The sequence below is a fragment of the Micromonospora sp. NPDC048842 genome, from assembly GCF_040649935.1.
GTDB lineage: Bacteria > Actinomycetota > Actinomycetes > Mycobacteriales > Micromonosporaceae > Micromonospora > Micromonospora hortensis.
The window spans coordinates 167,479-219,000 of the sequence record NZ_JBEZGK010000012.1 but is presented as its reverse complement, the minus strand read 5'-3'; the positions used below and the strand labels follow the sequence as shown (position 1 = coordinate 219,000).

Here is a 51,522-nt window from a genome sequence, read left to right as displayed (position 1 = left end):
CGAGCCCGGCCTGAGTCCGAGCCCGGCCTGAGTCCGAGCCCGGCCTGAGTCCGAGCCCGGCCTGAGTCCGAGCCCGGCCTGAGTCCGAGCCCGGCCTGAGTCCGAGCCCGGCCCGAGTCCGAGCCCGGCCCGGAATCGGGCCTGGAGGACGAAGGTCAGCGCAGGCCGGCGGCGGCGAGCAGGTTGCCCTCGGGGAGCGCCGGGAGGGCGCGACCCTGCGACATCCGCTGTTCGGCGCGCTCGGCGGTGAACGCGGCGTCGTGGTGGATGGCGGCGGCGTAGCTGGCGGCGGTGCGTTGGGCGATCGCGGCCCAGCCGTACTGGTCGTGGACCATCCGGCGGGCGCGGCGGGCCATGACGCGGGAGCGGTCGGCATCCGACAGGAGCGCGTCAACGGCGTCGGTGAGGCTGTCCGGGTCGTGCGGGCGGAAGGTCATCCCGGTGACGCCCGGTTCGACGATCTCGCCGAGGCCTCCGGTGGCGGCGACTGCGAGGGGAGCGCCGGCCGCGGCGCCTTCGAGGGCCACCATGCCGAACGGCTCGTAGATGCTCGGCACGACGAAGCAGTCGGACGCGGCCATCAGCGCCGGCAGGTCGGTGCCGCCCAGGAAGCCCGGCATGGTGACCATTCCGCCGAGGCCGCGGCGGTGCACCTCGGCCTCCAGTTCGGCGCGGTACGGGCCGTCACCGGCGATCACGGCACGCAGCCCGGGGTGTCGTTCGCGCAGCCGGGGGAGCGCGGCGATCAGGTGCTGCACGCCCTTCTCGTACACGAGGCGGCCGGCGAAGGTGACCAGCGGGCCGTTCCCGGCGAAGCGGGCGCGGGCGGCGGCCACGGCACGCGCGGGCACCCGCCAGCGGTGCGGCTCCACGCCGTTGGCGACCACGTCGACCCGTCCGGCCGGTACGCCGAAGAGCGCGTTCACCTCGTCGCGCATGTACCCGGAGCAGACGATCACCCGGTTGGATTCGCTGCTGAGCCACTGCTCGACGCCGTGGATGGTGCGGTTCATCTCCTCCGGCAGCCAGCCCTGGTGCCGACCGGCCTCGGTGGCGTGGATCGTGCTGACCAGCGGGATGTCCAGGTGGTCGCGCAACGTCATAGCGGTGTGGGCGACGAGCCAGTCGTGGGCGTGGATGACGTCGTAGGAGCCGGCCTGGGTGGCGCGCAGGGCGGTGCGGGTGAGGGTGTGGTTGAAGGCCATCGTCCAGGCCAGCAGCGAGTCGGTGGCGAGGGGGAAGGTGACCGGGTCCTCGGGGGCGCGCAGGATGCGTACGCCGTCGGCGTACTCCTCAAGGGGTGCGCCGTCGCTGTGGCGGGTGACGACTGTGACCTCGTGGCCGGCGGCGGCGAGGGCGACGGAGAGGGCGTGCACGTGTCGACCGAGACCGCCGACGAGCACCGGCGGGTACTCCCAGGACAGCATGAGGATGCGGCGGGTCTGCGGGGGCACCCCGGGGCCGGACTGCGCCGGCACGGGCGTGCCGGGCTGCGCGGTGGGCCCGGACTGCGCGGGAAGACCGGGCTGGGCCGAAAGCGGGGGCCGGGACGTCACTGTGGGCCGGTGGGCCCGGTCCTTGGTGGTGGCAGCGAGCTGCTCGTCGACCCGCAGGGTCGTCACATCAATCTCCGTCCATGCATGGTGGTACGCGCCGGCGTCAGTGGCGGCGGAGCGAGAGGTGTAAGGGGTGGCCGAGGGCCTGGCGGGACGCACGCGGACGCTTGCCCCCGAACAAGGAAAGTCCATCGGACCCAAGAACGCACCTCGAAAAGGGTCATCGTGACGGAGGACACCCGAGTGGTGTAGCGCGCATCAGACGGGCGGTTTTCGCCCGTCGCCTGAAAGGATGGATTGGCGCGTCCGGGCCGGGGGCACTACCTGCGTGCGCGCGGGCGATCTCGGCCGGTGCGCACATAACCATGGTCTAAGGAGCGACATGCAGGTCTGGCCGGGCGAGCGGTACCCCCTGGGCGCCACCTACGACGGGATGGGCACCAACTTCGCCATCTTCTCCGAGGTGGCCGAGCGGATCGAGCTGTGCCTCTTCGACGAGTGGGACACCGGCGCGGAGCGCCGCGTCGAGCTGCGCGAGGTGGACGCCTACGTGTGGCACGCGTACCTGCCGGGCATCGAGCCGGGCCAGCGCTACGGCTACCGGGTGTACGGCCCGTACGACCCGGCGAACGGGCTGCGCTGCAACCCGCACAAGCTGCTGATCGACCCGTACGCGAAGGCCATCGACGGTGACGTCCAGTGGGACCCGGCGGTCTACGACTACGAGCTGGGCGAGCCGGAGCGGATGTCGGAGACCGACTCGGCGCCGTTCATGCCGAAGTCGGTGGTGGTCAACCCGTACTTCGACTGGGGCAACGACAAGCCGCCGCGCACCCCTTACCACCACTCGGTGATCTACGAGGCGCACGTGCGTGGGCTGACCATGCGCCACCCGGACATCCCGGAGGAGCTGCGCGGCACGTACGCGGCCATCGCCTCCCCGCCGATGATCGACTACCTGACCCGGCTCGGGGTGACAGCGATCGAGCTGATGCCGGTGCACCAGTTCATCCACGACAACCGCCTCGTCGACCTGGGGTTGCGCAACTACTGGGGTTACAACACCATCGGTTTCTTCGCCCCGCACCACGGCTACTCCGCGCTGGGCCGGACCGGCCAGCAGGTGCAGGAGTTCCGGGGCATGGTCAAGGCCCTGCACGCGGCCGGCATCGAGGTCATCCTCGACGTGGTCTACAACCACACCGCCGAGGGCAACCACCTCGGCCCGACGCTGAGCTTCAAGGGCGTGGACGCCCCGAGCTACTACCGGCTCAGCGAGGAGGACCGCCGCTACTTCGTCGACTACACCGGCACCGGCAACAGCCTCAACGTGCGCAGCCCGCACTCGCTTCAACTGATCATGGATTCGCTGCGCTACTGGGTGACCGAGATGCACGTCGACGGCTTCCGGTTCGACCTGGCGGCCACCCTGGCGCGCGAGTTCTACGAGGTGGACCGGCTCTCCACGTTCTTCGAGGTGGTGCAGCAGGACCCGGTGGTCAGCCAGGTCAAGCTGATCGCCGAACCCTGGGACGTCGGCCCCGGCGGCTACCAGGTGGGCAACTTCCCGCCGCTGTGGACGGAGTGGAACGGCAAGTACCGCGACACCGTGCGCGACTTCTGGCGCGGCGAGCCGGCCACCCTCGCCGAGTTCGCGTCCCGGATCTCCGGCTCCGCCGACCTCTACCAGGACGACGGCCGCCGACCGTTCCACAGCATCAACTTCGTCACCGTGCACGACGGGTTCACCCTCAACGACCTGGTGTCCTACAACGACAAGCACAACGAGGCCAACGGCGAGGAAAATCGCGACGGCGAGAGCCACAACCGGTCCTGGAACTGCGGCGTCGAGGGCGACACCGACGACGAGGCGGTCCTCGCCCTGCGGGCCAAGCAGCGGCGCAACTTCCTGGCCACCCTGATGCTGTCGCAGGGCGTCCCGATGATCGGCCACGGTGACGAGCTGGGCCGCACCCAGCACGGCAACAACAACGTCTACTGCCAGGACAGCGAGCTGGCCTGGGTCGACTGGGACACCATCGACGAGCAACTGCTGGAGTTCGTGCAGACGCTCACCGCGTTCCGCAAACGTCACCAGGTGTTCCGCCGTCGCCGGTTCTTCACCGGGCTGCCGGTGAACGGGCGCGGCATCGACGAGCCGCTGCCCGACCTGGCCTGGCACACCCCGGACGGGCGGGAGATGACCGGCGAGGACTGGGGCAACGACTTCGGCCGCTCGGTGGCGCTCTTCGTCAACGGCGAGGGCATCCGCGAACGCGGCCAGTACGGCCAGAAGCACCACGACGCGTCGTTCCTGCTCTGCTTCAACGCCCACGACGCGCCGCTGGACTTCACCATGCCCGGCAGCGAGTACGGCCAGAAGTGGGAACGGGTGATCAGCACCGCCGAACCCGAGCCGGACGACGCCACGGTGATCAGCGCGGGCGGCACCATCCGGGTGCCGGACCGCTCCCTCGTCGTGCTGGAGAGGACGATCTGACATGACGGCCACCCCTCCCACTGCCACCTACCGGATCCAGGTCCGCCCCGGCTTCGACCTGGACGCCACCGCCGCGATCGTCGACTACCTGGACGACCTCGGCGTCAGCCACCTCTACAGCGCCCCGCTGCTCACCGCCACCCCCGGCTCCCAGCACGGCTACGACGTTGTCGACCACCGGGCCGTCAACCCGGAGGTGGGCGGGGAGGCCGCCCGGCAGCGGCTGCTGGCCGCCCTACGCGACAAGGATCTCGGCCTGGTCGTCGACATCGTGCCCAACCACGCCGGGGTCGCCGTCCCGGCCGCCAACCCGGCCTGGTGGGACGTGCTGCGCCGGGGGCGCGGCTCGGCGTACGCCGACTGGTTCGACATCGACTGGGACCGGGGCCGGCTGCTACTGCCCGTGCTGGGCGACGACCCCACTGCCCTCGACGACCTCAAGGTGGTCGACGGGGAGCTGCGCTATCACGAGCACCGCTTCCCGGTCGCCGACGGCACCGGCGACGGCAGCGCCCGGGAGGTGCACGACCGGCAGCACTACGAGCTGGTCTCCTGGCGGCGCGGTGACGCCGAGCTGACGTACCGCCGATTCTTCGCCATCGCGGGCCTGGCGGGTCTGCGCGTGGAGGACCCGGCGGTCTTCGCCGCCACCCACGAGCTGATCCTGCGCTGGGCCGCCGCCGGGGAGGTCGACGGCATCCGCGTCGACCACCCGGACGGCCTGCGCGACCCGGCCGGCTACCTGGCCCGGTTGCGGGCCGCCGCGCCCGACGCCTGGCTCGTGGTGGAGAAGATCCTGGAGTACGGCGAGGAGCTGCCGGACTGGCCGGTGGACGGCACCACCGGCTACGACGCCCTGGCCGCTGTCGGCGGGCTCTTCGTCGACACCGACGCCGAGGGTGACTTCACCGCGCTGGACAACCGCATCACCGGGCAGCACACCTCCTGGGAGGACCTGACCCACACCACCAAGCTGGCCGCCGCCACCCAACTGCTCGCCGCCGAGCTGACCCGGCTGGCCGCCCTCGCCCCCGAGGTGCCCACCGAGCAGGCCCGCGCGGCGCTCGCCGAGCTGGCCGCAGCCTTCGCCGTCTACCGGGGCTACCCGCCGCACGGCGCCCGGCACCTCGCCGCCGCCCGCTCCGAGGCCGGCCGCCGCCGCCCCGACCTGGCCGGCGCCCTGGACGCTGTCACCCGCCGACTGCGCAACCCCGACGACGAGCTGGCCCAACGCTTCCCGCAGCTCACCGGCGCGGTGATGGCCAAGGGCGTGGAGGACACCGCGTTCTACCGCTGGACCCGGTTCGTGGCGCTCAACGAGGTCGGCGACGACCCCTCCCACTTCGGGGTGCCGCCGGCGGAGTTCCACCGCTTCGCCAACGCCCAACAGGTCCGCTGGCCCGCCAGCATGACCACCCTCTCCACCCACGACACCAAACGCGGCGAGGACGTCCGCGCCCGCCTCGCCGTGCTCAGCGAACTGCCGGGCCGCTGGGCCGAGCAGGTCAAGACCTGGATGGAGTACGCGCCACTGCCCGACCCGGCCTTCGCCCACCTGCTCTGGCAGACCGCCGTCGGCGCGTGGCCGATCGAGCGGGAACGGCTGCACGCGTACGTCGAGAAGGCCGCCCGGGAGGCCGGGGCCTCGACCAGTTGGGCGGACCCCGACCCGGCCTTCGAGCAGGCGGTGCACGCAGTGGTCGACCGGATGTACGACGACCCGAGCCTGCACGACGAGCTGAGCGAACTCGCCGCCGCCATCGCCCCGGCCGGCTGGTGCAACTCGCTCGGGCAGAAGCTGATCCAACTCACCATGCCCGGCGTGCCGGACACCTACCAGGGCACCGAGCTGTGGGACAACTCCCTCGTCGACCCGGACAACCGCCGCCCTGTCGACTTCGACGTACGCCGAGAGCTGCTGGCACGCATCGACGGCGGCTGGCGTCCCCCGGTCGACACCGACGGAGCGGCGAAGCTGCTCGTCGTGTCGCGGACCCTGCGGCTGCGGCGGGCGCACCCGGAGCTGTTCACCACCTACCGGCCGGTGCCCGCGCACGGGCCGGTGGGCCGACACGTGGTGGCCTTCGACCGGGGCGGCGCGATCGCCGTGGCGACCCGGCTGCCGCTGGGCCTGGCACGCGCCGGTGGGTGGTGTGACACAGCTCTGTCACTTCCCGTTCACGAGATGAAGGACCTGTTCACCGGCCGGGTCTACAGTGGCGGGGAGACCCCTCTGGACGACCTTCTGGCCGACTATCCCGTGGCTCTGCTCACTCCTTCCACCGCTTCCGTGGAGGCTGCGTGATGACCGAATTCAGCGTGTGGGCGCCGGACGCCGAGCGGGTGCGGCTGCGCCTCGCCGGCGACACCGACCACGAGATGCGCGCCGCCGCCGACGGCTGGTGGCGGGTCGACGTGCCCGACGCCGGCCTCGACTACTCCTTTCTGCTGAACGACGACGAAACCCCACTCCCCGACCCCCGGTCACCGTGGCAGCCTGCGGGAGTGCACGGGCCGAGCCGCCGCTACGACCATCTTGCGTTCCAGTGGAGTGATTCCTCCTGGACGGGCCGTCAGCTGCCCGGCAGCATCCTCTACGAGCTGCACATCGGCACCTTCACCCCGGAAGGCACCTTCGACGCGGCCATCGACCGCCTCGACCACCTGGTGTCACTGGGCGTCGACCTGATCGAGCTGCTCCCGATCAACGCCTTCAACGGCGAACACAACTGGGGGTACGACGGCGTCTGCTGGTACGCCCCACACGAGCCCTACGGTGGCCCCGACGGCCTGAAACGGTTCGTCGACGCCGCCCACGCTCGCGGTCTGGGGGTGATCCTCGACGTTGTCTACAACCATTTCGGGCCCTCCGGGGCCTACGCGCCGCAGTTCGGGCCCTACCTCGCCGAGCAGAGCAACAGTTGGGGTCGCTCGATCAACCTGGACGGCCCGCACTCCGACGAGGTACGCCGCTACATCATCGACAGCGTGCTCATGTGGCTGCGCGACTACCACGTCGACGGGCTGCGCCTGGATGCTGTGCACGCGCTGCACGACTCTCGGGCTGTCCCGATCCTGGAAGAGCTGGCTGTTTCCGTCGAGTCGCTGTCGACGCACCTGGGGCGGCCGCTGTCGCTGATCGCCGAATCGGACCTCAACGACCCGCGGGTCATCACCCCGCGTGAGGCGGGCGGGTTCGGGCTGCACGCCCAATGGAACGACGACGCGCACCACGCCCTGCACACGTTGCTGACGGGGGAGCGGCAGGGGTACTACGGGGACTTCGGGTCCCTGGAGACGCTGTCGGACGTGCTGACCGGGGGGTTCTTCCACGCGGGGACCTGGTCGAGCTTCCGCAACCGGCACCATGGGCGGCCTGTTGATCCTCGGGTGCCGGGGCACCGGTTCGTGGCGTACCTACAGAACCACGACCAGATCGGGAACCGGGCTACCGGGGATCGGATCTCGGCCTCTCTGTCGCCGTCGCTGCTCCGGGTTGGGGCCACGTTGCTGTTGACGGCGCCGTTCACTCCGATGCTGTTCATGGGGGAGGAGTGGGCTGCCTCAACGCCGTGGCAGTTCTTCACCTCGCATCCGGAGCCGGAGCTGGCCTCTGCGGTGCGGACCGGGCGGCGGCGGGAGTTCGCCGCGCACGGGTGGCCGGAGGGGGACGTGCCCGACCCGCAGGACCCGGAGACGTTCGTACGGTCGCGGTTGGACTGGGCCGAGCTGGACAAGCCTGAGCATGCTTCGATATTGGCGTTCTACCAGCGGTTGATTGGGTTGCGTCGGTCTCTTCCTGATCTGTCGGATCCTCGGTTGAACGCTGTTTCTGTGCAGCACGGGGATCAGTTCCTGGTGATGCGGCGGGGAGACACCCTTGTGGTGGCGAACCTGGCTGGGCGGGGGCAGGGGGTGTCGCTGCCTGGGGTGGCTCGGCGGGTGCTGCTGGCTACGGGGGAGGGCGTCACCGTCATGCGGGACCGGATCCAGCTTCCGGCGGAGACGGCGGCGATCGTGGCGTTGTGACGTCGATGGCGAATCGCGTGAAGCGGGATGCACACGGATCGCGGCAGATGCGGGCGCTCGTCGGCCAACTGCTATCGCCAGGCCGCGGCACATGCCTCTATCCAGGCCGCGAGGTTGGGCACATGATCGATCGTGAGCAGCGAGTACGGCGGGGAGCCGGCCAACGGCGTGACATTCACGAAAGCATGGTCTGGTGCGAAGAGAAGGAGCTGGCCGTCGTCGCGATGCGCCAGCGTCAGATTCCCGTTGGCCTCCACGGCGACGGCATAGTACTCGTCGGGATTGATGGAGAGTTCGAGGCCGTCGTCTTCCCATAGCCATGCGTAGTCGGTGACCACATCGGCGACTCGGACGTGCGTCGCGTCAACGGTGAGCACCTCGTTCTGGTTGTTCCACCAGGTGTCGGGTTCGCGGAACCGTTCGACGATCCCGCCGCAGAGCTTCCAGAAGTTCTTGTGGGTCCAGGCGACGGAGTCGCTGTCCACGTCGTGGGGCGGGCGGCAGAGCCATCCTCGTCGATCGTCCGATGATCCCCATGCCAGCAACTCGTAGGCGTCGCCTCCGACGGAGACGGGGGTGAGGGTCGTTGAGGCGAGCAGCGCAGAGAGTTCAGGCAAGCCGTCGATTGATCCGCGGGTCCACAGTTGCGCCTCACCCACGACGGCACTTTCGCCGGGACGGAAACACGGAACCTCGTGGACGAAGTGCTCCCAGCCGCTCATCGCTCCGATGATGCCAGGGTCACCTTCGCCCACCAGTCAGGGAGCTGAGCGTCCGCTCATCGGCAGTTCCGAATGGCGAGCGGCAGCTCCAGCCGCCACGCTGCCTGCCGCGCGGATCGCGGCATGTGAGTTAACCCAACCCCGCAGGACGATCGATGTGTCGTCACGTTTTCGAGTTATGCAGCGAGGCCGGACGAACCTGCGGCGGCAGCGCGTACGAACTCGAATAGTCAACGCCTGTGAAGTCGGATCAGCCCTCGCGGGCGATGTCGATGCGCAGGGCGACTGGTAAGCCATCGACATCCACGTCCAAATGGACAGGAAAGAAGCCGTCACCGACTGAGGTCATCGCCATCAGGATGTCCGCTCCGCCGACCTGGATCACGCCGGCCTCGTGTTCAGAGGCCCTAACCAGACCCATCACCTGCCAGTGATGCGAGTGCGGGCGGAAGTCGAACGCGAATTTCGGTCCGCCGGGTTCGTTTCTCCGCGTCTCGATGGCCAGCCCTCGCTGGTATGCCTCCGCGATGGGCAGGTCCACCCACCCGTACTCGACGTCGGCACTGTCACCGAGCGGGGGCGCGCCGAACTCGGCAGCGACCTGTTCCTGGTCGCGACCCCAAAGGACCAGGTCGGCCAGCCCGTCCAACGGCCTGACGTGCTCCCACGAGCTCAGCGCGTCCGCGTCGGCGAAGACGAACCGCGCGTGGTCGACCCCCAACTCCCCGAACACCCACGAGTCGGCTACCGGCGCGTCACTGAATTCGATCCGCATGGACTGCCAGCCGTACTCGCCGGGGACGGCGGTGACACGCAGCGGGTGATCAGCCGGTACCTCGATCGGCAGCACCGGAACGCCCATGACGATGAATCCGGGTTCCCGGGCCGCGACTGCGTGCCGGACGCGATCCCGGTGCGGGACCTGCTGCTCGAACGCGCGCAGGCTTGCGCCGTGCCCATGCTCGCGGCAGTGTTCGTCGAACGTGGCGGTGAACTCGGCGACGGCGTGGGCGGGGATGTCGTACAGCCGGGTTCCGGCCTGCCGGTCAAAGGAGTCCGCCGCGGCCTCGGCGTCCGGTCCCACGATCGCGAAGTCGGTTGCCGGGCGCTCCTCGTCGTCCGGCACCCGGTCGCCGGACCACAGTTCGAGGTAACCACCGTCCATGATCACCAACTGCCCGGATGGACACGTCACCTCACCGAGCACCACTTCGACCGCCATGATCATGGAGTGTAGGGTCGGCAACGTCGTTCAGGTACGCGAGGCGACAGGCCTCTGCTGCTGAGCGCCATTGCGGTCCTGGACCTGCACAAAACATGCTGGCCGATCAGCCGCGAAGTCCAGCGAAAGTCCGTCACACAATTTCATGCCGGATTTTGCGGATTTCTGGTACCGCCCCTCGGAGTCTGCGACGCGCTCTCTTCGCCAGAACCGAGCATCAGCTGAGCTGTGTTCGATGGCGCGACCCGCTTCATGTGAGCATGGTGGGTGCAGGACAACCGTTCCCGATAGGTGGTGTTCACGTGGTGAAGGCGCGACCCGCCGCGGGTGGCGGACGGTGGGTGGAGATCTCACCGGAGCGGATTCGGGGTTGGCTCGACGGCTTCTACAGCCGCCACGACGGCGCCACCGAGCAGGGCCTCGTCTTGACCGGCGTGAGCAACGGTGATACCGCCACGCTGTATCCGCCGCCGGGGCTTGCCGACGCTAAGGATGTCGACACGCTGCTGGCCCGCATCATCCGACCGCCCCGGATCGCCGTGCTGCTGGCCCGTAAGGGCGCGGTTGCCGCCGGCGTCGCGGACGGAACGACCATCACCGTCTCCAAGGTCGAGCGCTTCTACGTGCAGGGTCGCACCGCGGCCGGCGGTTCCTCGCAGCAGCGCTACGCACGTCGCCGCGCCAACCAGGCCCAGGCTGCTACTCAGCGGGCTGCGGACATCGCCGTGCGGATCGTGCTGCCCCATGCGCCCGGTGTTGTCGCCGACCCTCACGATGCAGTCAGTGCCCTGGTCTGTGGCGGCGACCGGTCGATGATCGACGCGGTGCTGACAGACCGGCGTCTGTCACCACTGGCACTGCTGCGTCATCCACACTTGCTCGAGTCCGCCGAGCCCCGTCTGGCCGTCCTGGAGGACGCGGCGGTTACGGCCAGACGGATCCGCGTCCATCTGATGCCGTGACCACGATCAGGTCCAGCAGATCGACGACGACCGACCAGGATGATGCACGACGGCCCAACAGTGCCGGACCTGTACACGATGTCCCGTAACCCGCCCGCTCTGCGGCATGAGAGCGCCTGCGTGGCATGATCACGTTATCGGTAAGTCCGTGCGGCAGGCCGCTGAAAATTTCGCTCGAAATCCGCCGTGATGGGCTTCCTGGTGAAGCGGAGCGGTCGGTGACCACCACCGCCAACCGGTCGCAACGGGTTCACAGGGGAGGCACTGATGACGGAGTGGCCGGATCCGACGGTGTATCTGCCGTACATCGTGGAGATCGAGCAAGAAGTTGGCGAGGTTCGGTCGTACCCGGCTCATTTCGTGACAATGACACCGGACTTCGTCTTCGTCCGTGATCCGGCTGGCGGGTCGGCGAGTCTTCCGACGCGCTCGGTGCGTTCGATCAGGGTCGCGGTGCAGGATCTGCCGGCAGACCATGACTCGTTGCGGGCCGAATACCCCAACGCCTATCAGCCCTGGCACCCGCTCGACGAATTGAGCCTCGAAGACATGCACAAGTCGAGGGGGACGCTCGCGTACGCGCAGCTGCGCCGCCCTCCGGCGCATCTCGTCATCAAGGCGCGCGAGCGCGGCTACGACCCCACCGCCATGCTGAACGCCATCGAGAACGAGCCAAAACCCGAGCCGCACTCGTTGGAGGCGCGGTATGCGGGACACTCCGCTGAGAATGACTACCTCGTCATCGTCAAGCCGGGAACCGATCCCTATCAAATACTCAGTCGACACCAGCTTTCGCCCGACAACTTGTACCGCATCACCTCTTGGGGGTTCGGCGCCAGGCTGACCGGCCTGCAGTTGGAACGGTCGCCGAGGGCCGGGGTCCCGGCACTTTCCGAAGATACCGACATCGATCGCATCGAGCCCGACCCCGATCGGCTTGCACCGCATTTCCGTGCCCCAGATGAACGGCGTGTCGATGGTGAGTACATAGTGGCCGTTCGTTGCAGCGGTGATCCGCTTACCGTCGCCGCGCGAGCCGGGGTCTCCCCGAGCAGAGTGTTCGACTTCATCAACAGCTTCTCCGCTGACATGACTGACGCTCAGGTTCAAGCTCTGCGCTGGGACCCCGACGTGGTGCAGATCGAGGACAATGCGACTGCCGAGCTGGACTGCTGATCGTGCGGCTGGCTGGCGTCTGACTCCGCCACGACGATGTGCGGAAAGCGCGTGCAGCCGACGATGCACTGTTCTCGGCAGATCCGGAAGCCATGCGGCAACCCCACCTACGCGCTCGTCTGGTTCGTTCAGGTCACCCGATAGACCGAAGCCAACTCTGACGCTGGGGTTGTGCCACGTACGACTGGGCCTGCGACGCCTCTCGGGGCACTCAGCGTCGTCACTTGGATGCTCTGTCGGTGTACCGTCCAAACGTGCGGGACAGCAGGGCGTGGCCGCTGTACTGGTCCTTTAGCTGGGGGTTGGCGAAGGCATGGTGATGAAGCCGGACACCATCGGTGCCAGGATCCGGTACTGGCGGATGCGTCGTGGCGGTATGACTCAGGCCGTTCTCGCCGGGTTCGCTGGCGTCACTCAGTCCTACGTGTCGCAGGTCGAGTCGGGGCGAAAGACCATCGATCGTCGCTCCACTCTGGTCGCGCTTGCCGCCGCACTTCAGGTCACGGTGGCCGACCTGCTCGGCCAGGGCACAGAGTCCGGCGATCCGGCTCGCGAGAGCGCCGCCGAGTGCGTACCGGCGATCTGGTCAGCCTTGATCGAGATCGAGGACGGCGAGCGCCGCCGGTCGACCTACACGGCGGAGCGCCTAACCGCCGAGATCACCCGCGCCGAGCAGCTCCGCACCTCGTGCAACTACCCGGCGATGGCTCGTATGCTGCCCAACCTTTTGCTTGAAGCGGCCGCCGTTGGTGGCACAGTGCTCGTCCAAGTCGCCTACCAAACCGCCACCTGCCTGCGGAACCTCGGCTACCGTCACCTGGCCCTCAATGCCGCCCGGCTCGCCGGGGCGGTCGCCGAAGACACCGAAGACCCGGCCTGGATCGCGGCCTCCCGCTTCGCCTATGCGCAGAGCCTGCCGATCGAATCCGCACCGGTCGCGGCCCGTGCCGCCGACCGGTCACTGATCGAGCTGCAAGCTGACGCCGCCGACGATCGGGTGCGACAGATGCTCGGACAGCTCCATCTCTCGGCCGCCTTGACTTCGACAGTCAGCGGTCGATTGGACGTAGCTCGCGACCACCTCGCCGAGGCAGCGCGGGAGGCGGCAACGCTCGGGGATCCGGTCGACGGGGCCGGCTTCAACGGCTGTGGGTTCGGCCCGACCAACGTCGGGCTCTGGGAGATGTCCATCGCCGCCGAGCAGGGCGAGTCCGGCCGGGTCATTGAGCTGTCTCGGACCGTCCGACCTCAGGTACTTGCGGCGTCGATCCGCCAGCAGTCCTACTGGCTCGACCTCGGTCGCGCCCTTGCGGACGGCGGTCGCCGAGACATTGAGGCGCTAGCTGCGTTCGTGCAGGCCGAGCGGGCCGCGCCGGTACCGTTCGCGATCAACCCCCTCGCCCGCGATGCCGTGGTGACCCTGGCGCAGCGCGCCCAGCGCCGAGCCATCCCCGACGACCTGCGGCTGCTGGCCAACCGCATCGGCATCAACCTGGCCGCGTAACTGAAGCTGTCGAGCCTTTGGGCGGTTCTGCTCTGACATCCGGCCTCGAGTTGGATGTCCCGTCCGGACGAACCTGGCACCGTCATGCTGTAGTTGCACCAGCATGGCGCCTGTCCAGATTGACTTGGCATCTACGCCGGGCCGTGCTTGTGCTCATGACCTGGCGGCTTCCGCACGCTGTCCGCCCCGGGGCACTCCTCGGGCGGGGCGTAAGCACGAATGGTGCCGTTGTGCCGCACAACCCATCCGTCAGCGGTAAGGGCTACGGTGCGTTGGGGTGTAGCGTCCAACCATGCGGGCGTAGCACTCCGACGCCGCAATCCAGTCCTCTACCTGAGGGTGGGCGTAGGCATGGTGATAAAGCCGGACACCATCGGTGCCAGGATTCGGTACTGGCGGATGCGCCGGGGCGGGATGACACAGGCCGTTCTCGCTGGCCTCGCGGGCGTCACCCAGTCGTACGTGTCGCAAGTTGAATCGGGTTGTAAGACAATCGACCGTCGCTCCACACTGGTCGCTCTCGCTGCCGCGCTTCAGGTCACGGTGGCCGACCTGCTTGGCCAGGGCACGGAGTCCGGTGATCCGGCGCGCGAGAGCGCCGCCGAGTGCGTACCGGCGATCTGGTCAGCCTTGATCGAGATCGAGGACGGCGAGCGCCGCCCGTCGACCTTCACAACGGAACGCTTGACGGCCGAGATCGTCCGCGCCGATCAGCTCCGCAACTCCTGCAACTACCCGGCAATGGCTCGCATGCTCCCGCCTCTGCTGCTCGAAGCCGCTGCCGTGGGCGGCACCGCACTCGCTCAGGCCGCCTACCTGGCCTCCACCTGTCTTCGGCACCTCGGCTATCGCCACCTGGCCCTCAACGCTTCTCGCATTTCCGTATCGGCTGCTGAGGACGTCGAAGATCGAGCGTGGATAGGCGCATCGCGTTTCATATATGCGCAGAGCCTGCCAATCGAGTCCGCGCGCTTGGCAGCCAGAGTCAGTGACCGCTCGCTGGTGGAGCTTCAGGGATACGCCTCCGACGTCCGGGTGCGGCAGATGCTCGGACAGCTTCACCTCATGGCCGCGCTGGCCTCGACCGTGGACGCTCGCCCGGACGATGCCCGCGACCACCTCGCCGAGGCCACCCGCGAGGCGGCGAGTCTGGGAGATCCGGCCGACGGCGGAGGCTTCAACGGGTGTTGCTTCGGGCCAACCAATGTGGGGCTCTGGAAGATGTCCATCGCGGCTGAGCAGGGCGAGTACGGCAAGATAGTCGAGCTGTCCCGGACGATCCAACCGCAGGTGCTCAAGGCGTCGAATCGCCAATTGTCGTACTGGCTCGACATTGGGCGCGCGCTTGCGGACGGCGGTCGCCGGGACTCTGAGGCCCTCGCCGCATTCATCCGGGCCGAGCAGTCCGCGCCGATCCCGTTCGCGATCAATCCCCTCGCTCGCGATGCCGTAGTGACCCTGGCCCAGCGCGCCCAGCGCCGGGCCATCCCCGACGAGCTGCGCCTGCTCGCCGGCCGTATTGGCATCAACCTGGCCGCATAACTGCCAGTAATCACCGCATCACCAATCCGCCCTACTGTCCGGTTTGGGACGTGAGCACGTCTGTGGCCTGGTGCGGCGGTGATCGAATCCGAGCATCACCGCTGGGCCTCTACCGGAGGAGGCGGGGATGAGCGGTCGGGACGACAACGCTCCGGAGAACACGGGTGAGGCGGCCGAGCGGGAGGCTGCCAAGCAGCGCCTTCTGGCGCAGGCCGAGGCGGAACGCGTACCCGTCGACGACACGACCCGTGCGGTCCCGGACCGGCGGTGGCGGCGTGACCAACGATGACCTCCCGATCGGTCGCCGCGTCGCCCGTTGGCGGGTGCGGCGGTCGATGACGCAGCAGATGCTCGCCGATCGGCTACGCAGGTCGAAGAGCTGGGTGGACAAGGTGGAGCGGGGTGTGCGCGCCCTGGACCGGTACTCGGTGACCCAGGAGTTGGCCCACGTGCTGCGGGTCGACCCGGAGGTGCTGCTCGGTCAGCAGCGGCCAACGCCTGCCGGCACGCCGGACGGGGTGGACGACATCCGGGCCGCGCTCGCCCGCTACGACACCCTGCAAGCCCAAGAGCAGACGACAGAAGAAGTAAGGAGGCAGGTCGGGTACGCCTGGCTGAGCTACCAGCACGCGCACTACGCCCAGTTGGTGCGAGTCCTGCCGGGTCTGCTCGACACCACCCAGGGCGCGCAGACACCGGAGTTGCTGGTGGAGGCGTACCGGATCACCTCGTCGCTGCTGGTGAAGCTCGGCGAGGCCAACCTCGGCTGGTTGGCCGCCGACCGGGCGATGTCCGCTGCCGGCGACGACCCGATCCTGGCGGCGACGGCGGCCATCTCGGTAGCCCAGGCGCTGCGTGCGTCGGGCCGCGACCGCCTGGCCCTGGCCGCGACGCTCGCCGCCGCGAACCGCATCACCTCCGGTCCGCAGCGGTCGGCGGGGGAGTGGGCTGTGGGTGGGACGCTGCTGCTCCAGGCCGCCCTGGCCGCAGTCGGCTGCGGCGACACACACCGCGCCGACGAGCTGATCGACCGGGCCGCGGGGATCGCCGCTGGGCTGAGGGGGTACGACGATGTGCACCGCACCAGCTTCGGGCCGATCGCCGTCGAGCTGGCGCGGGTGCTGGTGACGGCGCAACGGGGTCAAGCCGTCGAGGCGCTCCAAAGGCATTCGACAGTGGTGCGGCGGGAGGCGTGGCGGCGGTTGCCGGCCGAGTATCGGGGCGCGTATTTGGTTGATGTCACGCGGGCGTACCTCCAGGTGGGTGACGTGCGCGGCGCTGCTCGCGCGCTCGTCGACGCGGACAGCGTCGCGCCGGCTGAGGTCCGGTGCCGGCCGCTGGCGCGTACCGTGATCGCCGATGTTGCCCGGGGTCACCCGGCGCCGGCCGGTGTGGCGCGACTGGCCAACCTGGTCGGCCTGACCCGCTGACCGCCCTACCCGCCGGTCGCGGCTGGCCTCACCTCGTCGCCAGCACGCGTCGGCCGTTGGCGAGCCGGGCGCTCTTGGCCTGCTCGTAGCGTTCGATGTCGGCGGAGCGGGTCGCGATCGTGCGCTGTTGGTGCTCCACCATTGCGGCTTGCCAGATCGTCACGAGATCCGTGCTGTCCTTGCACGCTACGTCGGCTACCGCGGTCCGGCGCTCCACGTCGCTGGGATGGTCGGTGCTCCACCTCGGGTCGTCGTTGGCCTGCCACGGGTCGGCGTAGGTGAACCCCTTGCCGGCCATGCACGTCGACCAGGCCCGGAACCCGGCCTGAACGCGCGCGTCCTGCTCTGCCTGTTGGCCGGCCCGCAGGGCCATGTCGTACAGGAGCGTCTCGCTGACCGGTGGTGCGCCCTCGGTCAGTCGCCGGTTCGCCTCGCCGAGGCAGCCGCCCTGAGGGATCCGGCCGCCGGCCGGCTCGGGTCCGTCGGTGCCGAACCGGGTGCCGCTGAGGGCCACCGCTGTCCTTTCCGGAGGCGGTGGAGGCTTGTCCTCAGCCGCCTCACCGCCGGGTGCGGCGTGGTAGCCGAGGCGCTGCGCCTGGTCGTGCTCCACCAGCCCGTACAACCCGTCCCGTGTGGCGGCCGGGTCGGTGTGATGCGGTTCCGGCGGCCGGTAGGAGATGCCGAGCCGGCGCATGCAGGCCACGACAAGTTTCGCCTCGGCCCGCTGGAGAAGCAGATCCTCGTCCCCGGACGGAAACAGTCGGTCCAACGGAAGGCTCATGGTCGCCACCGGCGACGGCCCGGCGGGCCGTTGCGCGGGCCCGCTCGGTTCACACGCGGTCCCGGCAGCGACGGTCAGACAGGCCAGCACCAGGGCCGCGAATTGGCTACGGATCATGGGCATGAAGACCTCGCTCAGGCTGGAGGGGCCCGCGTTGCCCGCTGTTTCGCGGCCGACGCGAGCCCCTCGATGCGGTCCTAGGGGCGGCAGCGGGTCTGCGGCTGGCCGGTCCAGACAAAGCAGAACGAGTCGAATCGGTTGTCCCAGTGGTTCCCGTTCTGGTCGCGGTCCAGCGTGAGGTTCAGGGCCTCGTCGGACTGGCCGCTGTTGGCCTTCTGCCGCCAGAAGTAGAGGCCCCGGTAGTTCTCGTGCTCGAAGAGGCGGACCGGATTCACCGGGTCGTAGTTGCGCAGCGAGCTGACGTTGTCATGCAGCACGCAGCCCGAGGTGCAGGCAGCCACGAACGACCATTGATTGAAGTTCGCAGTGGTCGAGAGGGTGTCGTAGCGACCGCCGCGCAGGTCGCTGTGCTGCCACATGCACAGTTCGCCGCTCTCGCACACGCCGTTGCGCGACGTCGCCGCCTGGGCCGGGCTGGCCACGGCCAGGAGCCCGCCGGCAGCCAGCGCCAACGCACCGAAGAACGCCAGGATTTGTCGCTTCATGAGTCTCCTTAGCTGGGGGATCCTTCTGCCGGAGCTGAGTGATCGTGCTGGTGGCACCGGTGTGGACGGCGTCAGTCAACCCCGGGGATAGCGGCGCAGCCGAGACATTCGAGCCAGCTCGAATCTCGATCCTGTCCGGCGTTTCCCGGGTTGTCGCTGAGGGTCCGCCCGGGTTTGGTGAGGGGCGCCCAGATGAGCCCGCGCCGGGGTGGTCGGTGGGCGGGCGTTGGCGCGTACCGTGATCGCCGATATTGCCCGCGCGCAGCCGGCGCCGGCCGGCGTGGCGCGACTCGCCACGCTGGTCGGGCTCACGAGCTGAAAGGTCGCCGTCCTGCTATGCGCGGCCGACCCAGGTGGCGACGCACGCCTCGTTGCCCTCGGCGTCGGCCAGGACCCACCACCTGGGTGCGTGCGCGTCGGAGACCAGGTTGCCGCCGGCGGCCAGGGCGGCGGCGATGCGAGCCTCTGCCTGATCGTGCGGGACAGCTATGTCGAGGTGCATGCGGTTGCGCTGTGGGCGCGCCTCGTCCGACGGTTGCAAGCCGAAGCCCGGGCCGCGGCGCGACGGGTCGAACAGGTAGTCGTCGCCAATCTGCCCATAGCCGAGCAGCGCCTGCCAGAACGGCAGCACGTCCGCGCCGACGAGTGCGTCAAGGGTGACGTTGATGAGTTGTACGGCGGTCGGGTCGGCGGTGAGGCCCAGCTTCTTGGCCGCGGCCGAGATGCGCCGGGCCAACGAGATGTCGCGCCGATTCAGGCTCACCGTGACGCCAGTGCCGCGCAGGTCGACGATGAGGGTTTGCTGCTGGGACTCGTCGGCGAGCTGGCCAATCTCATCGACGAGCGCGATGCCCTTGGACAGCGAGCCGGTCGGGAAGTAGGCCGAGACCAGATGGTAGAGGCAGCGCCAGTCCTCGACACCGTCGGCCGCGTGGAACTGCGCGGCCGTGATCTGCCCGGTCATGCCAGCGAACCTAACATCGGCGGCGCGACGGCCTCCCACGCGGCGGTTGCCGGCTGAGTATCGGGGCGTGTACCTGGTGGATGTCGCTAACGCTGGTCGGCCTCACCCGCTGACGGCCGCTGGCCTCGGCACCGGCCTCCCTCTGGGACTACCGGGCGTCGCGCCGACGACGCGCGCGCTCGAACTCGGCGACGTCCGACATCCAGGGACCGTGTTGTTCGAGTGCGACGCAGCCGCCGCGGACGAAGACGCTCACCAGCTTCCGGTACCCGCCGATCCCGTCAACCAGGCTGTACTCGACCTGGTACTCCGGGTCCGACCCGTCTTCCCCGTGTCGCACAGTTGTGATCCGGGCGATGGAGTCGGCGTAGAAGTGGAGTTGGATCCCCTCGCCCATCTCCTCGTCCTCGATGGTGAACACTTCGTTGTTCCCGGCAGAGCGATCGGCGACGAACTCCCAGAACTCGGCGGAGGCGGTGCGCGGCCCGTCCCGTACCCATTTCTTCTCGCCGCCCTTGTCATCGGTGAACGACAGGGCCGTCTTACCGTGGTCGCCGGCGGCCTCGTCGTCGTCTTCCACGGGCGTGCTCTTGGAGCGCTCCGCGGCCTCCGAGCACATCAGAAAGCTCACCGTCCGCACCGCGTCGTCGACGAGTTCGGCGTACGCGCGGCGCACTGCCTCGTCGACAGTCGCCGCCATCCGATCCCAGTCGCGCTTGTCAGTGGCCCGCTTTCCCCGCCGCGGATCGAGGCCGATTTGCATCCCGGCGCACGCCTGCTCCGCAGTCGCGATCACCCGCATGACCTGGGGCAGCAGTGCGGGGTCGACGGCATCGGGGTTCCGCCTCGGAACCGTCGCGCCATGCAGATACTGGCCCGTATACCGCAGAATCTCAGTGTCGAGTGGCCCGAGGACTACTCCGCGCTCGGCGCGACGGCGGTTTGCGTGATACTCCTGGGCACGTTTCGCGTTCGACCTCTCCGTCGCCGTGCGCATCGCCTCGCAGATCTGACCGCGCTCCAGTAGCTCGATGTCGGCGCCATGGGCGACGAGACGATGCCTGTCCCACCGGATGCGCCGAAAGAGCGCGTCAACATCCGAGGGCGGGGAAAGCAGGATCGGGTCCAAGAGCGCGACGGCAGCGTTCTCGTCGAGCTGGCCCCGGGTTCCGGCGGCGTCGCACAGCGGAAGGACCGCACTCCACAGCAGCAGGTGCCTGGCCAGGTCCTCCCGGATCACCGAGAGGTGGGCGTCCCCGATCGGGAACGTGAACGTGCGAGGCTCGTGGTTGGCGTCGGCCCCGGCGGCGAGCATCAGCTTCAGCTCGCCGTCCTCGCGGATCACCTTCGGGATCCAGCCGCTACGCGTGAAAACGATGTCTGTCATCTGTTCACGCCCACCGTGCACATTCGACTGCGAGGCGTGGGTCGGTGCGCACCCAGACTTCGCCCCCGGCGGCCTCGGCCGGGGCGTCGACCCGTTCGAGACCGAGGAATTCGATCAACTGGAGCAGTTCGGCTCGTTCGGCCCGATCATCGTCGACATCATGTGAGTCGAAGAAGACGTAGTACGTATCGCTCGGGTCGACGATTCCCGAATCCGCCCAGATCCGGCCGACTTCTTCGATTGCCGCTGCTTCCGTCGTGAACGTGGCGGCGCGGGCGGCACCGCGGGTCTCCGGTGACGCGTCGAGGTCGGAGAGTTCAGGGAACCACTGGCCGAAGTAGTCGAGGCCGGCGTATCCGTTCTCGAAGAACAGCATCGCGCTCGGAAGGTAGCGGTTGCCCCTGTCGACCTGGAGGTGTTCCGACCGAGGTTGATCAGCATCCTCGATTCGGGAGATCACACCCCGACGGGGCCTGAGCACCAAACTCTGCTTCGCCGCTTCGTCAGTGATGGTGTAAGTGTCAGACTCTCGACCCCGGAAGAACGCAGAGAACGCTACGTACGCCTCCTGGGGGTCGCTCACCGAGACGTGTTGGTCGTTGCCATCACCGGCAGCGAAGACGAACAGCTTCGGTCCGGGACTGTAGGGGCGGGCCATGTGCGTCCTTCGTTCACGTGTGAAAGTTCCGCCAGCGTAGTGGACCGATCTGACACGCCCGCGGCCTGATCATGGGCGTGCTGCGCGCGGTGGCCCTGGCTCCGGCTACGCCGGGGCGTCACTGTGGGCCGGGCGGCGGGGGTGCGTCGCCGAGGGGTACGCCGAGCAGCCGGGCGGCCAGGCCGAGCCGCTCGTGACGGACGTCGTTCAGCGGCGGCAGCAGCAGCGTCGTCATGCCGACGTCCAGGGCGGCGCCGTCGTACTCGTACCGGTCGCCGACCATCAGCGTCTCCGTCGGCAGCGCACCGAGTCGGTCGAGGGCGTGCTGGAAGATCTCCGGATCGGGTTTCTGCACACCGTGCTCGTAGGACAGCACGAAAACCGAGATGAGGTCGGCGATACCCGCAGCAACGAACGCCGGGCGCACGTCGAAGTGGATGTCGCTGACCACTGCGATGCGCAGGCCGTGTGTGGAGATCGCGCGCAGTACCGGAGCCACGTCGACGGCGAACTCGTTGTACGCGGCATCGGACTCCACGGCGTACAGGGCATCTGCCAGGTCGACGTCGAGGCCGGCCGCGGTGAAGACGCCGTGGTACGTCGCCCGGTGCACCGCGGCATCCCGGTCCACCCCCGGGGCCGCCAGGCGATCCGGTTGTCCGGCCGCCTCGGTGATGGCTGCCAACACGCCGGCGACCGCTTCCGGCCGATCGTCGCGCCCGAGGAGCCGTAACGCTGCGTGCACCCAGTCCTGCGACGACAGCGTGGTGACGAGCGTGCCTCGCCAGTCGAATATCACCGCCCGGAACTGATGCACTGGTCAGGCCTTCCGTTGCTGAGCGCCGATCGAGGCCGCGCCGCCGTGGTGCATGGCTGCCTGCGGCGTGTTCACGATCGGCACGTCGAGGTCCGCCAGGTGGCAGCCGGCGGGCGGTGCCTCCTCGCCGGCTCGCTGTGCCGCCGTCCGCAGCGCTGCCAGCACGGCGTGCCCTGGGTAGTCGTTGAGCGTGGGGTAGCGCCGACGGTGGTAGCAGTCCCAGTAGCTGACAACCCGCTGGCCGGTGAGCGCCATGAACGCGGGGTTCTCGGCGGCACATCGCCCGTAGACGGCGGCCACCGGGCTGTGTGGCACAACCAGCTCCGGCGTGAGTACTCGCTCGATGACCAGCAGAATCTCGTCCACGTACTCGCCCACCAACTGCACCACGAACGGCACCACCCACTGTTGGATCACGCCGACCACCCGCTCCAACCGCCGCTGCCGGACCCGGCCATCGTGGTGGCGGGTGTACAGGCAGTCCAGCACCGCACGCTGGGTGGCGGACAGCGTCGCCTCCGCGGCGACGGGCGGCTCGTCGGAGTAGATCCGGGATGGAATCAGGACCGGCTCGCCCTCGACCAGCACACGGATCGACGACGTCCGCGCGGGCGGCACCGACGGTAGGACTGCCAACGCCCTCCGCACGTCATCACCGAGACGACGCGGGAAGGCAGCCTCCCAGGCTGCGGCCTCACCCAACTCCGAGCCCACGAATCGCACGGTCGATCGTAGCCCTCGCAGCCATGACGAGACGCCGCTCAGCCCTTGTGGTGAGACACCGCCGTCGGCTCGCGCTCGGCAACTCGCGTGGTGCGTTGACGACGAGGGCCGCTCCGTCGTACCGCGGTCGTACCGCCGGTTCGCTTCGGCCTGAGCCGACAACTACTCGGCTTCGACCTCCGTGGCGTTGTTCATCTCCAGGTACGTGACGACCTTTGCCATGCCGGCAGGCTACCCATCCTGCCGAGTGGGCCCAACACGAGCGCTGCGGACGACGCGGATCCCCCCGAGCGACCCCCATCGACGTGCCCGATGGCGTCGCTTCGACACCATTCCGCGACCGGTCGAGGCCGGGGTGGGGTTTCCGGGAACGTGAGATTCGGGCATGTACCTCGGCACTGCTGGAGGGGAGAGACAGCAATGCTGGTAACTGGTTATCTCGGCGCGGTGCTCATCGGTGCCCTCGTCGGCCTGCTCGGCCGGCTCATCCTGCCGGGGCGGCAACGGATCGGCTTCTTCGCCACGTTCGTCATCGGCGTCGGCTCGGCCGTGCTGGGCACGGTGGTCGCCAGAGCGCTCGACATCGACGACGGAGCCGGCGTGGAGGTGTGGGTGCTGCGCTGGGACTGGGTAGTGCTCGCGATCCAGGTCGGCGTCGCGATCGTCGCCGTGGCGTTGGCGAACATGCTCACCTTCACCCGGCTCGCCGGCGGCGACGACAAGCCCCGTGGGCGGGCTCGTCGCAGCAAGGCCAAGAGCTGACGAGCCGCTCGGCGGGTGAGCCGTCTTCGGTAGCCGCAGTGACTTCGCGAGCGCAGGTCAGGAGCGGTCGGCGACCTGTGGCAGGTGACGGGCGAGTGCGGTACGCAGGACGCCCGTCGCCGGCCGAAGCAGTCCGACGTTGATCGTGTAGACAGGCTGACCGGCGCGAATCCCAGGACGAAGCGTCGTGGCGGATGGCGCGACCGCTTCTGGGCGCAGGATGACCTCAAGAACGGCGAACGGGCCAGGACGGCGGACCGTCGCCGACTGGATCGCCTGCCACGGGAGGACGGCCGTTCGCCCCTTCTCGGCGAGCGCCAGTGCCGGCCCGGTGACGTCGACCGATGACCAGTTCCTGCGATGCAGCACAAGCGAGAGAGCGCTGAAGACGACGGCGTAGAGGACGCCCGAAACGGCGATGCTCGTGTAGTCGGCCGCCGACCGCCCCGCGATGAGTGCCAGCACGGCTTGGACGACAACCCAGGCCAGCAAGCCCATCAGCAGCATGAACACGAAGGTGAGGCGGGCGGACGTACGAAACATCGTCTGGTCGTTCTCGTTCATGAGGTTCCTTCCGTCGACAGTGCCGACGACTGTAGGGCAGCGATCGAAGGGCGTCCTCCGTCCGCCGCGATGCTGTGGTGAACCTTTGAATACACGGCCCAGCACGAAGAGCGGACCGAGACTGCCGCGAGGGCAGAGTTCAGAGCGATTCTGACTGTCGGGTCAGCAGCATGAACATGTGCTTGACTCGATGTTCCCGCCCGGTGATGCTGGTGTCCGTCCTATACATCGGCTTATGCGGGCTGCGCCGTCATAAGCCGAGCTTTGCCGATTCCTTACGTTCGGAGTAGCGGTGCGACTTTTTAGAGCGTCTATCGCGGCGCTGACAATCATCTGTGTGGGGGTGCTGCTGGGAGCGGCGCCGGTGCAGGCGGCCGGTTATCTCTATCGGCCTGGTGATCCGATGTACCCCAATGCCCCGGGCACCACGCCGGGGTCTTGCACAGGCGGCTACGCGGTCCGTGGGTCGAGTGGGATGTTTCTGGTCTCCGCAGGGCACTGCTGGGGTTACGGCCGGACCGGGGACATCGTGTACGGCAGCGATCGCCGATACGGCACGGTGATCCGCAACGACCGAGTCGGTGACATATACACAACGAACTCCTTCGATGGAGCACTGATTCGCATGGACGCCGGGGACGACGCCACACAAATCGTTGTGGATCCGGTGAGCGGACGCAGCCCAGGCAGGGTCGTGGGCTACTTCAACAACAGTGCCCTCAGTCCCGGCATGTTGGTCGGCAAGATGGGTCGGAGGACGGGCTGGACGGAAGGGAGAATCACCGAGTGGAGAACCGTCACCTACCCTGACGGTGTGCGTGACTACCTGCTGTGCACCACTGCGACGGTGGATGGCGGGGACAGCGGAGGGCCGGTGTGGCAGTCCGACGGGGCTGGCCACGTGTGGGCGGTGGGAATTGCCATCGCGAAGTCCAATGGGAAGATGTGCTTCAACCCCATCCAGAACGTACTCGCGCGGTTCGGCGCGACGCTGCCCGTCCATCCGTACACCAGAGCTGCGGGGCAGCAGCCAGCTCAGGTGACCGAGCGCTCCGGCGCGCCAATCCCGGTCAACCCTGATCCTGTTCCCGGGGTGCTGGTCTAGGTGTTCTGTCCAGAGAGGTTGGGGACGCGGCTGGCGGGTGGGCCGCCGAGTGCGGTGTGGTGGCGGTGATTGTTGTAGGTGTGGAGCCAGGCGGGCAAGGCCGCGCGTCGGGCGGTCTCTAGCCGAAGTCGCGCCGGAGGATCGCGACGACCAGCGGCGGGACGGCGCGGAGGGACCACCCGTCCGAGTGGTCCCTCCGCTGCTGCTGGTGAGTGGCTAAACTTCAGGTTGGCAGTTCACCTGTGCTCTGCTGCGGCGGGCGCAGCCTCGGGAGGGTGTTCCAGCACCCTCTCGAGGGCCCGTCCCATCAGACGGCGCCTACTCGCAGAAGACCCGCACTGTGGCATCGGGTGAATCCACCTCCACTGTGACCTCGTCGAGGTGCTCCACGAGCGCCTCCAACTGCTCGGGCTTGAGCTGCGTCAGGTCGATCGGCACGCCAGAGTCGCTTAGTGAGGCGTTGGCCTTGACCAGGGCCTGCGGCGGGATCAGCGCCGCCAGCCGTACCCCGGCGCGCAGCAGTTGCAGTGGCACCCGCACGTTGACCCGCGACGGCTCGCCGTTGTCGGTGGCGTCCACCATCACCCGCAGGTACTTCACCTTGCCCTTCGGCCGGGCGTCGTGACTCACCGTCGCCGGTGCCTGGTCCCGTTCGAGTGCGGCGATGAGCTGCTCCGCCTCCTCTGCGGTGATCTTGCCGGCGACCAGCATGTCGAGGATGTCCTTGCGTTGTTCGGTCATTCGAATCTCTCCTTATCGGATGGCCACGAACACGGCCATGCGGCCCTGCTCGATGTCGAAGCGGGCGCCGGGTAGCGCGGAGATGACACGCCAAGCGGCGCCGAGGGCCCGCACCACACCGATGCGGAACACGACGCAGGCCACGATCGCCGCCAACACGACCAGGACCACGACCGGGAAGAGCACGAGCGCCACGGGGAGCACCGGAACCCAGACGCGGACGGGCCGGCGGTCCGGACGGTTGACCTTGACGGTCACCAACTGCGGCATCACGTGCGGCCGTCCAGCTCGGCCAGCGCCTGCTGTGCGGTGATCTCACCGCGGCGCAACCGGTCGATGATGTCGGCTCGCGGGGGCGCCGGGTCGGTCTCGACGAAGTCGAGCATCTGTGTGATCCGGTTGAGTCGTGACTTGATCGTCGGGTAGCTCACCCCGAAGATGCGTTCCATCTCCTTGATCGAACCGTGGCAGCGCACGAACGCCGTGACGAAGACCTGGTCATCGACGTTGAGCTGAGCCAGTTGCGGTGGCTCGAACTCGCCCTCGATCGCGACGCCGTTGCTCGCCAGGCGCACCCGCTCGACGACGAACGGCTGCCCCCGCGTCAGGCTGGTCAGGTCCTGCCAGTCCATGGCCTGTTCTGTCATACCTGAAGTTGTATCTCAAGAATCCTCAAGTTCCAATAAGTTGACCTTAATTTTCTTAAGGTCGTACTCGTGGGGGCAAGAAGTATGAGTCGACCTCGCCGCCTGCCGGGAATGCGCAACCGCGGCGGGACCCGAAGAGGTCCCGCCGCGGTCGAAGGGTGTGACCTGTCGGGCGCTCAGCGGGCGGGAGTGCCCGCCGCCGCCCAGCTGAGAGGCGTGCCGTTCAGGTCGTTGCTGTCCGGCCGAGGAGGAAGCGCGCCGTGGCGTCGACGACGTCGTCGAAGTGCCCGCCGGTGCCGGGGTAGTGGAATCCGTGCTCGGCGTGCGCGTACTCCCGGAGCGTGCACTCGTTGCCGGCGCGGACCATCGCGTCCCGGAACTGCCGCACCGAGCCGATCGGCTCGATCTCGTCGCGAGTGCCGTGGTGGATCTGCGTCGGCGGGTTGCCCGGCCGCACGAACTCGATCAGCGAGTACTCGATCAGTCTGCGCCCGGCGATGCCGACCTCCTGTTCGAGGCGGCGCTGCGCGTTCGGCTCGACGGAGCCCAGATCCAGTCCGGCAGGGTTCAGGGCCACCAGGGCCGCGACGCCGAGGTCCGGTGCCGTGCTGGACGGGGTCATCGCCGCGAGCATCGCGAGATGAGCGCCGGCTGAGCTGCCACCGGAGGCCAGGTGCGGCGCGTCGAGCCCGCGCGACGCTGCCAGTCGGCCGAACTGCTCGACAGCGCGCCGCACATCAGCGAGGCAGTCGTCGATGCTCGCGGCGCCACGACCGAGCAGCCGGTAGCCGGCCGACACCGCGAGGATTCCCCGTGATGCCAGTGCTCGGCAGTGCGGGGCGAGCCCGTCCGGCGATCCCCCGCGAAGGGCGCCGCCATGGAACAGGACGATGCCGGCGCGTGGCGGCGTGCCCTCGGCCGGCTCGAAGACCAGCAGGGGCAGCTCGCTGCCGTCGGCGGCTCGGTAGGACGTCGAGAATTCCCGACCGGCCCTCGTCATGGCGGCATCCGATCATTGACGGTGTACGTCTGCAAGTTGCGGTGTCGTCCTGCTGCGAGTGCGGGGCGGTATGGCCACAGCGGACACCGTTGGTCAGCAGGGGCAGCCCTGGCCGGGGACGGCTAGGCTGCCGGGCATGACGGGGGTCGACGGCGAGGGGCGCCGACTCGGCGGCGACCGCGACTCGGCTCAGGTTCTGCCGAGCCGCCGCTGGGCGCGGCTGGTGACAGGCTTGGCCGTCGCAGTGGTTGCGGCGGTCGTGTTCACCGCACTCTTCTGGGGACTGCACGACTGGCTCGTCGATCGGGGCCGGTTGGGCCTGCCGATCCTGCTGACGGTTCGGTTCGCCTGCTTCGCCGCGTTCGGCTGGGGCTGTTGGCAGGCATACCAGGGCTCTCGTCGACCCTGACCGTCTGGGCCGCCGTCGGGCCGCCGATCGGGTTCGAGCTGCGCAGGTCGGCGGCGGGCAGGATCCACTCGCTTTCACGGAGGTCGGTGTGTCCCGGCTGCTGGGCACCTCGACTTCAGGAGATCCGAGGGCCGTCAGCCGTCAGCCGTCAGCCGTCAGCCGTCAGAGCGACGCCGTCGTTCCCTCGCCGCGAAGCCCACCGCCACGACAAGCAGCCCAACCGCGATCAGCCCACCGCTCAGGTACCGAAGCGCTGGTGACACCTCCGGCCAGGCGAACTGCACCGCGATGAGCAACACGAAGAACGCGAGCAGCACCAGCGCGCCCGTTGCCTGCCGACGCCGCATCGTGAACCCCCTTGATCCCCTGCGCATGTCTGCGGTTTCCTCAGTCCCTCTGCTGCCGCTGGCGGCGCAGCACGTGCACGAGCACGGCAGTCAGGCCCAGGATGATGATCACGGCGGATGCGCCCACGAACGCGTCTGGATAACGCTCACCGACGGTGCTGGCGAGCAGGACCCCGATGATGGTGCCCATCCCTATGAGGAGTACGCCGAGAGTCGATGGTCTCACTGGGCTCGCTCCTAAGTGGCAACCGGACCTGACCCTGCTGGTTGTGCTCGAAGTTGTCGTCGGCCAAACCTGTGGGATGACGGGCGCGTCGAACAGGCTCGTCAGGTGGTCAAAGAGTTGTCGTTCAAGCCTTACGCCGCGCGAGTGCGTCGCGGATGGCGAGAACGACGAGCGAGAGCGGCACGAACACCCAGAGCTGCAGCACCGTGTACCGGCGCAGCTCCCGGTCGATCTCGGCGCCTGCCAGTTCGGCTTCGAGGGCACCGGGTCGCATCAGCGCGAGCGCGTACAGGGACAGCGGTGCGTAGTTGAGACCTGCGCCGGTCAACCACAGGCCGATCGCTCGGGTGCCGAGGCCGCTCGACGACGCCAGCAGCCAGATGCCCCACGTCACCATGAGAACCACACCGACGAGGAACTCGGCCAGGATGATCCACCGCCGGCGGGTCGTTCCTCGGCTGCCGTACATGTCGATGGCCGCCAAGCGACGCACGTTCATCGGAACGATGGTGCCACCGGGGCGCAACCCCGGGTGGTGGCGGCACCGGCAGCACGACCTGTCGATCCACTCGCGTTCACGGAAGTCGGGGTGTCCCGGCTCCACGGACAGCCCGACTTCACAAAAGCCGAGTAGATCTTCGCTATCGCCGGCAAGGCGGGACGAGGGCCACCGCTGCCCCGGGGCCGGATGCGAAAGGCTTGTTGCGGAAAGATGCCAGGACGACGTATAACCGAAAGGAGTCTTTCGCTAAGGGGTGCCCATGGAGCAGAACGAGCCAGAACGCCGGGTGCGCGTCCAGGACGCCACCAAGCTGCGCGCACTCGCGCACCCGTTGCGCCTACGGCTGCTGCGCTACCTGCTGGCCGCCGGCCCGAGAACCGCCGCGCAGTGCGCCGAGGCGCTGGACGACACCGGATCAAACTGCAGCTACCACCTGCATCAACTGGCCCGGCACGGCCTCATCGAGCGGGACCACGCCGAGGGGACCAACCGGCGTGACCGACCGTGGCGCGCTGTTGCCACCGGGCTCGAATTCGTCCCGGACCCCGATGATGCCGAGGGGCAGCAGATCAACGACGCGCTGACCGCCCTGGAGCTCGACGAGGTGTTCCGATCGTTGCAGCGTTACCAGGGTCAGCAGCACAAACTGACCGACGAGTGGCGGGAGAGCGCCACCTTCCACAGCTACACGCTCTCGCTCACCCCGGAGGAGTTGCGGCACCTCGCCCTGACCCTGGACGCCGTCATCCGGCCGTACCTGCGCCCGTTGCGCAGCGCACCCCCGAGCGACGCCCGGCCCGTCACCCTCAACCTCCAGGCGTACCCCACGCCGGAGTTCCTCTGACATGCTGACGCTGCTGCGACACCGCGGATTCGTCCTGATCTGGGCTGCCGGGCTCTTCTCCAGCGTGGCGAGTTGGCTGCTGCTCACCGGGCTGCCGATCTACGTGTTCGGGGTGACCGGTTCGGCGCTCACCACCTCCGCCGTCTTCCTCGTCGAGCTGCTGTGCGGCATCACGCTGGGATCGTTCGCCGGTGCGCTCGCCGATCGTCTCGACCGGTTCCGGCTCATGAGCTGCGTCGCCGTGCTCCAGGCCGCGGTGGTGATCCCCCTGCTCGGTCAACCCGACCACCACCTGTGGGTCATCTCGCTGGTCGCCGGGGCCCAGGCGGTGCTGACGCAGACGTCCGACTCCGCCCGCAACGCCGCGCTGCCACGCCTCGTCGAGCCCGCGCACCTGGTGCGCGCCAACAGCGCGATAGCGCTCAACATGAGCGTGGGACGCCTCATCGGAGGTTCGCTGGGCGGGTTCGCCATCACCCGCGACGGCACCCGCTACCTCGCTGTCGGCGCCGCCGCGGCCTTCGTGATCACTGCAGTCCTGATCGCCGCCGGCCGCCGCGCCGCCCACCACGCAAACGCGCAGCCGACGGCCCCGGACCGTGAGCCGTCGTTCTTCATTGCTTGGCGACACGGCCTTACGGCGATGCTGCGCAACCGCGCCGTTCGGATGACGATCGTGAGTGTGGCGTTGGGCGGCATCGCGCAGGGCCTGTTCGTGGTGCTCTTCGTGGTCTTCGTCAGTCGCGCGCTGCATGCCGACGGCACCCTCACCGGTGTGCTGCGCGGGGTTCAGGCGATCGGTGGTGTGGCGGGCGGGCTCATCGTCGGCCTGCTGGGCGCCCGGCTCAGCCCCCGGCTGCTGATGAGCCTCGGCGCGACCACCTTCGCACTGATCAGCCTGGTCATCTGGAACGGACCGACGGTCACCCGTCAACCCGAGTGGTACATCGGGTTGTTCATCCTGGTCGGTGCGCCTGGCATCGCGTACGCCAGCGGAGCGTTCGCGCAGATCCAGCAGAGCGTGCCCGACACCGAGTTGGGCCGGGCCTTCGGCGTCTACTACGCGATCTTCAGCGCCTCGCAGGGGCTGGGCATGGCGGCTGCCGGCCTGCTCGGCGACGTGCTCAGCGTCGTGCTCGTGCTCAATGTGCAGGCCCTGCTGTACCTGGCCTCCGGCGCGGTCGCCTACGTGGGCCTGCGTTCGGTACGGCGGCGGGTTCCCGCCGTACGGCAGCGGGCTACCGTCGACGTCGGGTAGACCAGCATGAGCGCGGCTGAGGCTCAGCTCCACGGCAGTCGGGGCTATCGGGTCCGCGACGCGTCCAGCTCGACAGACGTCGGCGACCTCGAAGCGACGGTCCCCACCTCGCAGCTCATTCCGATGGTGCGGAGCCGGCCCTATCCGAGGAATCCGCCGAACACGAGGTGAGGGCAGCGAACGCGACAGCGCGGGTCGCATGGGAATGGGCGGAACCGGCCTTCTTCGCTGCCGAAGCGTGTCACATCCTCGCCCGGGTCTGTCGGATGTCGTACCCGGACCGATCGATCGAGGTGACAGCGGTGCCGTTGGCAGGCGACCTACAATAGACGCATTCGTCAACATAATCACGTTGCGACGATTTGGACCAGCGTGATGGCGTTGGCCACTGCCCTTTCGCAGGTGAAGCCGCTCGTCGCAACGCGATCAAGCAACCGGCGGCCGACGAAACGGCCGTCCGAGAATCTGGGGATCGATTCTCCGGAGCTGCGTTGAGGGGTGAACATGGCGGCGACTACTCGCCAAGCCAGTGGTTGCACTCCGGCAAATAATGCGCTGCAATTTGGGTGTGGTGGCGGAGGAGCAGGGACGACGGGGCTCTCGTGCGGGCGTTAGCGCCCAGAGCGAGGAGGCTGCAACTGTGGTCGCCGCGCCGTCCAGCGTCACGCGCAAGATGGCCGTCACCACCGCGACGGGTGCTGCCACCTTCCTGATCACCAATGCGTTGAAGCAGCCGATGGCGACGAGCATCACTCTGTCCATTCTCATCGGCGGAATCACGCTACTTGTGCGTTTTCTCGTGGACTTCGAGCGGCGGCTGGCCGTCGTGGAGGCCTCCTCACGCAGTGGCCAGGTGCGTATGGAGAGGCTGGTCGGGGACGCTTTTGCGAAGATCAATGACGCGACCCGGTTGTTCGGGTCTATCGAGGCGTCGGCCGTGCAGACCGACCTGGTGACTCAGTTCGTGCAGCACTCGACCAGGATCAGCCCCGATTCACCTCCGCTGATCTACAATTTCGTGCGTACTCAGATCCGCGACATGTCCGACTTCATCAAGGAGATGGCGGAGGGCGGCGACGTCACCTATTACGGCGAGGACCGGGACTGGCTACTGGGGCTGACCCGGCACGTGTGCGAGTCGATCGACGTGGTCAGCCTCGCCTCGGTGGACGGGGGGCTGTGGCGTAGCGAGTTCGGCCAGCGCTATCTGGATGCGCAACGGCAGGCGGTCGAGGAGAACGAGGCACGCATCCGGAGGATCTTCATCGTGGACGACCGCAAGGACCTCATGCATCCCGACATGCAGCGCGCCTGCCGGCAGCAGGAGGAGTTCGGCATTCAGGTGCGGGTGCTCGACCGGGAACGGACACCGCCGGTGCTGCGGCCGCAGGTCGTCGACTTCATCGTCTTCGACGAGGTGTTGTCCTACGAGACCACCCCGGCGTCCTCGCTGGTCAACGACGACACGCCGGTCATCGCGGAGACGCGCCTCGTGCTGCGCACGCCCCGGGTGATGGAACGGGTGCAGGTCTTCCGCGCGCTGTGGGCCGCGGCCTACCCCATCGACGAGGAAGAACGGCCGCAATAGGTGCAGGCGGCCGGCGGGGAACCTCTCGACCGGCCGCGGCATCCGGCGGCACGGTGATGGCGTTCGCGCCGCGTGCTCTCCCGGGACTCCGGAAGGGGCTCTAGCTCTTCGTCGAGGCGCCCCGCGAATGTCCGAGCGCGAGGACCATGCCGACGTTCGGGCACAACGGTTGCTCGGAATCGATCGGGACCACCTTGACGTCGGTGGCCAGCGGCTGCAGCGTCTGCTCGACGATCACCGCGTCGACCGGAACGGCCGGGAAGCGCACGCCATCGACGTCGTAACCGTCGGAGCCGGTCATGAAGGCCGCCGCGAACGGCGCGTCGGGCCGCAGCGCGCGAGTGAAGCAGCGTACGGCCCGGTCGAACTCGTCACGGTCGGCCGACAGGGAACAAGCCACGAAGAACATGGTTCCGATGTCCCATCGCTGCTGTGGCAGGTCGAAGATGCTGCCCTGCGTGACAGTGGCCTTTGCCCGAAACTCCGCGAGCGGGCGACGGCCGCGCATCGCCGCAGTGTAGCGGTCCCGCTCCGCGTAGAGCTGCCAGAACTCGTCCCACCCGTGGTCGAAGCGCCGCCACCAACTCTGCCGGGACCGCAGCCACCGGACGTTGGCCGGCGAGTGTTCGACGAGGTCGACGTGCTCGCAGAGAGGCATCATGGCGAAGGCGGGATAGAGATTGGCGCCGGCACCCACGTCGAGGCCGCGGGCGGGATGCGAGGGTAGGTTAGCCGTGGCGAAGAAGTCTCTGGTGGCACGGACGATCTGAAGGTCGTCGGGACGCACCGAACGGTAGTTGTGCGCGTGATAGGCGCGTGGCTGGAACATGTTCCAGTCGACGTCGTTGTTGCGGGTCGGCATTGGCTGCACCTCGTACACCTCGGCCTCCAAGGCACCGGTCCGCTCCAGACAACCACGACCCGACGCAGTCGTAGCCCGAAGGCCGCGGACTTCTTGCAATTCGCAGGAGTAGACATTTACCGCTGCCGTTTGGGCTGTGTGGCCGGGTTAGCCTGTGCCGGGGAAGGGGTGGCTGTGTTCATCTTCGCAACCTCCGGCAAGGGCGGGGCCGGCCGCTCGGTGGTCGGCGCCAACGTGGCCTATCGCAGCGCCCTGACCGGGCGGGACACGTGCTACCTCGATTTCAGCTTCGCGTCGCCGACAGCCGGCACCGTCTTCGACGTGCCCGCCGTCGCGGGCGGCACGGCGCGTGGGGGTACGCAGTCGTACCTGCTCGCCGAGAGCAGTGAACCCGACCGCGTCGACGTGTGGGCCGGGTCGGGTCACCCGGCCCTGCGCCGTCGACCGCCGGGCGCCGGTCAACTCGTCCTGTTCCCCGGTGACCGCGGCGGCTCGGAGTTCGTCACCACGCCCACGATCGACAAGCGGTGCGCCGAACTGCTCCTGCATCTGGCGGAGGAGTTCCAGGTGGTGATCGTCGATCTGAGTGCGGGCCGGTCCTTCGCCGTCGACATGGCCCTGGCCGCCACGGCGATGCCGGTAGTCCGCAAGGTCCCGGCGCGGTGGCTCGTGTTCCACAGGTGGACCCGCGACCATGTGACGGCCGCCACCGGCCTTGTCCACGACGATCGCGGTCTGCTCAAGGTGGCCCGCCAGCGCGGCCACGACACCGAGGCCTTCGAGGAGGGTCTGCACTTCGTACGGACCGCAGTGATCGATCCGTACGCCGAGGGGGCGACGCTCACCCAGGCGCAGACGGAGTTCCTGCGGGCCTGTGACCGCGATCTGACAAGGCTCGCCGGCGGCATGGCAGCCGACCGGACGACCGTGCCGTTCGATGCGCTGCTGCACGGGCGTGAGCAGTTGGTCTGCGACGACGACCAGCACGAGCGGAAGATCGCCGGAGCCGGCACTGTCGCCTCCTTCGAGCGGCTCCTGACGATCATGGTCGACGGCGAGGAGGCCTGTTGATGGGTGTGGACGTCACGTTCGCCGAGGCGACGGTCGGGCGGCGTACGGAATCCGTTCCGCTCTCGCACCTGTCCGTTGAGGTGGGTCATCTCTACTCGGAAGGTTACGTTCCCGGCGACGGCGAGATGCTGCGGCATCTCGCTCGGAGCGAGCCGTGGCTCCGGGCGGCAGGAGAGTCCTGCCGCCGCCGGTTGCCACCCCGGGTCCGACCCCGCCTGAGCACCTGCATCCTCATCGACGACTACGCGAACGAGATCCCGCCGCCGGACGAGGTGATCAAGCAGCTGAACGTCGCCTGCGAGCAGACGGGAGTCGTCATCGACTACCTCGCCCGCGAATCTGCGTGCGCCGAGGCGGACGGGCTCAGGCTCGCCCGGCTCGTCGCCGACCGCCTGGTGCCCGACCCGGCTTCTCGGGTCACCGGCGCCGGCTCGTTCGCCGCCGAATCAGGCTGGCTCTGCAACGGACGGCGCTCTCCGGGCGAGATCCGGCCGGCAATGCGCCCGCCCGTGCACTGGTCGCCGCCCGTGGAGAGCAGCACCCCCCGGCACAGCATCTTCGTCGACGTCGAGCTGTGGTCGCAGGACGCCGGGGTGCCGACGTGGTCGTGCGCCCTGTTGGCCTCGGTCTGGCAGTTGGTGCGGCTTGGGCTGCTCCGCCGTCACGGCGCGGTGGTGGCCCGTCCGCAGCGGTTCGATCCGGCCGCGACGCTGCCGACCGACTGGACCACGATGCCACCGGTTCTGCAGCTCAATCCCGACGCCGAGCCGTTCGCCGCCTATCAGACGTGCTCGGTGCTCCGGTCGCAGTTGCTGCCGGTGGAGCACGCGGTGCGGACCATCCTGAGCCAGATCGCCGTGGACGCTGACCTCCTGGACGAACTGCAGCGCCGAAGCACGGCCGAGCGCATCGAGCTGCCGCAGCGGATCGTGGATCGGATCGCCTACATCTTCGTCAACGACTGAACGGCGGCCGCCGCGGCGAGCTGATCGCGGATCCACTGCACGCAGGCCGTCCACTGGCGGGTGAGGCCCGCCTGCCGGTCCAGCTCTTGCGTCAGGGCACTCATCGAACCGGGCACTCGGGCTCCGGGCATCCACAGGCGCGTGAGGTGTTCGACGAGAAGGCTGAGCCGCCGGACCCGGACCGGCGGCGGCCACGACGTGGCGGCGAGGTCGTCCACCACCGAGGACACAGTGGTCACCAGCCAGTCGTGCAGCGCCAGGTCCTCGCAGAGGAGTCGGGCGGCGGCCGGGTCGTGGCGGCCCAGCGTCACCTCGAGGGTGCGCGCCTGCCCGGCCCCGACCGTGAAGGTCGCCCGGGCGTCCACCGATGACCGGTCGTCCACCGTAATCGACCAGCGCAGGGTCGTACGCGGAGCCCGCAGCGGCGGCCGCCGGTCCAGCAGATCGCCACGCTGCACCCGGTCGAGCAGCTGCATGGCCACGGCGTCCAGGTCGAGGCTCGTGTGCGGGACTTCGAAGCGGCCGGCATCGCCGCGCAGGTATCCGTCGACCACGGCGGGTGCGCTCACCTTGCCGATCGCATCCAGCTGCCCAGGCCGGCCGAGGTAATTGTGCCAAGGCAGGCGAGTGCTGGTCGCAGCCCGTTGCAGCCGAGAGTCCACCGAGGACTGCGCGACGCGGCCACCGGTGAGGCTCGCCCGGCCGATGACAGTGCCGACGAGCCGTACGCGACGTCCGGTGCCGCTGGGCGCGTCACAGTCGACGCCGGTGAGCACCTCGGGTGAGGTCGTGCAGGCCATCGGGCGGCGCACCGACACCACGGTGGCGCCTTCGACGAGGTCGAGCAGTTCGGCCGCACGGCCGACCGGCAGCGCACCGGAGTGCTGCACAAGACCTGTGTGCACCGCGCCGAGGGTCAGCATGTGTCCATTGTGCCGTCTGCTCACTCCCGTCCGTGGGGGAGCATCCGGACCTCGGGGATTCCGACATGGTTTCAGAGCCCATAGGCTGTCGACTGCGCGGTGGATGGCACATCGAGGCCACGCGGGAATCGAACCCGGGCGCAATTGTGCAGATCGATTCTCACCAATAGGGTAAAGGGCCAGGTCCGACGACGAGGGCCCGGCCGTGTATCTGGAGGGTGTACGCCACGTCCTCGCCCCCGGAGGACGTCATCGCGGCGACCTTCTCAGCCGCCGTTCACGAAACGGTGGTGCCACCGGCGGGCAACCCGTCGCGGATCAATCGAGCACCCCCGCGCACTGATCGGCTCGCGGAAGGCGTGCCCCCGTTCGGTGGTCGCGATCCGGGACGGAAGTCCGACGTTGTGTGTCTGATCGCTCACGGAGGACTCAATCTGAAACCTGGCTCGCCATGGGGCGGTCGGTACACAGAGGACTGTGGAGGCTCGGATGTTGGTCATCGCGGAGGAGCGGCACACCTACCCACCGGACGGTCGAATCCCCAACCTGGAGACCGATGAGAAGGCGTGCGGCGACATCCTGACCAGGATCGAGCCGCTGCTGCCCACCGAACTACGGGGGGAGGTGGTCGGCGCGTTGGTGAGCTGGTCGGAGAGCACCCTGCTGGACGGTCAGAGGTTCGGGACGTGGGCCGAGGCCATCACCGCCGCGACCAGCTACGCGCGGCGGGAGGCCACGCGGGCGACCGATACCGGTCAACGGCATCGTGACAAGGCCGTCGACGGTGACGATCTGGCGAAGCTCAACGCGGCGGTGGCGAGCACGGGGCGGACCGGCGACCCGCAGATCGTGTTGCGCGACGAGAGCCGACGGTGGGCCAACTGCGGCATAGCCGCGTTCCAGATCCGTGAGCAGTTGCGGGACAAGGGCGGCGAGCCCGTCCAACTGTCGGGCGAGACCTATCGGGCTGGGCAGGGCGTCGAGCTCCGGAAAGCACTGCTCGCGCGGCCCGCCAGCCCGGAGACCGTCCTGTTGCTCGACTGCCAGTTCCCGCAGGTGCACAACTTCGTCATCGAGGTGCACCGCGACAAATCGCGCTACCTCGCCCAGGGTTACCAGGGTGCCTACTTCGCCCACTGGTGGCTCGGGCTGAACGGCGGCAGGTACTCCGGAACGCCCACCCCCGAGATCCTCGCCCTGCGTGAGCGATACGGGATGGGCCGCCCGATCAGCAAGGAGGACTACGAGAGCATGCTCGACGGCCTGGTGGCGGCCGTCTCGTCCGACTGGCAGGAGACCGCGAACCAGTGGAAGGTCCTGCCGTTCAACCCGGACCGGCAGGAGGTCGACTCGATCCGCCAACGGTCCGCATCGCCGACACTCCTCGTGGAGGTGTTCGAGCTGCGCAAGCCAGCGGCGGCTCGCGCCAAGCTCGGCGGTGACAGCGCCGCCTCCCTCAGTGTGCTGGCGACCCGAGGGCTGACAACCGACTGACGGAGTGGTCGCGGTGGGCACAACGCCCTGCGCGGGGGGACCCGGAGGGGGTCCCGCCGCGCGGCTCAACGGCGTTGCTTAGTCCAGGCCCCAGGTGAAGGCCTGGTTGTTCGACGTCGTGTAGCAGGTGAACTGCATCATGTCGGCGCCGTTCTGCACCGAGTTGCCCTCCACCGCCATGCACTTGCCCGTGCCGCGGTTCTTCAGCTGGTAATAGTCAGCGAACCCGGAGGTGAAGAGCTTGATCGGCAGCCACTGGTCGTTGAGGCGGGCGTCGCCGCACCCCTGCGTGACGATCTTCTCCCGCTCGGTCTTCGACGCGTTGCGGACGGCCATACACTTTCCGCCGTTGCGGTAGGAAATGTGGTAGTAGCCCGAGCTGGTAGTGGTGAAGTTCCAGTTGCGGAGCAGTCCTCTGTCGCAGAGATGCTGATCGACAACGGTCCCGCTCGCCGACGCGTACGCCTCGGGGTGGATGCAGTAGTCGTTCGTGTACGGCTGGATCACCCACGGGCCGGTGGTGGCTGCCGCCGCTGGGCTGCCGGTACCGACCAGCGTCGCCGCGATCATGGCGAGCACCGCCACCAAACCGGTCATCGTTCTGCGCTGCATGAGGGGCCTTTCCTTCGTCCAAAGTGGAAGATCGGGGTAAGGCTAACGATCATGCTCGATGTGCGCCACCGTCGGCCACCTTTTGCCACCGGCCGGGAACGGGACCCCGGGAGGTCCCGCTTCCCGGCCGCAGGGCGTGCCTACGACGGGGAGAACCAGGTGAAGGCCTGGTTGTTGGACGTCGTGTAGCAGGTGAACTGCATCATGTCGGCGCCGCTCTGCACCGAGTTGCCCTCGACCGCCATGCACTTGCCGGTGTTGCGGTTCTTCAGCTGGTAGTAGTCGGAACCACCGGAGCCGAAGAGCTTGATCGGCAGCCACTGGTCGTTGAGGCGGGCGTCGCCGCACACCTGCGTGGCGATCTTCGCCCGCTCGGTGGTCACCGCGCCGCGGACGGCCATGCACCTTCCGCCGTTGCGGTACGAGATGTGGTAGTAGCCCGAACTGGTCGTGGTGAAGATCCAGTTGCGGTTCAGTCCACCCTCGCAGAGGCGCTGCTCGACGACGACGTTGAGCGCCGACGAGTAGCCCGCCGGGTGGAGGCAGTAGAGGTTCGTGAACGGCTGGACAATCCACGGGCCGGAGGAGGCCGCCGCCGCCGGACTGCCGGTGCCGATCAGCGTCGCCGCGATCATGGCGAACATCGCCACCAGGCTGGTCATCATTCTGCGCTTCATGAAGAGCCTTCCGTTGTCCAATGTGGAGGGACCGGTAAGGCTAGCGATCATGCTCGATGCACGCTACCCGAGCAGGCCCGCGAGCGGCGAGATGCGCGCACTGTGAGTGAGTGCGGCGTCGCCTCCTCAGCGACCTGACGGCTCAGGCAGGTTGTCGCGAGCCCACTCGGCGAACGTCGTGACGGGGATGCCGAGGGCCCTCGCGTACTCCGGGCGAGCGGGTTGGCCCACAACGTTCATCTGCTCGTGGGATATGCCGGCCCACTCCGGCATCCCTGCGGCGACCGCCTCCTCCTCGGTCATGTCGGGCGCGGTCAGTTCGACGCCCAGAGCGTCGGAGAGCGTCTTGGCGATCTCGGTCATCGTCAGGTGGTCGCTCGCCAGCTCCAGTTCGACACCGTGGAACCTATCGGGTTCGGCGATGGCCGCGGCGGTCGCGCGGCCGATGTCGTCGACCGCGACGAGGGAGAGCGAGGTCTGTGGCTTGAGGACCGTCGCCAGCCCGCCGGCGACGCCCCGGGGGAGCAGGTACGCCACCGAGGGGAGGAGGTTGTCCATGAAGAAGCCCGGCTTGATGAGCGTCCAGTGCGTGAAGCCCGCCTCGCGTACCCGATCCTGGATTGCTGCCTTTGTCGTGTAATAGGGCTCCATCGTCACCCAGCGGCCCTCGGCCCAGCCGGGCGCCTCGGTGTGCTGGCCGGCGCCACTGACGGAGGTGTGGACGAACTGCGGCACCTTCGCGGCCAGCGCGCTTTCGATCAGGTTGACGCCCTGGGCCAGCTCGCCGTCGAAGTTGATGGCGTTGCCGTCCATCGCGGGCATCTGCACCGAGAAGACGGCCCGTGCTCCGTGCGCGGCCCGGACCAGCGAGTCGCGATCGTCGAGGTCTCCGGTGACCAGTTCGGCCCCGAGGGCTTCGACCGACCGCGCGCGGTTGGTCGCGGGATCACGGACCAGTGCCCGGACGGGTACGCCGGCCGCGAGCAGGGCCCGAGCGGTGGCACCACCCTGCCTTCCCGTGGCGCCGGTGACCAGGACGGGTGCGGATTTGGCGCCGACGCGTCCCTGGAGCAGATCGCCCGCATCGCCGGAGTCGGTTCGGCCACCGTGCGCCGACACTTCCCGAGCCGCCACGCGTTGTTGGACGCCGTCTTCCGCGGCGTGATCGAGAACCTCGGCGCCCGCGCCCGCGAGCTGTTCGACGCCGCCGACGCGCGGGCCGCGCTGCTGGACTGGCTCGCCGCCGTCAACGGGAACGTCGCCACCATCAGAGGGCTGGCCATCGCACTGACCCGCGACTGCATGGCCAGCCCCACCGACGCGCACGAGCACTGCGCCACCGCGCAGCTCACCGAGGCGGGCGAGCCGCTCGTACGCCGGGCCGCGACGGCGGGCGCGGTGCCACCAGAGGTGACCATCACCGATCTGCTCGCGCTGATCACCGGCATCGCCCTGGCCACCGAGCATCACGCCGATCCCGCCGCCGCCGCGACCCGACTGCTCGACCTGGCGGTAGCGGGAATCAGCCCACGCCGAGGGTGACGGGGCGCGAGCTCAGGTGGTGCGGTCGGGCACCGCACACCCGTCCGGGGCGCACATGCCCTCGGCCGCACCGACCACCGGCAGCGGCTGTGGTGTCGGGTGGCTCTCGGTCCACGCCTTGTCGATGACCGCGAGCAGGTCGTCGAGGCCGATCGCTCCGGGGACGGCGAAGCGGCCGTCGAAGACGAGGAACGGCGCGCCGCGTGCCCCGAGGCGCTGTGCCTCGCGCTGGTCGGCCGCCACGCGGGCCCGGTAGCGGCGGCTTCGCAGGGCGTCGGCGGCCCCGGCGCTGTCCAGACCCACCTCGGCGGCGAAGTCGAGGACCTCCTCGACGGTCCACAGCTTGCGGGCCTGCCCGAAGTGCACGCGGAACATCGCCGTCCAGATCTCGGCGCCGCGCCCCTGGTCGGTCGCGTACGCGAGCAGTTCGTGGGCGAAATCTGTCGGCCCGAGCGTGCGGTCCACCGCGTGGTAGGGCGTCAAACCCTCCGCCTCGGCCGCACGCTCGATGGGCCGCAGGACCCGGTCGATTGTCGTCGCGGGAGCCCCCGCCATCGTGATCAACTCTCGTTGACTGAGGCCCGCTCGGGGCAGGTCGGGATGTAGCTGGAACGACCGGTGGATCACCTGGACCTGACCGCCGTACGGCAGCCGGTCCAGGGCCTGGTGGAGCCGGTGGTCCATCAGCCCGCAGTACGGGCAGACGATGTCCGACCAGAACTCGATCTTCACGGTTCTCCTCCTCGATTCTCACTTCTTGTTCGTAGGGCCATGATGCGTCAGAATCGGAGAGCCACAAAAGGTACATTCATGTGCGTAGCGCGGGCTGCGCGGAGGGGTGGCGAGGATGAGCGCAGGAGATCTCCGGCGCAGGCGCACCAACGTCCGGGGGAACGTCCGGGCCGCCCCGGGGCCCTGCGCACACTGGAACGACGAGGACGCCGACTTCATCCGGGAGGTCCTGGACCTCGTCGGCGACAAGTGGAGCGTGCTGATCATCGGCACGCTGGCCGACGGCCCTGTCCGCTACTCGGACCTGGGCGACGCGATCCCCGGCATCTCCCAACGCATGCTCACGCTGACCCTGAAACACCTCCAACGCACCGGGCTCGTCAGCCGGACGTCGTACCCCGAGGTGCCACCCCGCGTCGAGTACGCCCTCACCGACCTGGGCAGGTCACTGCTCTCCACCGTCCTGGCCCTGGCGGCCTGGTCCGCCGACCACCACGCCGAGATCCGCCGCCACCAGACGGCGTACGACAGCGGCAGCGCGACCTGACCGACTCATGCTCGCAGTTGGGCGACGACCACCCGGGTGGTCTGGGCGATGAGGACGTCGTCGGGGGTGGCGTCCCTCGTGTCGCGGCTGGAGAGCACGGCGAGCACGATCGGGGCCCGGTCGGGCGGCCAGATCACCGCGATGTCGTTGCGGGTGCCGTACCCACCGGTCCCGGTCTTGTCCCCGACCACCCAGCCGGCCGGCACCCCGGCGCGGACCAACGCCGCGCCGGTGGTGTTGCCCCGCAGCCAGCCGCGCAGCACGTCGCGGTCCGCCGGTTCCAGGGCAACCCCCACTGTGTACGCCCGGAGGTCGCCAGCCAGGGCCCGCGGGGTGCTGGTGTCCCGCCTGTCGCCAGGTGTTGCCTCGTTCAGCGCGGTCTCGTAGCGGGCGACGTCGGTGACGGTGTCGCCCAGCGCGCGCAGCTTCGCCTCGAACCCCGCCGGTCCGCCGAGGTGGCGCAGCAGCAGGTTGCCGGCCGTGTTGTCGCTGTAGCGCACGGCGGCGTCGGCGAGGGCGCGCAGGCTCATGCCCTCGCCGACGTGCTTCTCGGTGATGGGGGAGTGCGCCACCAGGTCCCGCGCCGAGTACCGCACCACGCGATCCAGTTGGGCGTCGGTGGTGCCGTCGAGCACCTCGGCGGCAGCGAGGGCCTTCCACGTCGAGGCGTACGCGAACCGCTCGTCGGCGCGGTATTCCACAGTGCGACCGGTGCCCGTGTCGACGGCGGAGATGCCCAGCCGCGCCCCGAACTGCTCCTCCAGTTGCCGGAACTCGTGATCGGCGGCCGGCGGCGAGGCGAGCGTCGCCTCCGGGCTCGGCGTCGTCCGCGCCTCGGTGGCGTCGTCGCCGCTGCCGCACCCCACCAACGACACCAGCGTCGCCGCCGCCGCCACCGCGATCGCCAGTCGTCGGACCGAAACCGCCATCGTCGTTCCTCCTGAGGGTGCCGTCGGTCAGGGCAGGATCTCGACGTACCCGTCGCTGCCGTGCACGCGGATCCGCTGCCCGTCGCGGATCAGCCGGGTGGCGTCGAGCACGCTGACGACAGAAGGTAGGCCATACTCTCGCGCGATCACCGCGCCGTGCGTCATCAACCCGCCGACCTCCGTCACCAGGCCAGCGATACCGACGAACAGGGGAGTCCAGCTCGGGTCCGTGTGGGCAGTGACGAGGATGTCACCCGCTTCGAGGTCGGCCTGTGCCATGTCCAGGATGACGCGGGCGCGTCCTTCCACAGTCCCGGCGGACACCGGCACACCGGCCAGGGCGCCGGCCGGCACGTCGTCGCGTCGGTACGCCCCGGTGATCGCCTCGCCGTCGGAGGTCAGCACCCGGGGCGGGGTGAGCCCCTGGTGTGACCGATACTCGTCGCGGCGCCGCCGGATCAGCTCGTCGTCCACCCGGTGCGAGCGCACGACCTCGTGGAACTCCTGGAACGTGAGGTAGAAGACCTCTTCGGCCTCGGTGAGCACGCCGGCGTGCACCAGCCGTTCGGCCTCAGCCAGCAGCGCCTGCTTGTAGACGAAGTAGCGGCTGATGATGTCGTACTTCGGGTACTCCCGGTAGCCGATGAAGGCCCGCACCCGGTCGATCATGCGCGCGGTCTCGTCGGCCTTCTGCTCCCCGTCCGGCAGCGCCCGCAGGCGCGCCAACACCTCCTGCGCCTGCTGCCGCGCCTGCTGTTCACCCTGCTCGAAGCGCCGCCGGGCCGCGCCCGGCTCGAAGAGCTTGACGTTGTCCAGCAGCACGGGCACCAGCGTGCCGGGGCGTTCGCTCCACCGCGGCCTGGTGATGTCGATCTCGCCGACGCAGCGCATGCCGTACCGGTCGAGATACGCCTCGATGGCGGCGCGCGCCTCGGCCCCGCCCGCGACCTTTGGCAGCTCGTCGAGGAAGTCGTCGTGCGCGACGTCCTGGAGGAACGCCACCACCTCCGGATGCGGACGGATCACGTCGGCGACGTCGAGCAGCGCCAGCCCCATCTCCGACGTGACGTTGCCGGGTGCGGAGAGCGTGAGGGTGTCCGCGGCGTTCTTTTCGCCCAGCCACTCGTGCAACCTGTCGTTGAGCCACCAGGTGGCCTCCATGCCGGCCATGATCGCTCGCATGTTCAGCGGATCACCGAGGACCCGCTTGTGCTCCTGGAAGGCCTCCAGCAGAAAGTCGAACAGCGCCGTACCGGTCACCGTCGCGATATCGCGCCGCAGGGCGGCGATGGACGCCTCGCTGCGCTCGATCAGCTCGGCGACGACGGCCGGGTCGGTCTCGGTCGAGGTGGACGCGCCGCCGGTCGTCGGCCTACCCGGACCGCCCTGGTCCGGGAGCGTCGGAATGAAGTCTCCGCGGTCGATCAGGGTCTCCAGCGCGTCCCTCATCAGCGGATCGTCGCGCCCCGCCATCGTGAGGAAACCGGCGCGGCCGGCGGGGGAGGCCAGCAGTCGGGTGGCGTCGACGAACAACCTCCCGCCGGCCGCCAGCATCGGGGCCATGGCGGTCAGCTGCCACATGGAGAGCCCCAGCGGCCGCATGGCGTCGGTCATCATCTGCTGGTGACCGACCGAGAGGTAGACGTGGTTCTCCTGGTCATCGGCCGCCGGGATGGGGAACAACGTGGTGATCGGCCGGCTCTGCACGATCTGGAAGTCGTCGTCGACCAGGCACCACTCGATGTCCTGCGGACGGCCGAAATGCGCCTCGATCCGTCGCCCGAGCCGCACGAGTCGCACCACCTGAGCCCGCGTCAGCGCCGGCTGCTCCTGCCGGTGGGTGTCGATCGCCACCTCCCGCGTGCCGCCGCCGGGCAGCGCCGCGACGGCTCGCTGCTTCGCGGCGACAGTGCCGGCGACGACCTCGCCGTCGCGCACCGTGAAGACGTCCGGGTTCACCAGGCCGGACACCAGGGCCTCGCCGAGGCCGAAGCTGGCATCGACTGTCGCGACAGTCCGGTTGCCCGTCACCGGGTCCGCCGTGAACAGGATGCCGGAGGCATCCGGAAAAACCATCTGCTGTACGACGACAGCCATCTGGACGGTCCGGTGGTCGATGCCGTTGCGCAGGCGGTAGATGACGGCCCGCTCGGTGAACAGTGACGCCCAGCACCGGCTGACGTGCCGCAGGATCGCCTCCGGCCCCACCACGTTCAGGTAGGTGTCCTGCTGGCCGGCGAAGGACGCAGTGGGCGTGTCCTCCGCCGTCGCGCTGGACCGCACGGCGAAGGCGGCCTGCTCGCCGAACCGGGCGAGCGCGCCGGTGATCGCGGCGGCCAGGTCGCCCGGGATCGGGGTCTCCTCGACGCTGCGGCGAATCTCCGCGCTGAGCGTGTGAATCGCCTCCCGGTCGTCCGGGCTCAGGCGCGACAACTGATCGAGCCGATCGTTGATCGCCGGCGTCTGCGCCATGATCCGCCGGAAGGCGGCCGTCGTCACGCAGAACCCCCCCGGCACCCGGATGTCGTCGATTCGGGACAGCGCGCCCAGGTGCGCGGCCTTGCCGCCGACGACCGACACCTGCGTCTCGTCGACCTCTCGAAGATCCAACAGCGGTGCCCGGTCGCCGCGGTTCCCGTCCATCGACAACACACCCACGTCTGGCCCCCGTTACCTCGTTTGTGCTGGTCCGGCCGCCGATTCTGCGCCACCACCGGGGTCTTGCCGCAAGCCCCCAGGTGCGGTATACGTTAGAAGTGGCAGGGAGAGGGATCTCCTTGCCTTTTGTTGTTCTTCGGGGCTGTCGGGCCCCGCTCAGTCGTCGGGGAGCCGGCGCGGCTCGAATCTCAGCCCTCGGCCGAGCTGCCAGGAGGCGGTCGGCCAGGCCGCGACGAAGCCGGCTATCAGCCCGAGCTGACCGGCGAACCAGAACGTGGGGCTGTCGGGTCGCAGAGGCGGCTCCGGCAAGACCACGCGATGCGCGAGCGTCAGCCATACGAACAGCGCCACCTCGAACGCGGTGATGGTCAGCAGCTCGATCCTGCCGACATTCGACAGCGCGTGCCAGACCTTTCCGAGGCTGCGACCCGGCCCGGCGAAGTACCGGAAGAGCACGGCGATCGTCACCGCCATCAGGTAGTCCCCGGCGTAGTCGAGCCACAGCGGGTCCTCGGCCGGGTCGAATCTCACGGCGTACAGGGCGACCTCGGCGACGATGAACCCGAGAGCGCAGTGCGCGCCGCAGCGGGACACGTGGGTGACGACGATGGCCCGGCGGGGCCGTCGCGGTTGCCCCTCCTGTCGCCGCCGTGAGAACGCCTCGGGCCTGCCCCAGTTCCAGTAGAGGCGGACAGCGGCCGGGCCGATGTAGAGGACGGTCACCAGCCAGACGATCTCCATGACCCGGACCGGCTGACGGTTTCCGCGGAGATAGGTGTCGGCCAGCACGACCGCGAGGCTGACGACGCCGAGCGCGAGCGAAGCCCATGAGAGCGCTACGAGCCAGGTTGGTTGCATCCCCGCCCCTTCCGCCAGCTGGGCGAGTCTTTCACGGCGTACTCGAACGGATCGGCGGATCGGGCGTTCCCGCGTGCCGGCGCGGACGGATTCACCCTTCCCGGCCCCGCCTGGACGGTGGAGTGAGCCAGCCGGCCGCTGCACTACGGTGCAAGGGTGACGAGTGCCCCCCGCGAAGCGGAAGCGCGTGTCGGTCCGGTGGGCGCGCTGCTCTCCCGGCTCCTGTTCCTGGCGATCTGCCTACCCGGACCGGTCCTGCTCGTCACCGCCGTGACACTGGACCCGCCGCGATCGTCCAGCGACTTCTGGGGTCTGCTGGTCGGTGGCGTCCTGGCGACAGCCATCGGTGTCGGGTTCGGCGTCTTCGGCTGGCGGGTGGTGGGCCGCTCGCGCCGCGACGCGCGTCGACTGTCAGCCGCCGGTGTCGCCGCGACGGCGGAGATCCTCGCGGTGGCGAACCACCTGGCTGGAGAGAATCCCGAGCTGGAAGTCCACCTGCGCATCAGCGGGCCGGGATTCGCCACCTTCGAGGCGGACACGATCCGCGCGACCGACCCGGCCCTCGTGCCCGGCGCGGTGCTGGCCGCCGTCGTGGAGCCCGCCGACCGCCTCTTCGCGATCATCTGAGTCGGTTCGAGGCTCGGACGTCGGCGATGCTGCCCATTCGCGGGGTCGAAGCGCCGTCGCCACGCTGGCACACTCTCGGGAATGGTCGACTGGTATGCGCGGGCCGAAGTGGGCGGCGACGTCGTCCGGATCTCGGAACCGCACGTCAACGAACTGTTGTCGGCGAACATCTGGTGGTTGCGGGGCACCGACCGGGACATCGTGATCGACGCCGGGCTCGGCGTCGTCTCCCTAAGGGAGGCGATTCCGGGCCTGTTCGAGCGCGATCCGATGATCGTGCTCACCCACGCGCACCTGGATCACGTCGGTGGGGCGTCAGAGTTCGGAGAGCGGGCCGCCCACCCCGCCGAGGCCGGGGTCTTGGCGACGGGCGTACCGGCGAGCCTGTACGGCGCGGAACTCTTCGACAAACTCGGGATCGACGCCGCCGGAGAAGACATCCCGGAGCTCATGATCGACGTCCTGCCCGATCCCGACTACGACCCGGCTGCCTACCGCGTCGCACCGATGACCCTGCACCATCTGCTCGACGACGGCGACCGGGTCGACCTGGGCGGGCGGGTGCTGACCGTGCTGCACCTTCCCGGCCACACGCCGGGGAGCATCGCCCTGATGGAGGAGCACACCGGGACCCTGTACTCGGGCGACATCGTCTACGAGGGCGCCCTGATCGACGATCTGCCGAACTCCGACGTGGCCGCGTACCGGCGAAGCATGCAGGTCCTCGTCGACCTCGACGTGTCCGTCGTCCATCCCGGCCACGGGGACAGCTTCGACCGGACGCGCCTACGCCAGTTGGCCGAGACCTACCTGCGCAAGACTGCCGCCGGCGTTGCCGATGAGGAAAGCCGACATATAGCATAATTCGCGAGGTGCCTCCCCAAAGGGAAACTTCACGGCTTACCCGTAGCCCGGGACGGCTGCTGGCCTTCAGCGACGGTGTCTTCGCGATCGCCGTGACGCTCCTCGTGCTGGAGATCCAACCGCCCCACGACTTCGGTCGCCTCGTCCAGGGGCTCGGTGCGCTGTGGCCGTCGTACCTGGCGTACACGCTGAGCTTCCTGCTCATCGGGCAGGTGTGGGTGAATCACCACGTCATGTTCGACCGCGTCCGGCACGTCGACCGAGTGGTGCTGTTCCTCAACACGTTGCTCCTGATGGTCATCGCGTTCCTGCCGTTCTCCACGTCACTGCTCGCCGACGCGTTGCGCGCCGAACAGGGGCTGCGCGCGTCGGTCGTCGTCTACGGCGGCACACTGTGGACGGCGGCGGCCCTCTTCAACATCGTGTGGGCGCACCTCCGCCGGGCCAAACTGCTGGACCCCGGCCTCGGGCCGCTCGGTGCGCGGGCCATCGGCCGCCGCTTCGCGCTCGCCCTGGTCTGGATCGGCTCCGGCATCCTCGTCGGCGCGTTCGTGCCGATCGCCGGCGTCGCCATCATCGCCGCGTTCCTGCCCGCCTACTACCTGCCCATCCGTGGCGAGTACGGCGAGGATGACACCCCCGTCGGGCAGCCAGCCCGGTAACTAGAGTCGGTGCCATGCGGATCAGGATCGACGGCAGCGATCTCCCAGGTCAGCGTCCCGGTGCGGAGGCCGACGCGCTGCGGCGGGGCAACGTGCACGTCGGGGTGCAGCGCAAGGCCGAGGTGGTCGATCAGGTGCCGGCCGACGCGGCACGCGCCACCTGGTCCTTCGAGGTGTCCAGTCGCGAGATCGACGGTGCGCTCGACGTCGGTGGCCCCTGGGTGCACGGCCGCCCCGGGGCGCGGTTTCTCTATCTGAGCTGGGGCGCGGTAACCCAGGACGGCTTCGCGATGTTCCGACGAGCGAAGCTGATGTTCACCGACGTGCCGACCGCGCTGCTGCGCGCCGCCCACGAGGGCAACGGGACGCTGGTTGGCCGGGTCGGGTTGACCGATGCCGCCGGTGGGCCGATCTGCGCTCGGGTGCACCCGCCCGCCATCGCCTGGGCAGTGGAGTGAGTGTCGTCGGCGACTAGCTGCCGAAGTCGACGCCGCTGAGGGAGACGGAGCGGTACGCGGCGAGGCGTTCGGCCTGCGCGGTGATGGCCTTACGCGTGGTGTTCGACAGCCGTTGCCACGGCTGGACGGCGACAGTGAACGTCCTGCCGGACTTGCGGGGCCGCCAGGTGCCGACCAACTCGCCGTCGACCAGGACGGCGCCGGGGCGACCCAACACCGGCCACAGCTCCTTGGCGTGGGCGGCGTCCGGCACCAGCGTTGCCCGGTCCTTGGCCTGGAGGAAGAGGTCGAACGGGCCGAGCAGTCGGGTGACAGTGCCGTCGGCGGACTCCAGCGCCTCCTCGTCGGCGGCGAGCAGTGAGCGCACCTCGCGGTCGACAGTCACCTCGATCACATCGTCGGGCCAGCGCGCCTTGACGTCCTTCACCGGGGCGTCGAGATAGTCGGCGACCTGTTTCGGGGTGGCCGGACCGAGCAGGCGAAGATAGGCGCGGATGAGGTCGAAGCGGTTGCCCGTAGCGGCCGCTTTCCTGAACCCGGTGATGCGCCGCAGGACCGGAGGTGAGGTGTCGAGCTGCAACTCCAGTCCGGCCCGCAGGGCGGCGAGCCGGAACGGCATCTCGTAGAGGTGCGTGGCGTCGCACGGGCGGCAAAACCGCAGGTAGGGCTCGGGCAGCATGGTGGCCAGGCGGGCGGAGACGTCCCCCTTGACCGTCGGCGTGCTGACGATGGCCCGCATCCGGCCGGCGATGTCGTCCAGGGCCGCGAGGGTGTCGATGCCGGCGGCCTTCAACGGTTTCGCGGCGTCGTAGATGCGCTTGCCCGCGTCGGCCGAGGAGTTGGGTTCGACGGCGGCCGCCACCTTCGCAACGTCGGTCCGGCGGTAGAGGTGGGGAGCGCCCCGCACCGTCCACAGCAGGACCAGGTCGGTGTCGGACACCGCGGTCACGTCGACCCCGCGTACCGCCAGCGCCCACCGCCCGCCGTCCGGACCGGTGTTCTGCACCCCGAGGTCCAGGACGGCGGTGTCGGCGAGCGTGCCCTCGGCCCGGTCGAGCTGTTGGGCCCGGACCCGGAAGTTCATCACCTGGTGCCGATCGACCATGTCAGCACCCTAGTTGGGGCGGCGCGCCCCGTGGGTCCAGGCGCGCAGTGCCCATTCGACGGGGCCGTACCGGAACCGCCGCAACCACCACGAGCTGACCACCAGTTGCACCGCGAAGATCACCAGTGCGATCAGCAGTGTCTGTGCCGGCGAGGTGCGGCCGACCAGGCCCCACCCCACGCCGGTGAAGACGAGCACACACACGAGCGACTGGGCCAGGTAGTTGGTCAGGGCCATCCGCCCAGCGGGCGCGAACGCGTCCGCGAGGCGCGGCCGCCGCGTGAACAGGCGCAGCAGGGTCGCGGCGTAGGCGGCGGCCAGGAACGGCGCGGTGACGATGCTGACCATCAGTCCGGTCAGGTTTGCCGTAGAACCACCGACCGCGAACACGACGGCGCCGGCCAGACCGATCGGATACCCCACCCGTTCGCACCGGCGTAGCAGGTCCTGGTGGGCGGGCACGGTGGCGAGCAGCCGGTGCTTGCCGGCGGCGAGGCCGACGAGGAACGCCGCGAACGCCAGCGGCCCCTGCACGGCGAGGCCGCCGATCATCGCCGGCATCGACCGCAGGTGCTCCAGGACGACATCGCCGAGGCCGCCGCCCAGGGCCAGCGTCGAACGGGCACCGGCGCTGACCGCTGTGGCCTCGTCCGGGACCAGCGTGGCACCGAGGACCGCGGCGATCCCGACCACGACGGCGATGCCGCCGATGATGGACGCCGCCGCGATCAGCGCGGTGCGGGGCTCGATCCGCCGGACCGCGAGCAGCACGAGACCGAGCAACGCGTACGTGGTGAGGATGTCGCCGTGGAACAGCAGCACCGCGTGCAGCACACCGAGGACGAACAACCCGGAGAGCCGGCGCAGGAACGCCGGGCGGAACGCCGCGCCGCGCCGAGCTGCGGAGTCGAGTTGCAGTGTGAAGCTGTAGCCGAACAGGAAGGCGAACAACAGGTACGCCTTCATCGCGAAGAACAGCTCCACCGCGCCGGCGATCAGCAGGTCGACGGCGCCGCGCGCCGGATCGTCGACCAGGTGGAAATCGTAGCCGGAGCTGAAGAACACGATGTTCACCAGCAGGATCAACAGCAGCGCGCTTCCACGCAGCGCGTCCACGACGGTGATGCGGGCGAGGGTGTCCCCGGGCGAGGGCTGTGGGTGGCCGTCGCCTGATCGGTCGAGCCGTGTCACATTCATGGTGTCCAGCCTCGGCAGCGTGGCCCGCTGCCGTGAAGTGTTTCCGTCACACGGACTGTCGTGACGAAAAGACACCATCCCTGCGGTGGGGGAGGCGATTTCCCTCCG

Annotated in this window: 53 protein-coding genes; 24 read left to right on the top strand and 29 right to left on the bottom strand. The window is 69.0% G+C overall.

The window, feature by feature from the left end:
- Positions 1-155: 155 nt before the first annotated feature.
- Complete coding sequence (locus tag AB0C19_RS19360) at positions 156-1,622, bottom strand: glycosyltransferase family 4 protein (protein ID WP_357187027.1); 1,467 nt, start codon at positions 1,620-1,622, stop codon at positions 156-158.
- A gap of 316 nt (positions 1,623-1,938) precedes the next feature.
- On the opposite strand from AB0C19_RS19360, the gene glgX reads away from it, so the two are divergent.
- Genes glgX through treZ form a run of 3 tightly spaced genes read left to right on the top strand, consistent with a single transcriptional unit; the run spans position 1,939 to position 8,085 of the window.
- Entirely contained in the window at positions 1,939-4,056 is a 2,118-nt protein-coding gene (gene glgX / locus AB0C19_RS19355) for a glycogen debranching protein GlgX (RefSeq protein ID WP_357187024.1), read from the top strand.
- Between the two features lies 1 nt (position 4,057).
- Positions 4,058-6,361: a malto-oligosyltrehalose synthase gene (gene treY, locus AB0C19_RS19350; RefSeq protein WP_357187021.1), complete on the top strand. Its 2,304-nt coding sequence runs from the start codon at positions 4,058-4,060 to the stop codon at positions 6,359-6,361.
- The gene (gene treZ, locus AB0C19_RS19345) at positions 6,361-8,085 is read left to right on the top strand and encodes a malto-oligosyltrehalose trehalohydrolase (protein WP_357187019.1); all 1,725 of its coding nucleotides are present in this window, start codon (positions 6,361-6,363) and stop codon (positions 8,083-8,085) included. The genes treY and treZ overlap by 1 nt, the downstream gene beginning before the upstream one ends.
- A 71-nt stretch (positions 8,086-8,156) precedes the next feature.
- Here the strand turns inward: treZ and AB0C19_RS19340 are convergent, their stop codons facing one another.
- Both AB0C19_RS19340 and AB0C19_RS19335 read right to left on the bottom strand, forming a co-directional pair.
- Entirely contained in the window at positions 8,157-8,807 is a 651-nt protein-coding gene (locus tag AB0C19_RS19340) for a hypothetical protein (RefSeq protein WP_357187016.1), read from the bottom strand.
- A gap of 250 nt (positions 8,808-9,057) precedes the next feature.
- Positions 9,058-9,933 carry a hypothetical protein gene (locus AB0C19_RS19335; protein ID WP_357187013.1) on the bottom strand — a complete coding sequence of 292 codons (876 nt, stop codon included), beginning with the start codon at positions 9,931-9,933 and terminating at the stop codon, positions 9,058-9,060.
- A gap of 398 nt (positions 9,934-10,331) precedes the next feature.
- On the opposite strand from AB0C19_RS19335, the gene AB0C19_RS19330 reads away from it, so the two are divergent.
- The 6 genes from AB0C19_RS19330 (at position 10,332) to AB0C19_RS19305 (ending at position 16,643) form a co-directional block, all read left to right on the top strand.
- The gene (locus tag AB0C19_RS19330; RefSeq protein WP_357187010.1) at positions 10,332-10,991 is read left to right on the top strand and encodes an acVLRF1 family peptidyl-tRNA hydrolase; all 660 of its coding nucleotides are present in this window, start codon (positions 10,332-10,334) and stop codon (positions 10,989-10,991) included.
- 267 nt (positions 10,992-11,258) lie between these two features.
- On the top strand, positions 11,259-12,167 hold the full coding sequence (locus tag AB0C19_RS19325) for a hypothetical protein (protein WP_357187007.1): 909 nt from the start codon (positions 11,259-11,261) through the stop codon (positions 12,165-12,167).
- A 319-nt stretch (positions 12,168-12,486) separates the two neighbouring features.
- Complete coding sequence (locus AB0C19_RS19320) at positions 12,487-13,671, top strand: helix-turn-helix transcriptional regulator (RefSeq protein WP_357187064.1); 1,185 nt, start codon at positions 12,487-12,489, stop codon at positions 13,669-13,671.
- A gap of 357 nt (positions 13,672-14,028) precedes the next feature.
- A complete protein-coding gene (locus AB0C19_RS19315) occupies positions 14,029-15,213 on the top strand; it encodes a helix-turn-helix domain-containing protein (protein WP_357187061.1) in 1,185 nt (394 codons plus the stop codon).
- A 127-nt stretch (positions 15,214-15,340) separates the two neighbouring features.
- Positions 15,341-15,502: a hypothetical protein gene (locus AB0C19_RS19310; protein WP_357187004.1), complete on the top strand. Its 162-nt coding sequence runs from the start codon at positions 15,341-15,343 to the stop codon at positions 15,500-15,502.
- The gene (locus tag AB0C19_RS19305; protein WP_357187001.1) at positions 15,489-16,643 is read left to right on the top strand and encodes a helix-turn-helix transcriptional regulator; all 1,155 of its coding nucleotides are present in this window, start codon (positions 15,489-15,491) and stop codon (positions 16,641-16,643) included. Before AB0C19_RS19310 ends, AB0C19_RS19305 begins: the two co-directional genes overlap by 14 nt.
- Positions 16,644-16,671: 28 nt before the next feature.
- Here AB0C19_RS19305 and AB0C19_RS19300 read toward each other — a convergent pair whose 3' ends face one another.
- From AB0C19_RS19300 to AB0C19_RS19270, 7 genes are all read right to left on the bottom strand, one after another.
- Positions 16,672-17,547, bottom strand: coding sequence for a hypothetical protein (locus AB0C19_RS19300; RefSeq protein WP_357186997.1), 876 nt, complete (start codon positions 17,545-17,547; stop codon positions 16,672-16,674).
- Positions 17,548-17,621: 74 nt separating this feature from the next.
- Positions 17,622-18,089 carry a peptidase inhibitor family I36 protein gene (locus AB0C19_RS19295; protein ID WP_238685948.1) on the bottom strand — a complete coding sequence of 156 codons (468 nt, stop codon included), beginning with the start codon at positions 18,087-18,089 and terminating at the stop codon, positions 17,622-17,624.
- Between the two features lie 334 nt (positions 18,090-18,423).
- On the bottom strand, positions 18,424-19,053 hold the full coding sequence (locus tag AB0C19_RS19290) for a VOC family protein (protein ID WP_357186993.1): 630 nt from the start codon (positions 19,051-19,053) through the stop codon (positions 18,424-18,426).
- A 148-nt stretch (positions 19,054-19,201) separates the two neighbouring features.
- Complete coding sequence (locus tag AB0C19_RS19285; RefSeq protein WP_357186990.1) at positions 19,202-20,440, bottom strand: DUF6357 family protein; 1,239 nt, start codon at positions 20,438-20,440, stop codon at positions 19,202-19,204.
- 4 nt (positions 20,441-20,444) lie between these two features.
- Positions 20,445-21,098, bottom strand: coding sequence for a hypothetical protein (locus AB0C19_RS19280; protein ID WP_357186987.1), 654 nt, complete (start codon positions 21,096-21,098; stop codon positions 20,445-20,447).
- A 118-nt stretch (positions 21,099-21,216) separates the two neighbouring features.
- Positions 21,217-21,915: an HAD family hydrolase gene (locus tag AB0C19_RS19275; protein ID WP_357186984.1), complete on the bottom strand. Its 699-nt coding sequence runs from the start codon at positions 21,913-21,915 to the stop codon at positions 21,217-21,219.
- 3 nt (positions 21,916-21,918) lie between these two features.
- Entirely contained in the window at positions 21,919-22,638 is a 720-nt protein-coding gene (locus AB0C19_RS19270) for a hypothetical protein (protein ID WP_357186981.1), read from the bottom strand.
- A 420-nt stretch (positions 22,639-23,058) separates the two neighbouring features.
- On the opposite strand from AB0C19_RS19270, the gene AB0C19_RS19265 reads away from it, so the two are divergent.
- Positions 23,059-23,400, top strand: coding sequence for a GlsB/YeaQ/YmgE family stress response membrane protein (locus AB0C19_RS19265; protein WP_357186978.1), 342 nt, complete (start codon positions 23,059-23,061; stop codon positions 23,398-23,400).
- 57 nt (positions 23,401-23,457) lie between these two features.
- On the opposite strand, the gene AB0C19_RS19260 is transcribed toward AB0C19_RS19265, so the two are convergent.
- Positions 23,458-23,913 carry a hypothetical protein gene (locus AB0C19_RS19260; protein ID WP_357186975.1) on the bottom strand — a complete coding sequence of 152 codons (456 nt, stop codon included), beginning with the start codon at positions 23,911-23,913 and terminating at the stop codon, positions 23,458-23,460.
- A gap of 388 nt (positions 23,914-24,301) precedes the next feature.
- On the opposite strand from AB0C19_RS19260, the gene AB0C19_RS19255 reads away from it, so the two are divergent.
- A complete protein-coding gene (locus AB0C19_RS19255) occupies positions 24,302-25,069 on the top strand; it encodes a trypsin-like serine protease (RefSeq protein ID WP_357186972.1) in 768 nt (255 codons plus the stop codon).
- 318 nt (positions 25,070-25,387) lie between these two features.
- Here AB0C19_RS19255 and AB0C19_RS19250 read toward each other — a convergent pair whose 3' ends face one another.
- The 4 genes from AB0C19_RS19250 to AB0C19_RS19235 form a co-directional block, all read right to left on the bottom strand.
- Positions 25,388-25,810 carry a hypothetical protein gene (locus AB0C19_RS19250; RefSeq protein WP_357186969.1) on the bottom strand — a complete coding sequence of 141 codons (423 nt, stop codon included), beginning with the start codon at positions 25,808-25,810 and terminating at the stop codon, positions 25,388-25,390.
- Between the two features lie 12 nt (positions 25,811-25,822).
- Positions 25,823-26,080: a hypothetical protein gene (locus tag AB0C19_RS19245; protein WP_357186965.1), complete on the bottom strand. Its 258-nt coding sequence runs from the start codon at positions 26,078-26,080 to the stop codon at positions 25,823-25,825.
- The gene (locus tag AB0C19_RS19240) at positions 26,080-26,457 is read right to left on the bottom strand and encodes a DUF2089 domain-containing protein (protein ID WP_357186962.1); all 378 of its coding nucleotides are present in this window, start codon (positions 26,455-26,457) and stop codon (positions 26,080-26,082) included. The genes AB0C19_RS19245 and AB0C19_RS19240 overlap by 1 nt, the downstream gene beginning before the upstream one ends.
- Positions 26,458-26,680: 223 nt before the next feature.
- Complete coding sequence (locus tag AB0C19_RS19235) at positions 26,681-27,457, bottom strand: alpha/beta hydrolase (protein WP_357186959.1); 777 nt, start codon at positions 27,455-27,457, stop codon at positions 26,681-26,683.
- Positions 27,458-27,593: 136 nt separating this feature from the next.
- Between AB0C19_RS19235 and AB0C19_RS19230 the strand changes: the two genes are divergently transcribed.
- Positions 27,594-27,866, top strand: coding sequence for a hypothetical protein (locus AB0C19_RS19230; RefSeq protein WP_357186956.1), 273 nt, complete (start codon positions 27,594-27,596; stop codon positions 27,864-27,866).
- A 155-nt stretch (positions 27,867-28,021) separates the two neighbouring features.
- Here the strand turns inward: AB0C19_RS19230 and AB0C19_RS19225 are convergent, their stop codons facing one another.
- The 3 genes from AB0C19_RS19225 to AB0C19_RS19215 form a co-directional block, all read right to left on the bottom strand.
- Positions 28,022-28,213 (bottom strand): hypothetical protein, encoded by a 192-nt coding sequence (locus AB0C19_RS19225; RefSeq protein WP_357186953.1) that lies wholly within the window; start codon positions 28,211-28,213, stop codon positions 28,022-28,024.
- A gap of 40 nt (positions 28,214-28,253) precedes the next feature.
- A complete protein-coding gene (locus tag AB0C19_RS19220; protein ID WP_357186950.1) occupies positions 28,254-28,439 on the bottom strand; it encodes a hypothetical protein in 186 nt (61 codons plus the stop codon).
- Positions 28,440-28,563: 124 nt separating this feature from the next.
- On the bottom strand, positions 28,564-28,938 hold the full coding sequence (locus AB0C19_RS19215) for a hypothetical protein (RefSeq protein ID WP_357186947.1): 375 nt from the start codon (positions 28,936-28,938) through the stop codon (positions 28,564-28,566).
- A gap of 262 nt (positions 28,939-29,200) precedes the next feature.
- On the opposite strand from AB0C19_RS19215, the gene AB0C19_RS19210 reads away from it, so the two are divergent.
- From AB0C19_RS19210 to AB0C19_RS19200, 3 genes are all read left to right on the top strand, one after another.
- Positions 29,201-29,785: a winged helix-turn-helix domain-containing protein gene (locus AB0C19_RS19210; RefSeq protein ID WP_357186944.1), complete on the top strand. Its 585-nt coding sequence runs from the start codon at positions 29,201-29,203 to the stop codon at positions 29,783-29,785.
- Position 29,786: 1 nt separating this feature from the next.
- Positions 29,787-31,043, top strand: a complete 1,257-nt coding sequence (locus AB0C19_RS19205) for an MFS transporter (protein ID WP_357186941.1) — start codon at positions 29,787-29,789, stop codon at positions 31,041-31,043.
- 640 nt (positions 31,044-31,683) lie between these two features.
- Complete coding sequence (locus AB0C19_RS19200) at positions 31,684-32,631, top strand: hypothetical protein (RefSeq protein WP_357186938.1); 948 nt, start codon at positions 31,684-31,686, stop codon at positions 32,629-32,631.
- A gap of 100 nt (positions 32,632-32,731) precedes the next feature.
- Here AB0C19_RS19200 and AB0C19_RS19195 read toward each other — a convergent pair whose 3' ends face one another.
- Complete coding sequence (locus AB0C19_RS19195) at positions 32,732-33,493, bottom strand: SCO2525 family SAM-dependent methyltransferase (RefSeq protein WP_357186935.1); 762 nt, start codon at positions 33,491-33,493, stop codon at positions 32,732-32,734.
- A 174-nt stretch (positions 33,494-33,667) separates the two neighbouring features.
- Here AB0C19_RS19195 and AB0C19_RS19190 point away from each other — a divergent pair, with 174 nt between their 5' ends.
- A complete protein-coding gene (locus AB0C19_RS19190) occupies positions 33,668-34,564 on the top strand; it encodes an SCO2523 family variant P-loop protein (protein ID WP_357186932.1) in 897 nt (298 codons plus the stop codon).
- Positions 34,564-35,529 carry an SCO2522 family protein gene (locus tag AB0C19_RS19185; protein WP_357186929.1) on the top strand — a complete coding sequence of 322 codons (966 nt, stop codon included), beginning with the start codon at positions 34,564-34,566 and terminating at the stop codon, positions 35,527-35,529. Before AB0C19_RS19190 ends, AB0C19_RS19185 begins: the two co-directional genes overlap by 1 nt.
- Here the strand turns inward: AB0C19_RS19185 and AB0C19_RS19180 are convergent.
- The gene (locus AB0C19_RS19180; protein ID WP_357186926.1) at positions 35,508-36,452 is read right to left on the bottom strand and encodes an SCO2521 family protein; all 945 of its coding nucleotides are present in this window, start codon (positions 36,450-36,452) and stop codon (positions 35,508-35,510) included. The genes AB0C19_RS19185 and AB0C19_RS19180 overlap by 22 nt on opposite strands.
- A gap of 489 nt (positions 36,453-36,941) precedes the next feature.
- Here AB0C19_RS19180 and AB0C19_RS19175 point away from each other — a divergent pair, with 489 nt between their 5' ends.
- Positions 36,942-37,946 (top strand): hypothetical protein, encoded by a 1,005-nt coding sequence (locus AB0C19_RS19175; protein WP_357186924.1) that lies wholly within the window; start codon positions 36,942-36,944, stop codon positions 37,944-37,946.
- Between the two features lie 78 nt (positions 37,947-38,024).
- Here the strand turns inward: AB0C19_RS19175 and AB0C19_RS19170 are convergent, their stop codons facing one another.
- From AB0C19_RS19170 to AB0C19_RS19160, 3 genes are all read right to left on the bottom strand, one after another.
- The gene (locus tag AB0C19_RS19170; protein ID WP_357186921.1) at positions 38,025-38,558 is read right to left on the bottom strand and encodes an RICIN domain-containing protein; all 534 of its coding nucleotides are present in this window, start codon (positions 38,556-38,558) and stop codon (positions 38,025-38,027) included.
- A 140-nt stretch (positions 38,559-38,698) separates the two neighbouring features.
- Complete coding sequence (locus AB0C19_RS19165) at positions 38,699-39,235, bottom strand: RICIN domain-containing protein (RefSeq protein WP_357186918.1); 537 nt, start codon at positions 39,233-39,235, stop codon at positions 38,699-38,701.
- 126 nt (positions 39,236-39,361) lie between these two features.
- The gene (locus tag AB0C19_RS19160; RefSeq protein ID WP_357186915.1) at positions 39,362-40,354 is read right to left on the bottom strand and encodes an NmrA/HSCARG family protein; all 993 of its coding nucleotides are present in this window, start codon (positions 40,352-40,354) and stop codon (positions 39,362-39,364) included.
- Between AB0C19_RS19160 and AB0C19_RS19155 the strand changes: the two genes are divergently transcribed.
- The gene (locus AB0C19_RS19155; RefSeq protein WP_357187058.1) at positions 40,244-40,777 is read left to right on the top strand and encodes a TetR/AcrR family transcriptional regulator; all 534 of its coding nucleotides are present in this window, start codon (positions 40,244-40,246) and stop codon (positions 40,775-40,777) included. The genes AB0C19_RS19160 and AB0C19_RS19155 overlap by 111 nt on opposite strands.
- A 12-nt stretch (positions 40,778-40,789) precedes the next feature.
- Here the strand turns inward: AB0C19_RS19155 and AB0C19_RS19150 are convergent, their stop codons facing one another.
- Entirely contained in the window at positions 40,790-41,509 is a 720-nt protein-coding gene (locus tag AB0C19_RS19150) for a DsbA family oxidoreductase (RefSeq protein WP_357186912.1), read from the bottom strand.
- Positions 41,510-41,624: 115 nt separating this feature from the next.
- Here AB0C19_RS19150 and AB0C19_RS19145 point away from each other — a divergent pair, with 115 nt between their 5' ends.
- Positions 41,625-42,056, top strand: coding sequence for a helix-turn-helix domain-containing protein (locus tag AB0C19_RS19145; protein WP_357186909.1), 432 nt, complete (start codon positions 41,625-41,627; stop codon positions 42,054-42,056).
- A 5-nt stretch (positions 42,057-42,061) separates the two neighbouring features.
- On the opposite strand, the gene bla is transcribed toward AB0C19_RS19145, so the two are convergent.
- From bla to AB0C19_RS19130, 3 genes are all read right to left on the bottom strand, one after another.
- Positions 42,062-42,985: a class A beta-lactamase gene (bla, locus tag AB0C19_RS19140; protein ID WP_357186906.1), complete on the bottom strand. Its 924-nt coding sequence runs from the start codon at positions 42,983-42,985 to the stop codon at positions 42,062-42,064.
- Between the two features lie 27 nt (positions 42,986-43,012).
- Positions 43,013-45,628 (bottom strand): rifamycin-inactivating phosphotransferase, encoded by a 2,616-nt coding sequence (rph, locus tag AB0C19_RS19135; RefSeq protein ID WP_357186903.1) that lies wholly within the window; start codon positions 45,626-45,628, stop codon positions 43,013-43,015.
- 171 nt (positions 45,629-45,799) lie between these two features.
- A complete protein-coding gene (locus AB0C19_RS19130) occupies positions 45,800-46,501 on the bottom strand; it encodes a DUF4396 domain-containing protein (protein WP_357186900.1) in 702 nt (233 codons plus the stop codon).
- A 156-nt stretch (positions 46,502-46,657) separates the two neighbouring features.
- On the opposite strand from AB0C19_RS19130, the gene AB0C19_RS19125 reads away from it, so the two are divergent.
- The 4 genes from AB0C19_RS19125 to AB0C19_RS19110 all read left to right on the top strand — a co-directional run bounded on the left by AB0C19_RS19125 (position 46,658) and on the right by AB0C19_RS19110 (position 49,112).
- On the top strand, positions 46,658-47,128 hold the full coding sequence (locus AB0C19_RS19125; protein WP_357186898.1) for a hypothetical protein: 471 nt from the start codon (positions 46,658-46,660) through the stop codon (positions 47,126-47,128).
- Positions 47,129-47,209: 81 nt separating this feature from the next.
- Entirely contained in the window at positions 47,210-47,992 is a 783-nt protein-coding gene (locus tag AB0C19_RS19120) for an MBL fold metallo-hydrolase (RefSeq protein ID WP_357186895.1), read from the top strand.
- An 8-nt stretch (positions 47,993-48,000) separates the two neighbouring features.
- On the top strand, positions 48,001-48,654 hold the full coding sequence (locus AB0C19_RS19115) for a TMEM175 family protein (RefSeq protein ID WP_357186892.1): 654 nt from the start codon (positions 48,001-48,003) through the stop codon (positions 48,652-48,654).
- A gap of 14 nt (positions 48,655-48,668) precedes the next feature.
- On the top strand, positions 48,669-49,112 hold the full coding sequence (locus tag AB0C19_RS19110) for a DUF5990 family protein (protein WP_357186889.1): 444 nt from the start codon (positions 48,669-48,671) through the stop codon (positions 49,110-49,112).
- 13 nt (positions 49,113-49,125) lie between these two features.
- Here the strand turns inward: AB0C19_RS19110 and AB0C19_RS19105 are convergent, their stop codons facing one another.
- The gene (locus tag AB0C19_RS19105) at positions 49,126-50,217 is read right to left on the bottom strand and encodes a winged helix DNA-binding domain-containing protein (RefSeq protein ID WP_357186886.1); all 1,092 of its coding nucleotides are present in this window, start codon (positions 50,215-50,217) and stop codon (positions 49,126-49,128) included.
- Positions 50,218-50,226: 9 nt separating this feature from the next.
- Complete coding sequence (locus AB0C19_RS19100) at positions 50,227-51,414, bottom strand: DUF418 domain-containing protein (RefSeq protein WP_357186883.1); 1,188 nt, start codon at positions 51,412-51,414, stop codon at positions 50,227-50,229.
- Between the last annotated feature and the right edge of the window lie 108 nt (positions 51,415-51,522).

Bases quoted from the DNA above. Each gene is read 5' to 3' on its own strand.
- AB0C19_RS19300 (WP_357186997.1), bottom strand. From the start codon at position 17,547: ATGCCCATGATCCGTAGCCAATTCGCGGCCCTGGTGCTGGCCTGTCTG.
- treY (WP_357187021.1), top strand. From the start codon at position 4,058: ATGACGGCCACCCCTCCCACTGCCACCTACCGGATCCAGGTCCGCCCC.
- AB0C19_RS19185 (WP_357186929.1), top strand. From the start codon at position 34,564: ATGGGTGTGGACGTCACGTTCGCCGAGGCGACGGTCGGGCGGCGTACG.
- AB0C19_RS19175 (WP_357186924.1), top strand. From the start codon at position 36,942: ATGTTGGTCATCGCGGAGGAGCGGCACACCTACCCACCGGACGGTCGA.
- AB0C19_RS19130 (WP_357186900.1), bottom strand. From the start codon at position 46,501: ATGCAACCAACCTGGCTCGTAGCGCTCTCATGGGCTTCGCTCGCGCTC.
- AB0C19_RS19320 (WP_357187064.1), top strand. From the start codon at position 12,487: ATGAAGCCGGACACCATCGGTGCCAGGATCCGGTACTGGCGGATGCGT.
- AB0C19_RS19250 (WP_357186969.1), bottom strand. From the start codon at position 25,810: ATGACCGAACAACGCAAGGACATCCTCGACATGCTGGTCGCCGGCAAG.
- AB0C19_RS19225 (WP_357186953.1), bottom strand. From the start codon at position 28,213: ATGCGGCGTCGGCAGGCAACGGGCGCGCTGGTGCTGCTCGCGTTCTTC.
- AB0C19_RS19290 (WP_357186993.1), bottom strand. From the start codon at position 19,053: ATGACCGGGCAGATCACGGCCGCGCAGTTCCACGCGGCCGACGGTGTC.
- AB0C19_RS19295 (WP_238685948.1), bottom strand. From the start codon at position 18,089: ATGAAGCGACAAATCCTGGCGTTCTTCGGTGCGTTGGCGCTGGCTGCC.
- AB0C19_RS19165 (WP_357186918.1), bottom strand. From the start codon at position 39,235: ATGAAGCGCAGAATGATGACCAGCCTGGTGGCGATGTTCGCCATGATC.
- AB0C19_RS19340 (WP_357187016.1), bottom strand. From the start codon at position 8,807: ATGAGCGGCTGGGAGCACTTCGTCCACGAGGTTCCGTGTTTCCGTCCC.
- AB0C19_RS19235 (WP_357186959.1), bottom strand. From the start codon at position 27,457: ATGACGAGGGCCGGTCGGGAATTCTCGACGTCCTACCGAGCCGCCGAC.
- AB0C19_RS19180 (WP_357186926.1), bottom strand. From the start codon at position 36,452: ATGCTGACCCTCGGCGCGGTGCACACAGGTCTTGTGCAGCACTCCGGT.
- AB0C19_RS19100 (WP_357186883.1), bottom strand. From the start codon at position 51,414: ATGAATGTGACACGGCTCGACCGATCAGGCGACGGCCACCCACAGCCC.
- glgX (WP_357187024.1), top strand. From the start codon at position 1,939: ATGCAGGTCTGGCCGGGCGAGCGGTACCCCCTGGGCGCCACCTACGAC.
- AB0C19_RS19195 (WP_357186935.1), bottom strand. From the start codon at position 33,493: ATGCCGACCCGCAACAACGACGTCGACTGGAACATGTTCCAGCCACGC.
- bla (WP_357186906.1), bottom strand. From the start codon at position 42,985: ATGGCGGTTTCGGTCCGACGACTGGCGATCGCGGTGGCGGCGGCGGCG.
- AB0C19_RS19325 (WP_357187007.1), top strand. From the start codon at position 11,259: ATGACGGAGTGGCCGGATCCGACGGTGTATCTGCCGTACATCGTGGAG.
- AB0C19_RS19245 (WP_357186965.1), bottom strand. From the start codon at position 26,080: ATGCCGCAGTTGGTGACCGTCAAGGTCAACCGTCCGGACCGCCGGCCC.
- AB0C19_RS19110 (WP_357186889.1), top strand. From the start codon at position 48,669: ATGCGGATCAGGATCGACGGCAGCGATCTCCCAGGTCAGCGTCCCGGT.
- treZ (WP_357187019.1), top strand. From the start codon at position 6,361: ATGACCGAATTCAGCGTGTGGGCGCCGGACGCCGAGCGGGTGCGGCTG.
- AB0C19_RS19280 (WP_357186987.1), bottom strand. From the start codon at position 21,098: ATGGCCCGCCCCTACAGTCCCGGACCGAAGCTGTTCGTCTTCGCTGCC.
- AB0C19_RS19240 (WP_357186962.1), bottom strand. From the start codon at position 26,457: ATGACAGAACAGGCCATGGACTGGCAGGACCTGACCAGCCTGACGCGG.
- AB0C19_RS19265 (WP_357186978.1), top strand. From the start codon at position 23,059: ATGCTGGTAACTGGTTATCTCGGCGCGGTGCTCATCGGTGCCCTCGTC.
- AB0C19_RS19105 (WP_357186886.1), bottom strand. From the start codon at position 50,217: ATGGTCGATCGGCACCAGGTGATGAACTTCCGGGTCCGGGCCCAACAG.
- AB0C19_RS19215 (WP_357186947.1), bottom strand. From the start codon at position 28,938: ATGAACGTGCGTCGCTTGGCGGCCATCGACATGTACGGCAGCCGAGGA.
- AB0C19_RS19285 (WP_357186990.1), bottom strand. From the start codon at position 20,440: ATGACAGACATCGTTTTCACGCGTAGCGGCTGGATCCCGAAGGTGATC.
- AB0C19_RS19170 (WP_357186921.1), bottom strand. From the start codon at position 38,558: ATGCAGCGCAGAACGATGACCGGTTTGGTGGCGGTGCTCGCCATGATC.
- AB0C19_RS19205 (WP_357186941.1), top strand. From the start codon at position 29,787: ATGCTGACGCTGCTGCGACACCGCGGATTCGTCCTGATCTGGGCTGCC.
- AB0C19_RS19310 (WP_357187004.1), top strand. From the start codon at position 15,341: ATGAGCGGTCGGGACGACAACGCTCCGGAGAACACGGGTGAGGCGGCC.
- AB0C19_RS19230 (WP_357186956.1), top strand. From the start codon at position 27,594: ATGACGGGGGTCGACGGCGAGGGGCGCCGACTCGGCGGCGACCGCGAC.
- AB0C19_RS19210 (WP_357186944.1), top strand. From the start codon at position 29,201: ATGGAGCAGAACGAGCCAGAACGCCGGGTGCGCGTCCAGGACGCCACC.
- AB0C19_RS19120 (WP_357186895.1), top strand. From the start codon at position 47,210: ATGGTCGACTGGTATGCGCGGGCCGAAGTGGGCGGCGACGTCGTCCGG.
- rph (WP_357186903.1), bottom strand. From the start codon at position 45,628: ATGGACGGGAACCGCGGCGACCGGGCACCGCTGTTGGATCTTCGAGAG.
- AB0C19_RS19145 (WP_357186909.1), top strand. From the start codon at position 41,625: ATGAGCGCAGGAGATCTCCGGCGCAGGCGCACCAACGTCCGGGGGAAC.